At 35.9% G+C, this 56,632-nt stretch carries 66 protein-coding genes, 2 tRNA genes and 1 pseudogene (1 of these 69 cut by a window edge); 14 read left to right on the plus strand and 55 right to left on the minus strand.

From position 1 onward, the window contains the following. Window positions 1–238: 238 nt before the first annotated feature. Entirely contained in the window at window positions 239–1,396 is a 1,158-nt protein-coding gene (locus tag B5E95_RS00005) for a site-specific integrase (protein WP_087235334.1), read from the minus strand. 165 nt (window positions 1,397–1,561) lie between these two features. Further along, window positions 1,562–2,095 (minus strand): helix-turn-helix domain-containing protein, encoded by a 534-nt coding sequence (locus tag B5E95_RS00010; RefSeq protein WP_087235335.1) that lies wholly within the window; start codon window positions 2,093–2,095, stop codon window positions 1,562–1,564. 124 nt (window positions 2,096–2,219) lie between these two features. Between B5E95_RS00010 and B5E95_RS00015 the strand changes: the two genes are divergently transcribed. The 5 genes from B5E95_RS00015 (at window position 2,220) to B5E95_RS00035 (ending at window position 5,744) form a co-directional block, all read left to right on the plus strand. Continuing rightward, a complete protein-coding gene (locus B5E95_RS00015) occupies window positions 2,220–2,423 on the plus strand; it encodes a helix-turn-helix domain-containing protein (RefSeq protein WP_087235336.1) in 204 nt (67 codons plus the stop codon). Next, the gene (locus B5E95_RS00020) at window positions 2,416–2,634 is read left to right on the plus strand and encodes a hypothetical protein (protein WP_087235337.1); all 219 of its coding nucleotides are present in this window, start codon (window positions 2,416–2,418) and stop codon (window positions 2,632–2,634) included. The genes B5E95_RS00015 and B5E95_RS00020 overlap by 8 nt, the downstream gene beginning before the upstream one ends. Before the next feature lie 3 nt (window positions 2,635–2,637). Beyond that, window positions 2,638–2,862 (plus strand): hypothetical protein, encoded by a 225-nt coding sequence (locus tag B5E95_RS00025; protein WP_087235338.1) that lies wholly within the window; start codon window positions 2,638–2,640, stop codon window positions 2,860–2,862. 2 nt (window positions 2,863–2,864) lie between these two features. Beyond that, the gene (locus B5E95_RS00030) at window positions 2,865–3,140 is read left to right on the plus strand and encodes a terminase small subunit (RefSeq protein ID WP_162606854.1); all 276 of its coding nucleotides are present in this window, start codon (window positions 2,865–2,867) and stop codon (window positions 3,138–3,140) included. 207 nt (window positions 3,141–3,347) lie between these two features. Then, window positions 3,348–5,744 carry a phage/plasmid primase, P4 family gene (locus B5E95_RS00035; RefSeq protein WP_241146298.1) on the plus strand — a complete coding sequence of 799 codons (2,397 nt, stop codon included), beginning with the start codon at window positions 3,348–3,350 and terminating at the stop codon, window positions 5,742–5,744. Between the two features lie 1,136 nt (window positions 5,745–6,880). Here the strand turns inward: B5E95_RS00035 and B5E95_RS00040 are convergent. From B5E95_RS00040 to B5E95_RS00050, 3 genes are all read right to left on the minus strand, one after another. Beyond that, a complete protein-coding gene (locus tag B5E95_RS00040) occupies window positions 6,881–7,252 on the minus strand; it encodes a hypothetical protein (RefSeq protein WP_087235339.1) in 372 nt (123 codons plus the stop codon). A gap of 340 nt (window positions 7,253–7,592) precedes the next feature. Beyond that, a tRNA-Gln gene (locus B5E95_RS00045) sits at window positions 7,593–7,665 on the minus strand. 5 nt (window positions 7,666–7,670) lie between these two features. Continuing rightward, window positions 7,671–7,742, minus strand: a tRNA-Glu gene (locus B5E95_RS00050). A gap of 80 nt (window positions 7,743–7,822) precedes the next feature. Between B5E95_RS00050 and B5E95_RS00055 the strand changes: the two genes are divergently transcribed. Then, window positions 7,823–8,836, plus strand: a complete 1,014-nt coding sequence (locus B5E95_RS00055; protein WP_087175743.1) for a serine hydrolase domain-containing protein — start codon at window positions 7,823–7,825, stop codon at window positions 8,834–8,836. 97 nt (window positions 8,837–8,933) lie between these two features. Here the strand turns inward: B5E95_RS00055 and B5E95_RS00060 are convergent, their stop codons facing one another. The 3 genes from B5E95_RS00060 to B5E95_RS00070 all read right to left on the minus strand — a co-directional run bounded on the left by B5E95_RS00060 (window position 8,934) and on the right by B5E95_RS00070 (window position 12,472). After that, window positions 8,934–10,313 (minus strand): MFS transporter, encoded by a 1,380-nt coding sequence (locus B5E95_RS00060; RefSeq protein ID WP_087235340.1) that lies wholly within the window; start codon window positions 10,311–10,313, stop codon window positions 8,934–8,936. A gap of 127 nt (window positions 10,314–10,440) precedes the next feature. Continuing rightward, a complete protein-coding gene (locus tag B5E95_RS00065) occupies window positions 10,441–11,781 on the minus strand; it encodes a glucose-6-phosphate isomerase (protein WP_087235341.1) in 1,341 nt (446 codons plus the stop codon). Between the two features lie 76 nt (window positions 11,782–11,857). Next, window positions 11,858–12,472, minus strand: a complete 615-nt coding sequence (locus B5E95_RS00070; protein ID WP_087235342.1) for a VanZ family protein — start codon at window positions 12,470–12,472, stop codon at window positions 11,858–11,860. Window positions 12,473–12,596: 124 nt separating this feature from the next. Here B5E95_RS00070 and B5E95_RS00075 point away from each other — a divergent pair, with 124 nt between their 5' ends. Next, entirely contained in the window at window positions 12,597–14,798 is a 2,202-nt protein-coding gene (locus B5E95_RS00075; protein ID WP_087235343.1) for an LTA synthase family protein, read from the plus strand. A gap of 51 nt (window positions 14,799–14,849) precedes the next feature. Here the strand turns inward: B5E95_RS00075 and B5E95_RS00080 are convergent, their stop codons facing one another. From B5E95_RS00080 to B5E95_RS00115, 8 genes and pseudogenes are all read right to left on the minus strand, one after another. Then, complete coding sequence (locus tag B5E95_RS00080) at window positions 14,850–16,307, minus strand: sensor histidine kinase (protein ID WP_087175738.1); 1,458 nt, start codon at window positions 16,305–16,307, stop codon at window positions 14,850–14,852. Next, window positions 16,307–17,029 carry a response regulator transcription factor gene (locus B5E95_RS00085; protein WP_025005110.1) on the minus strand — a complete coding sequence of 241 codons (723 nt, stop codon included), beginning with the start codon at window positions 17,027–17,029 and terminating at the stop codon, window positions 16,307–16,309. The genes B5E95_RS00080 and B5E95_RS00085 overlap by 1 nt, the downstream gene beginning before the upstream one ends. Further along, window positions 17,029–17,421 (minus strand): SdpI family protein, encoded by a 393-nt coding sequence (locus B5E95_RS00090; RefSeq protein WP_087235344.1) that lies wholly within the window; start codon window positions 17,419–17,421, stop codon window positions 17,029–17,031. Before B5E95_RS00090 ends, B5E95_RS00085 begins: the two co-directional genes overlap by 1 nt. A gap of 34 nt (window positions 17,422–17,455) precedes the next feature. Further along, entirely contained in the window at window positions 17,456–18,421 is a 966-nt protein-coding gene (gene manA / locus B5E95_RS00095) for a mannose-6-phosphate isomerase, class I (RefSeq protein WP_087235345.1), read from the minus strand. 92 nt (window positions 18,422–18,513) lie between these two features. Beyond that, entirely contained in the window at window positions 18,514–19,563 is a 1,050-nt protein-coding gene (locus B5E95_RS00100) for a MalY/PatB family protein (RefSeq protein ID WP_087235346.1), read from the minus strand. Between the two features lie 8 nt (window positions 19,564–19,571). Continuing rightward, window positions 19,572–20,449, minus strand: a pseudogene (locus B5E95_RS00105) (DUF3737 family protein). 271 nt (window positions 20,450–20,720) lie between these two features. Further along, window positions 20,721–21,872 (minus strand): site-specific integrase, encoded by a 1,152-nt coding sequence (locus B5E95_RS00110; RefSeq protein ID WP_087235347.1) that lies wholly within the window; start codon window positions 21,870–21,872, stop codon window positions 20,721–20,723. Between the two features lie 162 nt (window positions 21,873–22,034). Further along, complete coding sequence (locus B5E95_RS00115) at window positions 22,035–22,586, minus strand: helix-turn-helix domain-containing protein (RefSeq protein WP_087235348.1); 552 nt, start codon at window positions 22,584–22,586, stop codon at window positions 22,035–22,037. Between the two features lie 134 nt (window positions 22,587–22,720). Between B5E95_RS00115 and B5E95_RS00120 the strand changes: the two genes are divergently transcribed. From B5E95_RS00120 to B5E95_RS00150, 7 genes are all read left to right on the plus strand, one after another. Next, complete coding sequence (locus B5E95_RS00120; protein ID WP_087235349.1) at window positions 22,721–22,927, plus strand: MerR family transcriptional regulator; 207 nt, start codon at window positions 22,721–22,723, stop codon at window positions 22,925–22,927. Further along, on the plus strand, window positions 22,920–23,138 hold the full coding sequence (locus B5E95_RS00125; RefSeq protein WP_087235350.1) for a hypothetical protein: 219 nt from the start codon (window positions 22,920–22,922) through the stop codon (window positions 23,136–23,138). Before B5E95_RS00120 ends, B5E95_RS00125 begins: the two co-directional genes overlap by 8 nt. Window positions 23,139–23,141: 3 nt before the next feature. Further along, window positions 23,142–23,366, plus strand: a complete 225-nt coding sequence (locus tag B5E95_RS00130) for a hypothetical protein (protein WP_087235351.1) — start codon at window positions 23,142–23,144, stop codon at window positions 23,364–23,366. Between the two features lie 2 nt (window positions 23,367–23,368). Beyond that, window positions 23,369–23,593, plus strand: coding sequence for a hypothetical protein (locus tag B5E95_RS00135; RefSeq protein ID WP_087235352.1), 225 nt, complete (start codon window positions 23,369–23,371; stop codon window positions 23,591–23,593). A 2-nt stretch (window positions 23,594–23,595) separates the two neighbouring features. After that, complete coding sequence (locus tag B5E95_RS00140; RefSeq protein WP_162606855.1) at window positions 23,596–23,904, plus strand: terminase small subunit; 309 nt, start codon at window positions 23,596–23,598, stop codon at window positions 23,902–23,904. A gap of 72 nt (window positions 23,905–23,976) precedes the next feature. After that, the gene (locus tag B5E95_RS00145) at window positions 23,977–25,347 is read left to right on the plus strand and encodes a virulence-associated E family protein (protein ID WP_241146299.1); all 1,371 of its coding nucleotides are present in this window, start codon (window positions 23,977–23,979) and stop codon (window positions 25,345–25,347) included. A 353-nt stretch (window positions 25,348–25,700) separates the two neighbouring features. Further along, on the plus strand, window positions 25,701–25,916 hold the full coding sequence (locus tag B5E95_RS00150; RefSeq protein ID WP_087235353.1) for a hypothetical protein: 216 nt from the start codon (window positions 25,701–25,703) through the stop codon (window positions 25,914–25,916). A gap of 778 nt (window positions 25,917–26,694) precedes the next feature. Here B5E95_RS00150 and B5E95_RS00155 read toward each other — a convergent pair. From B5E95_RS00155 to B5E95_RS00355, 39 genes are all read right to left on the minus strand, one after another. Continuing rightward, on the minus strand, window positions 26,695–27,066 hold the full coding sequence (locus B5E95_RS00155) for a hypothetical protein (RefSeq protein WP_087175729.1): 372 nt from the start codon (window positions 27,064–27,066) through the stop codon (window positions 26,695–26,697). A 437-nt stretch (window positions 27,067–27,503) separates the two neighbouring features. After that, entirely contained in the window at window positions 27,504–27,698 is a 195-nt protein-coding gene (locus B5E95_RS00160; RefSeq protein WP_087235354.1) for a hypothetical protein, read from the minus strand. A gap of 12 nt (window positions 27,699–27,710) precedes the next feature. Beyond that, window positions 27,711–27,959: a hypothetical protein gene (locus tag B5E95_RS00165; protein ID WP_087235355.1), complete on the minus strand. Its 249-nt coding sequence runs from the start codon at window positions 27,957–27,959 to the stop codon at window positions 27,711–27,713. A 12-nt stretch (window positions 27,960–27,971) separates the two neighbouring features. Next, a complete protein-coding gene (locus B5E95_RS00170) occupies window positions 27,972–28,568 on the minus strand; it encodes a hypothetical protein (RefSeq protein WP_087235356.1) in 597 nt (198 codons plus the stop codon). Between the two features lie 324 nt (window positions 28,569–28,892). Further along, complete coding sequence (locus tag B5E95_RS00175) at window positions 28,893–29,741, minus strand: GH25 family lysozyme (RefSeq protein ID WP_087235357.1); 849 nt, start codon at window positions 29,739–29,741, stop codon at window positions 28,893–28,895. Continuing rightward, window positions 29,725–30,090 (minus strand): phage holin, encoded by a 366-nt coding sequence (locus tag B5E95_RS00180; protein WP_087175726.1) that lies wholly within the window; start codon window positions 30,088–30,090, stop codon window positions 29,725–29,727. The genes B5E95_RS00175 and B5E95_RS00180 overlap by 17 nt, the downstream gene beginning before the upstream one ends. Before the next feature lie 246 nt (window positions 30,091–30,336). Next, window positions 30,337–30,792, minus strand: a complete 456-nt coding sequence (locus B5E95_RS00185) for a hypothetical protein (RefSeq protein ID WP_087175725.1) — start codon at window positions 30,790–30,792, stop codon at window positions 30,337–30,339. Continuing rightward, entirely contained in the window at window positions 30,764–30,958 is a 195-nt protein-coding gene (locus B5E95_RS00190; protein WP_087235358.1) for an XkdX family protein, read from the minus strand. Before B5E95_RS00190 ends, B5E95_RS00185 begins: the two co-directional genes overlap by 29 nt. Beyond that, on the minus strand, window positions 30,958–31,539 hold the full coding sequence (locus B5E95_RS00195) for a hypothetical protein (RefSeq protein WP_087235359.1): 582 nt from the start codon (window positions 31,537–31,539) through the stop codon (window positions 30,958–30,960). Before B5E95_RS00195 ends, B5E95_RS00190 begins: the two co-directional genes overlap by 1 nt. A gap of 30 nt (window positions 31,540–31,569) precedes the next feature. Further along, window positions 31,570–32,673 carry an RNA-directed DNA polymerase gene (locus tag B5E95_RS00200; RefSeq protein ID WP_162606856.1) on the minus strand — a complete coding sequence of 368 codons (1,104 nt, stop codon included), beginning with the start codon at window positions 32,671–32,673 and terminating at the stop codon, window positions 31,570–31,572. A gap of 303 nt (window positions 32,674–32,976) precedes the next feature. Next, on the minus strand, window positions 32,977–33,411 hold the full coding sequence (locus B5E95_RS00205) for a hypothetical protein (protein WP_087235361.1): 435 nt from the start codon (window positions 33,409–33,411) through the stop codon (window positions 32,977–32,979). Window positions 33,412–33,518: 107 nt separating this feature from the next. Continuing rightward, on the minus strand, window positions 33,519–34,388 hold the full coding sequence (locus B5E95_RS00210; RefSeq protein WP_087235362.1) for a hypothetical protein: 870 nt from the start codon (window positions 34,386–34,388) through the stop codon (window positions 33,519–33,521). A gap of 17 nt (window positions 34,389–34,405) precedes the next feature. Then, complete coding sequence (locus B5E95_RS00215) at window positions 34,406–35,827, minus strand: hypothetical protein (protein ID WP_087235363.1); 1,422 nt, start codon at window positions 35,825–35,827, stop codon at window positions 34,406–34,408. Next, entirely contained in the window at window positions 35,824–36,498 is a 675-nt protein-coding gene (locus B5E95_RS00220) for a putative phage tail protein (protein WP_087235364.1), read from the minus strand. Before B5E95_RS00220 ends, B5E95_RS00215 begins: the two co-directional genes overlap by 4 nt. After that, window positions 36,491–37,639, minus strand: a complete 1,149-nt coding sequence (locus B5E95_RS00225) for a baseplate J/gp47 family protein (protein ID WP_087235365.1) — start codon at window positions 37,637–37,639, stop codon at window positions 36,491–36,493. Before B5E95_RS00225 ends, B5E95_RS00220 begins: the two co-directional genes overlap by 8 nt. Then, window positions 37,629–38,126: a DUF2634 domain-containing protein gene (locus tag B5E95_RS00230; protein WP_087235366.1), complete on the minus strand. Its 498-nt coding sequence runs from the start codon at window positions 38,124–38,126 to the stop codon at window positions 37,629–37,631. The genes B5E95_RS00225 and B5E95_RS00230 overlap by 11 nt, the downstream gene beginning before the upstream one ends. Before the next feature lie 12 nt (window positions 38,127–38,138). After that, entirely contained in the window at window positions 38,139–38,543 is a 405-nt protein-coding gene (locus B5E95_RS00235) for a DUF2577 domain-containing protein (protein WP_087235367.1), read from the minus strand. Then, window positions 38,516–39,598, minus strand: a complete 1,083-nt coding sequence (locus B5E95_RS00240; RefSeq protein ID WP_241146300.1) for an XkdQ/YqbQ family protein — start codon at window positions 39,596–39,598, stop codon at window positions 38,516–38,518. The genes B5E95_RS00235 and B5E95_RS00240 overlap by 28 nt, the downstream gene beginning before the upstream one ends. After that, window positions 39,595–40,287: a hypothetical protein gene (locus B5E95_RS00245; protein ID WP_087175714.1), complete on the minus strand. Its 693-nt coding sequence runs from the start codon at window positions 40,285–40,287 to the stop codon at window positions 39,595–39,597. The genes B5E95_RS00240 and B5E95_RS00245 overlap by 4 nt, the downstream gene beginning before the upstream one ends. A gap of 3 nt (window positions 40,288–40,290) precedes the next feature. Next, complete coding sequence (locus tag B5E95_RS00255) at window positions 40,291–43,476, minus strand: tape measure protein (RefSeq protein WP_162606857.1); 3,186 nt, start codon at window positions 43,474–43,476, stop codon at window positions 40,291–40,293. Between the two features lie 253 nt (window positions 43,477–43,729). After that, on the minus strand, window positions 43,730–44,143 hold the full coding sequence (locus B5E95_RS00265; RefSeq protein ID WP_087235368.1) for a phage tail assembly chaperone: 414 nt from the start codon (window positions 44,141–44,143) through the stop codon (window positions 43,730–43,732). 23 nt (window positions 44,144–44,166) lie between these two features. Next, window positions 44,167–44,649: a phage tail tube protein gene (locus tag B5E95_RS00270; RefSeq protein ID WP_087235369.1), complete on the minus strand. Its 483-nt coding sequence runs from the start codon at window positions 44,647–44,649 to the stop codon at window positions 44,167–44,169. A gap of 12 nt (window positions 44,650–44,661) precedes the next feature. Continuing rightward, window positions 44,662–46,002, minus strand: a complete 1,341-nt coding sequence (locus tag B5E95_RS00275) for a phage tail sheath C-terminal domain-containing protein (protein ID WP_087175711.1) — start codon at window positions 46,000–46,002, stop codon at window positions 44,662–44,664. Further along, window positions 46,002–46,196, minus strand: a complete 195-nt coding sequence (locus B5E95_RS00280; RefSeq protein ID WP_087175710.1) for a hypothetical protein — start codon at window positions 46,194–46,196, stop codon at window positions 46,002–46,004. Before B5E95_RS00280 ends, B5E95_RS00275 begins: the two co-directional genes overlap by 1 nt. Then, on the minus strand, window positions 46,135–46,608 hold the full coding sequence (locus tag B5E95_RS00285) for a phage tail terminator family protein (protein WP_087175709.1): 474 nt from the start codon (window positions 46,606–46,608) through the stop codon (window positions 46,135–46,137). The genes B5E95_RS00280 and B5E95_RS00285 overlap by 62 nt, the downstream gene beginning before the upstream one ends. Then, entirely contained in the window at window positions 46,608–47,042 is a 435-nt protein-coding gene (locus tag B5E95_RS00290; RefSeq protein WP_087175708.1) for an HK97 gp10 family phage protein, read from the minus strand. The genes B5E95_RS00285 and B5E95_RS00290 overlap by 1 nt, the downstream gene beginning before the upstream one ends. A gap of 11 nt (window positions 47,043–47,053) precedes the next feature. Beyond that, complete coding sequence (locus tag B5E95_RS00295; protein ID WP_087175707.1) at window positions 47,054–47,416, minus strand: hypothetical protein; 363 nt, start codon at window positions 47,414–47,416, stop codon at window positions 47,054–47,056. 2 nt (window positions 47,417–47,418) lie between these two features. Further along, window positions 47,419–47,844, minus strand: coding sequence for a head-tail connector protein (locus B5E95_RS10455; RefSeq protein ID WP_143437549.1), 426 nt, complete (start codon window positions 47,842–47,844; stop codon window positions 47,419–47,421). A gap of 21 nt (window positions 47,845–47,865) precedes the next feature. Next, window positions 47,866–49,011: a capsid protein gene (locus tag B5E95_RS00305; RefSeq protein ID WP_087235370.1), complete on the minus strand. Its 1,146-nt coding sequence runs from the start codon at window positions 49,009–49,011 to the stop codon at window positions 47,866–47,868. Further along, window positions 49,008–49,556: a phage scaffolding protein gene (locus tag B5E95_RS00310; protein ID WP_087175705.1), complete on the minus strand. Its 549-nt coding sequence runs from the start codon at window positions 49,554–49,556 to the stop codon at window positions 49,008–49,010. The genes B5E95_RS00305 and B5E95_RS00310 overlap by 4 nt, the downstream gene beginning before the upstream one ends. Window positions 49,557–49,856: 300 nt before the next feature. After that, entirely contained in the window at window positions 49,857–50,201 is a 345-nt protein-coding gene (locus B5E95_RS00315) for a hypothetical protein (protein ID WP_087175703.1), read from the minus strand. After that, entirely contained in the window at window positions 50,198–51,289 is a 1,092-nt protein-coding gene (locus B5E95_RS00320; RefSeq protein ID WP_087235371.1) for a minor capsid protein, read from the minus strand. Before B5E95_RS00320 ends, B5E95_RS00315 begins: the two co-directional genes overlap by 4 nt. Window positions 51,290–51,300: 11 nt before the next feature. After that, window positions 51,301–52,731 (minus strand): phage portal protein, encoded by a 1,431-nt coding sequence (locus tag B5E95_RS00325; protein ID WP_087235372.1) that lies wholly within the window; start codon window positions 52,729–52,731, stop codon window positions 51,301–51,303. Continuing rightward, window positions 52,722–53,957, minus strand: a complete 1,236-nt coding sequence (locus B5E95_RS00330) for a PBSX family phage terminase large subunit (protein ID WP_087235373.1) — start codon at window positions 53,955–53,957, stop codon at window positions 52,722–52,724. Before B5E95_RS00330 ends, B5E95_RS00325 begins: the two co-directional genes overlap by 10 nt. Then, window positions 53,929–54,465: a terminase small subunit gene (locus B5E95_RS00335; protein ID WP_087235374.1), complete on the minus strand. Its 537-nt coding sequence runs from the start codon at window positions 54,463–54,465 to the stop codon at window positions 53,929–53,931. Before B5E95_RS00335 ends, B5E95_RS00330 begins: the two co-directional genes overlap by 29 nt. A gap of 760 nt (window positions 54,466–55,225) precedes the next feature. Next, window positions 55,226–55,387 (minus strand): hypothetical protein, encoded by a 162-nt coding sequence (locus B5E95_RS10615; protein WP_162606858.1) that lies wholly within the window; start codon window positions 55,385–55,387, stop codon window positions 55,226–55,228. An 86-nt stretch (window positions 55,388–55,473) separates the two neighbouring features. Beyond that, window positions 55,474–55,893, minus strand: a complete 420-nt coding sequence (locus tag B5E95_RS00345; RefSeq protein ID WP_239442368.1) for a RusA family crossover junction endodeoxyribonuclease — start codon at window positions 55,891–55,893, stop codon at window positions 55,474–55,476. 4 nt (window positions 55,894–55,897) lie between these two features. Continuing rightward, window positions 55,898–56,407, minus strand: coding sequence for an ArpU family phage packaging/lysis transcriptional regulator (locus tag B5E95_RS00350; protein ID WP_087175697.1), 510 nt, complete (start codon window positions 56,405–56,407; stop codon window positions 55,898–55,900). 11 nt (window positions 56,408–56,418) lie between these two features. Further along, on the minus strand, window positions 56,419–56,632 hold the final stretch of the coding sequence (locus B5E95_RS00355; protein ID WP_087235375.1) for a hypothetical protein. 251 nt of this gene lie beyond the right edge of the window; the window shows 214 of its 465 coding nt (coding positions 252–465); its start codon lies off the right edge, out of view; it ends in the stop codon at window positions 56,419–56,421.

The raw sequence follows: 56,632 nt of genomic DNA on the forward strand, positions 1-56,632 counted from the left end.
GAATCTGTGCTATGCCTTATTTGTTGTACGAAAAAAGCACCAATTTAACCAATTAAATGTTAAATCAGTGCTTTAAAAGTCTAATATTAATTGTCAATGTCTTAACTTAATGACATTGGCTGAAATAGCTTAAACCTTTTCTTTATTATTGAGATATTGGGGCTCGAATCACATTGTCTTAACGCCTTGATATATCTGTATTTTTAAACCTAAAAAATAATATTGCTTAGAATATTGATTATTTACCCTCTAACAGACGCACAAGTTTGTTAGCTGTATCCTTTTTCTGGTCGTCTGTAACGTGGGTATAAATATTCATGGTCGTGTTAATATCCGCATGTCCTAAACGTGCTTTAACTTCATTCATTGATGCACCAGCTTCAAATAATAAAGAAGCGTGAGTATGCCTAAAGCCGTGAATCTTAATTCTTCTTAGTTTGTACTTCTTACAAATAGCCACATTCCATTGCCGTGGTTTTGACATTGAAAGATAACCATTATTAATAGTAGAAAAAAGTAAATTATCACTATTTAAGAAGTTATAGCCTAATTTAAGCATGGTCTTTTGTTGCATTAACCGCCACTCTTTCAAATATTCCATTGTGGCTGCATCCATATCTAAAGTTCTGAAACTATTTTCAGTTTTAGGCGTGTCTTCATACAATTCATTGTTTAAACCAACTGTTACATCTTTATTAATACTAATAGTATTATCTTTGAAATTAATATCTGACCATTTAAGCGCCAATGCCTCACCTTTACGCATTCCTGAATAAGCTAATAACCTAAAGAAAACAAAATACTTGAAGTTGTATTCTTTTGCATCCCTTAGAAAGATGTTTAATTCATCTTTAGAGTAAAAGTCGGTGAATGGTTTAGGCTTATTTTTAGCTTTAGGTGGGATAACCTTATTCATTGGATTCTTACTAATCAGTTCTAAATTATTGATGCCGTAGTTCAAAACATTATTCGTATAACGTATGAACCGCTTATAAGTCTTAGGCGCATCATTAAACCAAATATTTACGGCTTTCTGACAGTCTAAAACGGTTAATTTATCAATATACTTGTTACCTAATTGCTTTAGAATATGGTCGTCAAAATAGCGCGTAGTAGTAGCATATGTGCTAGTCTTAACGGTTTCACGATAAAGCTTAAGCCACATCTTATAAAGCTTATTAAAAGTAATATGTCCTTTGCTTTCTGGGATATACTCGCCTTTAACTACTTTAAGTTGATAGTTTAAATATGCCTCTTGTGCTTCTTGTTTTGATTTATAGCCTTGTTTTCTAATTTGAATTGAATGCCCTGTTGTTTCATCAACACCCACATATAAATTAAAACCATAACGCTTTTTCCCACTAGGCGTGGTGTATTCCTTAATATCATTATTCATGTTAATAACCTCTTTTAAGTAGTACGTGTGCAGGTAGACTAATCTTAAATGCTTAACATGAATTGAATATGTGGGGTCTGTATTTTACCGCCCCTCTGTGGGATGCAAGATAATCAACTAACAACTAATCAGAACGAACAAGGCTTTAGAATTGCGATGTCAGCATTAATTATTATTGTAATAATCTATTATCTGCTTCATAGTTGTAAAGTTTAAGAAGATAGTATATTCAAGTAATAACTTAATATCATCATCGTTGTATTTGTCTTTAGTGGTTAGCAGCCGCTTAATATTAGGATTATCAAATAAGAAATTAAAATTAGTTTTCCAAAAAGTTTTATCAATTTTGGAGGGCTTTTTTATTTTGGCTTGTTTTAAATAAGCATCGACTGTTTTATCAAAACCACCGCCCATTATTTGACCTGTTGGGTCTTTCCATTTTTCTTTGTAAGCATCATCCAACTGTTTATAGATGTAATCCTTTGAATAACCTGTATTCGGTTTGTCATCAATTCCTTGTAAATATGGAACTGTTACATCAAAGAAGTTTGCTAATGCTTGCCACGTTTCTATTTTTGGTTCACGCTTATTATTTTCATAAAAGCTAATTATTTGATTACTTATTCCAATTTTATTAGCTAGTTGTGCTTGACTTAATCCAACCTTTTTACGCAATTCTTTAATTCTATTCTGTGTCATTGTTTTTCACCTCTTTATTACATAATAGCAAATATTCCTACAAAAGTTTATTATTTTCTTTACTTTCCTACAAATGTAGAATATTATATTACTTGTAAACAAATGTAGGAAAAGGAGAAACACTATGACAGAATATTTTTCATTTAAAGAAGCTATGAAGTATTTAGGTGTTAAATCACACAAAACCCTAAATTATTACATTAAACAAGGTTTACCAGTAACTATTATTGGTAACTCTAAGCGCATTAGCAAAACCGCTATTGATGATTTCATGCAAGCCCACACAGCAGCAGTGCATCCCACTAAGGCGGTGGTAAACCATGACTAATTACAGTGCAGACGGTTCAAACGTGGTAAATCGTTGGTATAAGGACGGCTACCTCTATTGTGCATTTGTAGACGGTACGATTATGGAATATGGACGAAATAAGATTCCTGAAAGATATATAGAGGTTATGAGGGACGAACTAGCCCAAACCGTCTACGACTTGCAAGGTGGTAAATATGATTTTGACGACTTTGAACCCGAGGAGGCTTAAACCGTGAACGATGAAATTAAATTGCATCAAGCTTTATATGAAATGAACAGAATTGCAGAACAAATATTTGTTAGCTATGGATTATTGTCTAAGTTAATTGAAGATGTACCAGAAGATGACCCGTCCGACCCTATGAGTACTAAAAAGATGCTGCAGCATTTAACCAATGAACTTGCTGATTATTCAACCGACTTAACAGACAATGCTAAATCAATTAAGGAGCGTTAACAATGGAGTTCAAACTAGACGAAAACCAAGAAACAGAAATTAAAACCTATGTGCTTAACGTTGTGAGGGATGCAATCAAGCAAGCCACCACATCAAGCAAGCCTTACTTAAACCGTAAAGAAATTGCTAAATATTTTGGCGTTGCTGATTCCACGATTACATATTGGGCTTCTTTAGGGATGCCAGTGGCTAATATTGACGGTCGCAAACTCTATGGTAAAAAATCAATAACTCAATGGCTTAAAGATCATGAGATGCCGTCAATCAAGGCAAAATAAAAAATACCATCGCAATTCACGACGGTATTAATATGTGCAGGTAGATTAATCTTAAATGCTTAACGTTTGGAGGTAAAAACATGAACAAGGAATTAATACAGGAACTAAAGAAGTTAAACAAAAACCTTGAAGCAATTAATAATACATTAGATGAAATTGATACAGATCTTGATTTTATAGGAGGTCGAATTTAGAAAGGATTTTTTTATGATAACAAATATTAATAACATTCCAAAAGAATTAACAAAGTTAAAACAATGGTGCGTATTTAAAATTCAGCCTCCACGTAAAGAAGGACAGCATAAAGGGAAAATTCCTATTAATCCTATTACTGGCAAAGGCGCAAGCTCTAATGATTCTACTACATGGTGTAGTTTTGAAACAGCTTCAAACGCTTTAAAACAAAATAATAATTATGATGGCGTAGGTTTCTTCTTTAATAATGATTATATCGGAATTGATGTAGATGATATTCCTGAAGAAATTGAAAAATTTAAACATAATCCTACTAATCCTAACAACCTTATATATTGGTTGAATGGATTAATTGCACACAGTTATTTAGAAGTTTCGCAATCTGGTAAAGGTATTCATGCAATCGTAAAAGGAAAATACCCTTTTGATAATAACAGGCGTGGAAGCTATGAAATATACGGGAAAGAACGTTTTTTTGCTTTAACTGGTAACATTCTCAATACGCAAAAAGAAATTAAACTTATTAGTAAAAAGAATTTAAGAGAGCTGTATATGTCCACAGTTGGGAAGAATCAAAATAACACCCCTGTGGAAACAAGGAACAGCATCCCTAACAGTAATAATTTATCTATTGATGAAATCATTAATAAAATGCTTGCCAGTTCAAATGGTGTAAAAATCAAGCATTTAATGAATGGTGAATATGATTATAACTCTCAAAGTGAAGCAGATATAGCACTATGTGATTATCTTGCATTTTGGACTAATAAGGATTCTAAAAAGATGGATGCTATTTTTAGGCAATCTAAGTTAATGCGGGATAAATGGGATAAAAAACGAGGTGCCACTACCTATGGACAGCGAACCATAAATAAGGCAATTACAGACACCATAGAAACTTTTAACAGTTCTAGGGATACAACGGCTAAAAATGTCTATGGATTTAATCAAGAAAATACAACAATCAAACAGTTAAAAAATATTTTGCGTAACGAGGGACTAGAACAGCGCCAATTAATTAAGGAACAAAATGTTGCAGATGGACACCCCAAAAAAAAGGCTATTCTCAATTTTAGACGTGTTACCTCAATCCTAGAAAAATATATTCTGTGGGCTGTTGTTGGTAATAACCAAGATGAATGGCAAAAATCAGCATTATATTTTTATAATCCTGAATCTGGTATTTATGAAAAAAATAATTTATTAATTGAAGAATTGATTAATACCGTTGAACCACAGATAACAGAAAAAAATATTAAAGAAGTTAAATCCAAGCTAAGAATCGAAGGTAAAAGAAAATATTTAACTAATAATTCTAATTTATATGTTTTAGGCAATGGAATTTTTGATGCTCAAAAACACCAATTATTAAATTACTCACCTAAATATGTTTTTACATCTAAGATAGCTGTAAATTATAATCCTGATGCTCAAGAGCCCCGCTTTGATAATTGGAGTTTTAGTAAATGGATTAATGAAGATATTGCAGAAAATAAAGAAGACAAAATCAAACTTATCTGGCAAACATTTAAGGCTGTGGTTAACAGTAATTATAGCTATCATTCTGCTGTATTCTTACTTGATGCTAAACATGGTTCAGCAGGCAAAGGAACATTTGAACAACTATTAGAAAATATTGCAGGTGAAGGCAATTATGCTTCAATCAAGCTAAATGAATTTGAAAAAGATGCAATACTGGCAACCATTGTAAACAAGCCGTTGGTTATTGGCGATGATAACGACCCTAACAAGCCTATTGATTCAAGCGAGCGTTTTAAGAGTGCATCCACAGGGGATAGCATCCCTATTAATGATAAATATGAAAAAGCCTACTCTTACAAGCCCACATGTTTGATTGTTCAATCATTAAATGATTTACCAAAATTTAAAGACAATAGCGATGCTACCTATAGACGTATTCGGGTAATCAAATTTAATAAACATTATGCCGAAAATGCTAGCAACCGAAAAATCAAAGATGAATATATTTACAATAAGGATTTACTGGAATGGATTGTTAAAACAGCTATAGATGTAAAAATTGATGGTGTCATGGTTCACACAGAAGAAAGCAATGCAATTCTAAAAGAAAATAAGATCGACAGCGAACCATTTTTACAATTTGTAAATGATATTGTTATTCTTAATGAAAATGGTTATAGATTCCAAGATACTACTTACCAAGCTTATAGAACATGGTACAAGAACACAGGGCACAATATTTTTTGCCTTGAATCGTTTAGAGACTTCAATAAGAAAATGCGTGAACATGGATTTAAGCAAAGGAGAAGAATGAGAGGTAACCATAAATTACAAGTGTGGTTAAACATTCAATTAAATACTGATTCAATGAATTTAACATACATGGACGTAAAAGACACAAAAGACACAAAAGACACAAAGTATTAACAGGACACAAAGGAACTAAAAAGACACAAAAATAAATAGTTTGTGTCCATGCTCAAGCCTTGATATTACTGTATTTATTATACTTTGGACTTAAAAGACACAAAATATATATAATAGCGTAAGAAAAATAAAGTTACCCTACTAAATACTAATATATATAAAAAGATAAATAAAAAAGTCGTTTTTTGTGTCCAACTTGTCTAGCCTTACAGTCCCAACGGATTACAGCATTTTTTAAAAAATCCTGTGGACACACTAAAAAGTCCACTCTCAATATTTGAATTAAACAATCCGCCAAAATCCAAATTTGGATTCTGACCACCCCTACGCCAATAGAGGTGGTTAGCAATAAATATTAATTATTAGGTGTATTCCACATTCAAGGGATGCACCTATTTTGTTATCATTATGTTAAGAAGGCAGTGGCTAGCTAAAGATGAAATTGACATCATTGATCTTTTAAATACTTCTGAAGTATTTAGGGGCTTTTCAAAATTGAATTGATTAAAATTTATTTATGGAACTGACTAAAATAAATACTACAAACTACTACATTATTGTTTTGAACAAGAGCGGATTTACTCAATGTGGTCTGTGGTTAGCTAACTTTTGCTAACTTTTTGTAGTAATAAATATTGCAATTTATCAATCTAACAAGATCGAGCATTTAAGGGCTTTTTGATTGGGAGAAATTGGTAAAATTCAGGTTTTGTCAGGTTCTAAATGACGCAAAATGACGCAAAATAGCCCCTTTTTTACTTGTTAAGTATGCCACTTACTCAACTCTTTTAATACTTGATATAACAGCATTATTTCAATTAATTAAGTTCAGGTTTTTACAGGTTTGGGGCTTTTATGTCGCAACAGTCATCAACGAATCGGGATTTAAATTAGAAAGTTTCAATCGGGTTAAGAAAAGTTCAGTTTTCGGGGCTTTTTTCAAGTCAAGAAAATTGGTTTCATCCCTTGCAAGGCGTGGCTTTTAACCTTGTCTATTAAATTTCAAGCCTGAACCGTTTTTGCACTATTAAGTATAGTCATACTAAACCGCTAATAAAACCGCCCTAGCCCCTCTTAAAATCAATCTGGCAGCATACTAAAAGCACTAGTAAACCTAATTACTGGTGCTTATTTTTTTACTCAAATTCTAGCAGCGGATAGATCTTATTCTTAATCTGTTCCTGTTTAAATATTTCAGCAAACTTTTTTAATGCTTCATTTTTCCTATTCCTTCCCCAATCTCCACAGTGTTTATACGTATTTACTATGTCTTTTATAGTTACATGGTTAATACAATGTTCTACAATAATCGTTCTATAGGGATGCTGTGGCGTGTCTTCAAGTTGATTGATGGCAAACCATGTTACAGCTAGAACATTACAGTAATAGCCAATACGGCTTTTATCGTCTAAATTAATATCGGTGGGTATCTGGCTACCAGACAACAAATATAATTTAGGATAATCATTTTTAAAGAAATCTCTTACGCCTTTATTTTGCTTAATCATAATTAATATTCACCCTTGCCTTGATTCAATACCTTTTAGTTATATTTTGCCTAAAAAGAAAACCAACGCTTTTTATCGTTGGTTCATTGGTTATTAACATAAATATGATACATGCTTATTATATCATGGCTAAACATCTAAGATTAGCCCACCTACACACTAAAATAATTTCAATTAGACCAATTTTATATTTTTTGGTGCTAGTAAATGCCAGTAAAAATATTGCTTAGAATATTGTATTATTTTGCTTATTTTCACCTAATTTCAGAAAATCGCATAAAACAAAAATGCCTTAACACTGGGCTTTTAAAGCTTTCAGCATTAAGACATTTTCCTATTATTGAGATATTGGGGCTCGAACCCAAACATCCAGGAACCAGAATCCTGTGCCTTACCAATTTGGCTATATCTCAATTAATCACCCGTACGAGAATTGAACTCATAACTCCACCTTGAGAGGGTAGCGTCTTAACCATTTGACCAACGGGCGAGTCAACATTAATAATTATGCTTTTTTCTTCTATGCTTGTCAAGTCATTTTGTCTATAATAATTGAGTGGATGGTGAAAAATGATAGACTATAATAAAACACAACATTTAATTGAATCAATGGTCTTTGAAAGAGTTGTACCGGGCGTAAACTACACTTTCATTAAAGATAAACAAATCTTTACCTCAACGACAGGATTTGCTAGTATCTACCCTACCGTGACTCAACTTAGTCCATTTGCTGAATATGACTTGGCTAGTCTAACTAAAGTCTTAGCTACTGAAAATGTACTTTTAAAGCTTTATGATCAAGGCAAGCTTAATTTTACCGAGCCTTTAAAAGAGTTTGTCCCAGAATTTAAAGATTCGCGTATTCGTCTTTATCATCTTTTAACTCACACCAGTGGTATTCGCGGTTGGATTCCGCATCGTGATGAACTGGATCATGATGAATTACTAAAAGCAATTATCAATTTACCCGTAACTGACGAGTTTGAACATAAAATGCGCTATGCAGATACCAACTTCATTTTATTAGGCTTGGTTATCAAAAAGATTTTCAATCAACCTGTACAAGACGTTGCCACGCAAGAAGTATTCAGCCAAATGCCGCTGACTCACACCACATTTTCACCTAAAAAAGATGCTTGTGTACCAACTGCAATCGTTGATGGACAGGTCTTACAGGGCATCCCACATGATCCTAAGGCACGACAATTAGGTGCAGATTGCGGCTCCGCCGGACTTTTCTCAACCATGCAAGATTTAATCACCTTCAGTCAAGGTTATCTCGGACTAAAAAAAGAGATATTACCTTACAGTCAAAAAACTGTTAGCCTGCTTTTTGATAATAAAAATCCAGCTGGTGTAAAGCCTCGCTCTTGGGGCTGGGATCTACGCTTTGATCCTAAAAATCATTATCCAATCATTTTACACACCGGTTTTACCGGTACATTAATGATTTTGGATCGCGTTAAACGATCAGGCTTAATTTTATTAACCAATCGAATTCATCCTACAGGTCATAATACGGTTTTTCTTGCAATGCGAGAAAAAATTATCCGTAGCTTTTTAAAAGAAAATAACAAGATATAAGAAAAAAGGACGACTGTGTGTCAGCCGTCCTTTTTATCTCTCACTAAATTTCATCATTCATATACTATTATAACTTATTTTAAAGTAATTGTCTTACTTAATTATTATTTTCTGCTTTAAACATTTTCCAATCACTAAAGATAATAATTAAACTAATGATCACTGTAAAAATAAATGCTGCTTGACTTCCCTGAGCCGTTCCTAATGAATAAGTTATATTAGGCTTTTTTTGCCAGATAGATATAATCACAGCCAAGATAGTTGTTCCAACGGAGCCAGCTAATTGTTGACTAGTTTGATAAACAGCCGTAGCATCCGCACGCAATTCCCCTTTTTCTACCTTAAGCGATTCTGCTAAAGTATTGCTAAAGGACATTCTATGCCCTAACATCATGATGCCGTAAAAAATGACAATCATCAATACACTTAAATTCAAGCCAAAAATCATGAATAATAAGCACCCAAGCATCATAAAACTGCCACCTAAGTAAAGTGGCAATTTAGCGCCCTTTTTATCATACAAGCTGCCAAAATAAGGATTGAGTAAACCGGCGATAATACTACCGGGGAGTAATATCAATCCACCAATTAAAGAGTTTTGATGCCCAACAATTTGAACGTAATTTGGCAATACAAAACTGATACCAATATTATTAAACTGTAAAAGGAAATATGCCAAGGCACCCCACACAAAGGCCTTTTGTTTAAAAACAGCTAGATCAAGCAACTTCTTGGTTGATTTCTGAGATAATTTAACAAAAAACAAAATCAAAATAGTCGTTGCAATTAATAAAAGCCAAAATAGAGGATTGGTGATTCCCTTACTAATTTGATTAACGCCCACAGTTAACGTAATAAAAGCGCTGGCTAAAATTATAAACGCTAGCCAATCAAAATCGCTTTTAACTTGTTCATGATATTTGCCAATCACTAGAACACCTGCGATGAAAACAATCAAAGCAATGATAGTCGCAAAAATAAAAATCCAGCGCCAAGATAGATAAAAATTAGTAATTCCACCAAAAGCAGGACCTAAAGTTGGAGCCATAGCGACTACTAACCCAGCAATTCCCATATAAACGCCCCACTTGTCGCGTGGAATAATCTCGGTAACCAAATTAAACATTAACGGTGTACTAATTCCTGCACCTAATGCAGAGATTAAACGTCCTAAAAGCAAAATTGAAAAATTAGGCGCAAACGCACTAATTACGCTGCCGACCATAAAACCACCACAAGCTACTACAAATAGTTGTTTAGCAGTAAAGCGTTCATTTAAATACGATGAACAGATCATAATAATTGCAATGGTTAAAAGGTAGCCTGTAGTAGTCCATTGAACAGTATCTAGAGCTACATTAAATTGTTTCATCATCGTAGGGAAAGTTACATTTAAACTAGTTTCTGTCAAAATTCCCACGAATGACATAAACGCTGCCGATAAAACAGCTAAAATATTTTTAGTTTTTTCTTTCATACAGATCCCTAATTTAATCTTCCAAACAAAAAGAGTAGAAACCTCAAAAAAGTTTCTACTCTTTCTTTAATTAGCTAATGCTAACTATATTCAACCGCATACTATCAAATATGCTGAGTAAAATTAATTATTTAAGACGCTTAGTTAAGTCGTCGTGTAAGTTTTCGTAACCTGGCTTGTTAAGAAGACCAAACATGTTACGCTTGTATTCTTCAACACCTGGTTGGTTGAATGGGTTAATACCATTCAAGTAACCTGAAATAGCAATTGCTAATTCGAAGAAGTAGATCATGTAACCAAGAGTGTGTTCAGTTTGATCTGGAATGTTAACAGTCATAACTGGTACGCCACCGTCAGTGTGGGCTAAAACAACACCTTCGTAAGCACGATCGTTTACGTAGTTCAAGCTCTTGCCTTCCAAGAAGTTAAGTTGATCCAAGTTCTTTTCATCGCCAGGAATCTTAACATCGTGACGTGGTTTTTCAACACGGATAACAGTTTCAAATAAGTTACGAAGACCTTCTTGAATGTATTGACCAAGTGAGTGTAAGTCAGTAGTGAAGTTAGCACTTGATGGCCAAATACCCTTGTTGTCCTTACCTTCTGATTCACCCATCAATTGCTTGCACCATTCACCGAACATTCTAAGATTTGGTTCATAGTTTTCAACAATTTCAGTAGTGTAACCCTTGCGGTAAAGGATGTTACGAAGAGCAGCGTATTGGTATGGTGAGTTCTTGTGAACATCAGTATCAGTGTAATCTGCACGAGCATCTGCAGCACCCTTCATCAAAGCATCGATGTCAGCACCTGCAGCAGCAATTGGAAGTAAACCAACAGCAGTAAGAACACTGTAACGACCACCAATATCATCTGGAACTACGAATTCTTCGTAACCTTCTGCGTCAGCTTCAGTCTTCAAAGCACCCTTTTGACGGTCAGTAGTTGCGTAAATACGCTTAGCAGCTTCTTCCTTACCGTACTTCTTGATCAACTTATCCTTGAAGATTCTGAATGCTACTGATGGTTCAGTAGTAGTACCTGACTTAGAAATTACGTTAATACTAAAGTCCTTGTCGCCTACCCATTCAATCAAGTCGTAAAGGTATGAACCTGAAAGTGAGTTACCACAGAAAACAACAGTTGGCATGTCTGTCTTTTCCTTGCCGTAGAAGTTGCTGTTCAAAAATTCAATTGCAGCTTGAGCACCAAGGTATGAACCACCAATACCGATGCAGACCAAAACTTCTGAATCATTTTGGATCTTCTTGGCAGCCTTCTTGATACGAGCAAATTCGTCTTTGTCGTAATCTACTGGCAAGTCAAGCCAACCACGGAAATCATTGCCAGCACCAGTACCATCACGGAGTTCAGTGTTAGCAGCATTTACCATAGCTTGCATTTCGCCTAATTCATTTTCATGAACAAATGGCGTTAACTTACTACTATCAAAATTAATTAAACTCATAAATCTGCTTCCTAACTATTATAAAAATTTCACATCCTTATTTTAACAATCTTATTTATCGAATACCAGTATCATTTTACAAGCGCATACATAATTTTTTGAAAAAGAGATAAATCAAATAGCCTAAGATCGCACCACACGTATTAAAGAAGACATCATCAATGTCACTAACACCAGTTGATAATAAAAATTGCAATGTTTCAATGACAATTGAAAACAGCATCCCCATCAAAATAGTTTTAAAAAATGATTGCTTCTTTGAAAAAACAATTGGAAATAATATTCCAAACGGCACAAAACACATAATATTGCCCAGTGAATTGTAAAAGAAATCTAACCTGCTTGGCGCATAAACTAATTTCCACGTTTCCTTCATAAAAACTAAATTAACATCACTCAACGGCCTATTAAAATTAAACACAAGTTGCCATGGAAAATAAGTATCTCTGAACGTTGTCAACATTAAAATCAAAATTAGATAAAATGCAAAAATCCAAACACTAACTTCCGATTTAATTGATCGTCTTCTTCTAACAAAAAGAAGCCAGATCAACCGTAAAACCGCAAAAATAAGAAAGTAAAAGAAGGTTTTATCTAATGCTAAAAAAGTTAATTTAACTAATGCAAAATGATTAATACTAGTCGCATAACGTTCTGCTAAAAAATTATAAAGTGGGCCGAAAAACAGCATGCTTTGCCTCTTTCTAAATTATTCCTTCTAGATTATAACCATTTTTTCAAAAGGTAATTATTAAAAAATGCATAACTCTTGATAAATCGTTGTTTTAAGCAGAAGGAACCTTTAAAATTAAAAGATGTTAAAGGAGAAAAATATGAAAAAGAAAATTAGCAATTTTATTCAAACAAGAACTGGATTTTTGGTTCTTTTGGTATTTTGGTTTTGGATAAAATACATTTTTGCCGCTTATTTCGACTTTAATTTAGGTTTATCGGATCCTTACCAGCACGTTATCATGTGGCTCAGCCCGATTGGGACTGCTGTAATTTTGATTAGTATTGGCTTTTACATCCCTAAACCTATTATTTCCTATATCGCCATGTTAATCATGGATTTTGCAAATACTGCTTTGCTATTTGCAAACATTATCTACTACCGGCAATTTACTGATTTTTTAACCATTAAAACAATGACTAATGCTGGCAAGGTCTCCCAAGGCTTGGGTAAAAGTACTGTTGCTTTACTCCACCCTACCGACATCTTAATTTGGATTGACCTTATCATTATCATCATCCTTTTGGTTATTCATAAAATACGAATCGATCAAAAATCATACGGGCTGTCAACTCCCATCGCTATTACTTCAGTTGGAGCATTGATTACTACTTTGAACATCTTTCTGGCTGAGATTTCCCGTCCACGCCTTTTAAGAAATACCTTTGACCGTTCTTATGTAGTGAAATATTTGGGAATTGATACTTTTACTGCTTATGATGGTTTCAAGAGCGCACAAAACGTTCAGGTAACCAAAAATGCTAATGCTTCAGATCTAAATGAGATTTTGAATTTTACCAATAAGATTCATTCTGCTCCCTCATCCGCATATTTTGGCGTAGAGAAAAATAAAAACGTAATTGTCATTCACTTGGAAAGTTTTCAACAGTTTTTAATTAACCTTAAGGTTAATGGCAAAGAAGTGACACCGTTTTTAAATTCACTTTATCGAAATAAACATACTTTGAGTTTTGATAACTTTTATCATCAAGTTGGTTTAGGTAGAACTAGTGATGCTGAAAACATGTTAGAAACCAGTACATATGGGATTTCAGATGGATCATTATTCACTTCACTTGGTTCTGAGAATACGTTCCAGGCAGCTCCCCAAATTCTGCGTCAAGATGGGTATACTTCTGCTGTATTCCACGGGAATGTCGGTACTTTCTGGAATAGAAATGATGTCTATAAAAATATGGGCTATAACTATTTCTTTGATAAGAATTATTTCAGTACACAAAATAAAGACAATATTGGTTACGGTTTAAAAGATAAGCTGTTGTTTGCCGAGAGCATCAAGTACCTAGAACAAATGCAACAGCCATTTTATGCAAAATTCATTACTGTTACTAACCATATTCCATTTGATCTAGATAAAGATGATCGCGATCCTAACTTTAAGACCACTAAAACGAGCGATCAAACTATTAACAACTATTTTGAAACTGCTCATTACTTAGACGAAGCAGTTCATGAATTTTTCAACTATCTAAAAGCTTCTGGCCTCTATAAAAATAGTATGATAGTAATCTATGGTGATCACTATGGATTAAGTAATTCCGAAAATGAAACCTTAGCTCCAATTATTAATGAAAGTGCTGATACTTGGAACACATATAACAATGTGCAAATGCAAAAAGTTCCATTCATGATTCACGCTGATAATTTAAAAGGAAAAATCAGTCACGAAATTGCTGGCGAAATCGACGTTCTTCCAACCTTGCTTCACCTACTTGGAATCAGTAATAAGGGCTATGTTCAATTTGGTAGCGACATGCTTTCTCCTCATAGACAAGATTGGATCGTCTTTAGAAATGGTACTATTGTCAGCTCCAAATATATTATCGTTGGAGGCAAGGGAATAAAAGGAACAGTTTACAACCGAATTAACGGTAGACAAATTATTAATTTTAGCCCGCAGGAAAAGAAAGAAATTACCGCTTTAGCTAAAAAAGCTAAAGATTCTCTTCATTATTCTGATTTGCTTAATAATCATAATTTACTACGGTTTTACACTCCAACAGGTTTTGTACCGGTTGATCCAACTCAGTTTAATTACTCTACTAATTATCAAAAGATGATCTCAATCAGACAAGGCCTAGCAGATAGTTCTACTTCACTTTACAGTGAAAATCATAACCGTTCTACAACCAAGCTCTATAAGACTGATGCTTCTGAATTGCACAATCGTGAAAAAGATATTACTAAAGTGCCAGAAGAAGTACTTAAGAATCAATTAACCGAGCAAAATAAAAGTAGCACAGAAAAAAGTGATAAAAACTAAAGAAAATTAAAAGGCATTCAGCTGTATAAAATTGCAGCTGAATGCCTTTTTCTATTCATCTTTGCTTATAAATTGTTCATAGCCTTTATCATAAAAGATAACCGTAAATGTTGATCCTTTGCCAAGTGCAGAAGCCACTTTTACTTTACCACCGTGCTGTTTAATCAATGAGGAAACAATGGCCAATCCTAACCCAGATTCGCCTGTGCCCATCCTCGCTCTTGATGGATCAGCCTTGAAAAAGCGTTCAAAGATAAACTTAGTTTGGTCTTTACTCATGCCGATACCATCATCCTTGACAGATATTTCACTAGCATGTTCCAATCTTTTACCAGAAATTTGAATGTGACCATCATGCGTAAATTGAATGGCATTTTGAACCAAGTTGACCATCACCTGCGTAAATCGATCACGATCTGCATAAATTGGCAATTTTTCTGGACCAGCAACACTAATTTCGTCTTTAGCCTTTTGAGCATTTTGTTTTAACTGTGACTTTAAGTCATGCAGAATTGGCATTGCATCAAAATCTGTTTTAATCAACATGATCTGATTATTACGGATTTTTTCATAATCCAAATTTTCATTAACTAACCTAATTAAACGTTTAGTCTCACGTTGCATTAAATCAATAGACTTAGGCTTAGATTCTTCCGGAATGGCGTCATACTGCAAGCCCTCCAGAATGCCATTAATAGTTGTCAAAGGTGTTCGCATTTCATGAGCTGCATCAGCCATAAATTGATCACGCCGCTTTTCTTGTGCCCTAACTTCTTCATTTGATTGCTTAAGTGCCTTAACCATTTTATTAAAGTTTTCAGCCAGCTGATCAATTTCATCACTGTCTTTATGAGCGATCTGTACATTGAAGTTTCCTGAGGCAACTTTTTGCGTTGCCCGAGACAACCGTTTGATTCGTTTAGTTGAATAATATGAAATGATAAAGCTAAGAATAAGTCCAACTGCTACAGTGATTAACAAAGCCCGCAATAAATTGCGCTTAGCCATATATATTGGTCGCTCAACATGTTTTACCCTAGAACTAATCCACGCTATACCAACCAAATTTTTTCCATTCATCCAGGGGACTAAGACACCAGTATATGCGTCCTTAGTTGAACCAATTGGGGAATTTTCAGTATGGTTATTCTGGATGCGAATCTCTTGTCCATTTTGCAAAGTAGAAAAAATCTTATCAGACAATTGAACTTTGGCATTGACCCGAGGATAAATTTGCGTATTTTTATCATCAAAAATACGTAGATGAACGTCATCTCCACGCAATACAAATTCTAATTGATTCAAGAAATTATCATTTAGTAAAGCTGTGCCGTTTTTGCCATCCGTTTCAGCTAATTCTCCCAACGAATTAGCATAACTTTCCATTCGTTGATAATTTTGCATGTAAGCCTGATTACGGGCATATCCGATTTCTGAATAACCAATAATGGAAATCGTGGTTACGATAATCAAAAGAAAGCCCAGCATGTTCTGATAAATTAATTTCATTATTTGACCTGCGAATCGTCAAACTTATAGCCGACACCCCAGACTGTTTGAATAACTTTGGCGCCAACTTTTTCTAATTTTTGCCGCAATTTTTTAATATGAGCATCAACGGTTCGTTCTTCACCATAATACTCATATCCCCATACTAACTCTAATAGCTGATCACGTGAAAATACTTGCTTAGGCTTTTGAGCCATCGTATACAGTAAATCAAATTCCTTAGGTGTTAAATCAACTACCGGTTGATCATCAAACAAAACTTCTCGTCTATCCTTAGAAATTTTTAGATGAGGTGTTTGAATTTCATATTCCTGATTAGTATTTTCTTGCGTTTGAACATCTTCTTCCATCATCACACGACGATGAAGGGCCTTAATTCGTGCAATCAGGGCAATTGGACTAAATGGCTTAGTCACATATTCATCAGCACCAATTCCTAATCCCAGAACTTGATCTGATTCACTGCCCCTAGCAGTAAGCATGATAATTGGAACAGTAGGAGAAATAGCCCTTACTTCCTTAGCAACCTGAATCCCATCTTTTTTTGGCAAATTCAGATCTAATGTAATCAAATCATACTTATCTGCATTTTCTTTAAACATATCGACGGCTTCGACACCGTCGACAGCGATATCTTGCTGCCAACCTTCTTTTTTGAAAAACATTCCCATCATTTCAGCGACAGAACTGTCATCTTCAACCATTAAGATTCTCAAACTCATTATCGATCCCTAAATCCTTTTGTTCTTTGACGTTTTACTTGATCGGGATCGACATAGTCATGTGGCAATTCATGTCTTTTACTTAAAAAAGATTTGAGACTTTTTTCAGTAAAGACAATTGGCAATAAGATAAATAAATAAAAAGTTAATAGCCAAATGAGAAAATAGCGATCCCAATTCAAATAGTGAATAACTAACCCTATTACGACTTGAATCAAGCCGAATAAAATACAATATAAACTTGCCCTTCTTTGAGCAAACTTAAAACTATCCTTGTTAACTTGCGCTAGATAAGATAAATAGCCATAAATCCGATTAGGCTTCTTGGCTGGTGAAATCAACCAAATAATTCCAATCACTGCCATTATTGAACCACAAGCGACATAGATCACAATTTCTCACTCCTAAATCTGATAAAATAAACGGTTATTCCTCACCAGGTGCAGACATAACTATTCTCATTTTACCAGTGAAAGTGAATTTCTTCATCTCATTTGGAATAATTAAATTAGTTCCTAATTTCAAATCATATGTTTTGCCATCAGCTTCAAGTTTTCCTTCGCCTTTAATGACTGAAACTAAAAGATATGGATGATCCTTTAACCCTGTTTTCCAAGTACCATCAAGGTCAATTTGCCATAAGTAGAAGTGTGGTGAAATTGGTGATTCTACCAAAGTCTTAATTTCTGCATCTTGATCCTTGCTGGTCTTAATATCAAGCTTAGGATCAACATGAGGTACAGTAGTTACATCAATTGATTTTTGCGTATGAAGTTCACGCTTTTTACCGGTCTTCTTGTCTACTCGATCATAATCGTAAAGACGGTAAGTAACATCACTTGATTGTTGAGTTTCAATTACCAAGCAACCCTTAGTCAAAGCATGGATTGTACCTGCTGGAACGTAGAAAAAGTCGCCAGCCTTAACTGGAACTTTTCTGAGCAACTTGTCCCATTCACCCTTATGGATCATATCAGCTAATTCTTCACGAGTCTTAGCATAATGACCATAAATAATGTAGGCACCTGGGTCTGCTTGCATGACGTACCAGCTTTCAGTCTTGCCGGAATCATTTTCTACTTTTCTAGCATAATCATCATCTGGGTGTACTTGCACTGATAAATTATCATTGGCATCCAAGAACTTAACCAAAAGTGGAAATTCCTTAGCCTTAGGATTACCAAATAATTCTGGATGTTTTAAATAAACATCTCTTAAAGACATGCCCTTAAGTGGACCTTCAGTTACTACTGAAGCATCATCCTTATAGCCAGAAATAATCCAAGCCTCACCGACTTCTCCTTCTGGAATATCATAGTGAAAAATATCATCTAATTTGCGTCCGCCCCAAATCTTTGGTCTAAAATACGGGGTTAAAAATAATGGTTCCATTTAAATCACCTCACATAAAGTATATACTTTGAGGCTATAAAAATGAAACCCTTTTCTTAATTATATATCTACCTTTTTGTTTACATGTAAACCTATTTGCTATACTTACGGATTCCTTCTACCAATCGCTTCATTCCGTCTTTTACCATTGCTAATGGGCAGGCTAAATTTATCCGAATGAAATCTTGTCCGTTACCGCGATAAACAATACCTGCTGAAACAATTAGACCTGTCTCTTTTCTCAAAAAAGCAGCAAAATCTGCAGAATTATCAGTCACTTTCTGTACATTAATCCACATCAAATAAGTAGCATCCCCAGAGACAACTTTTACCTCAGGAACATTTTCTTGAATGAACTGACTGACATAATCAAAATTCTCATTTAACTGTTGCTTTAACTTCTTCAGCCAATCATGCCCCTCTTCATAAGCAGCATGAAGTACAGCCACATTAAAAGTCTTGCTTGGTGAAACCAAAGAAATCACATTGCTTTTAGCTTCAATTGAAAATGCTGGTGTATAGCCCTGTCCTTTTCTGACTAAGTCACCATGAATCTCATCCGAAAGCAAAGCCACATGGTGTTTTTGACATAATTGTGCAATTTTTTGAACTTCTGCTTTAGTCCAAACCTTACCAATAGGATTGTGAGGATTACAGAAAATCATTAACGTAGTGAGTGGATCAGCTAATTTTTCTTCTAAATCTGTCCAATCAATGCTGTAATGTTCACCATCAAACACTAAATTACTTGATAAAACATGGCGCCCATTATTCAAAATAGAGTTGTAAAAAATATTGTAAACAGGTTCTTGAACTAGAACATTATCGCCAATGTGCGAAACACGCCGCACAATCGATGAAATCGCGGGCACAACTCCCGTGGTAAAGATCATCCAATTGGTTTGCGGACGATATCCATGTTCTATTTCATACCAATCCGCTACCGCATTAAAATAATCAGCTTGTGGCCACTCATAACCAAAGGCACCTAATGAAACTTTTTCTTTCATTGCCTTAATGATTTCCGGTGCTGTTTTAAAATCCATGTCGGCAATCCACATCGGTAATTCACCTGGCTTAACATCCCACTTTACTGAATCCGTATGACTACGATCAGGTGCATTTTTAAAATCATATTCCATTATTATCACTAATCCTTTGGTTTTTGATTATTATCTGAATGCTTTACCTTTGAAATTATCTTTGGACAATTGATTTTCGTTTTTTCAGGATCAATCTTATTTGAATCCATAATTAAAATTCCAATTTCTGGCGCTACAATTTTACCTGACACGGGATTTTTAACACTATCAATTTTACTAGTCACTTCTACATCCATATCTGAAACATATTCAAAAGCTAAATCAGTATGAATAAGTGAACTATTTTTAATTTCAAGATGATCAATATGATTTAATCCTTGATCACTTTCGATTTTACAATTAATGAATTTAATATTCTCAGTATTCCAAGCTAGATACTCACCATCAATTGTTGAATCATAGATAGTCACATTTTTACAATTCCAAAAAGCATCTTTAGAGACAAAAGTTGAATTGTGAACCTCAATATTTTCAGCACCATCAAAAACATAATTACCAACTATACTCACGTGATCTAGATATATATTCTTGCTATCCTTGCCAAAATAGTCGCCATTAATTTGTGAATTAGTAATTCTAATATCATTACAAGTCCACATCGTTTCTTCTGCATTGGCAAAATGAACATTGTCCAATCTAATATGACTTGCTCTTCTAAATAGTTTAGGCGCTTGTAAAGCACTATTCTTAATAGAAATGTTTTTAGTATACCAAATTCCACTCCTAGACATTATTTCAAAGGTAGTATTTTCTACTTCTACATGATCGTCATACCATAATGGATACTTCCATGTAAAAATTGAATCTTTTAATCTGACATTATTTACCTCCTTTAAAGGAGATTCACCATGACCAAAGGTAATGCATCATTAATGCCATAAAGTATTCTTTCCCCTTCAAAGTATTTATTTTTGTATTTAATCATTCGCTCACCTATTATCTGTAAAAACAGTTTTCTTTAGGTTCCATTATAAATAGCAGCTTTTATAATGTTTAATACTTATTTTTAGGGCAAAGCTATAACTAATTATTATTAATAAATAAAAATAAAAGTCTTGCTAGGAATCATATCCTAGCAAGACTTTTACTATTGTATGGAGATGAGGGGGTTTAGAAATTAGCCCCCGTCCGTGCTTTAATATCAAGGCTTTTGGAGCTTCACTGAAAAATATGAAGTCGCATATGAAGTTTTTTGCCTATGATTCCATGTAATTAGCAAAGTCTACAGCCGTTTCTTTGGCTTTCTTTTTAGTTACATGGGTATAAATATTCATGGTCGTTGTGATGTCGGAATGTCCTAGACGTTCCTTAACATCTTTCATAGAAACACCCGCATCAAACAACAAAGAAGCGTGCGTATGTCTAAAGCCGTGAACTTTAATATGTCGTAGTCCAAACTTCTTACAAATAGCATTGTCCCACCGTTGAGGTTTAGATAGGACGGTATAGTTACCCTCGCTATTGGCAAAAACTAAATTATCATTGCTAAGAAAATTCAAGCCTAGTTTCAGCATTTCCTTTTGTTGTTTGGTTCGCCACTCTTTCAAATAGTGCATCGTTTCAGCATCCATATCTAGGGTTCTAACACTGTTACTAGTCTTACATGGGGAAAGGTACAGGCGGTTATTTTCGCCACTTGCTAAGGACTTGTTGATGTCTATGGTATTGTTTTTAAAATCAATATCCGACCATTTGAGGGCTAGACACTCGCCCTTGCGCATTCCTGAATAGGCTAACAGTCTAAAGAACATGAAGTATCTGAAATTATATTGTTTTGCGTCCCTTAAGAACGTATTGAGTTCATCTTTAGAATAAAAGTTATCAAATTTCTTGTTGTCTCTTTCAATTTTAGGCAAGATAACTTTCTTCATGGGATTTTTCTTCATTAATTCCATAGTGATACCGTAATTAATCAACTTAGAAGCATAGAATACAAATCGCTTAAAAGTTTTTGGTGCTACATCCGCCCACGTATTTACCGCATTTTGACATTGAGAAACAGTTAACTTGTTTAAATAGATGTTCCCTAGTTGTTTAAGAATATGATTCTCAAATATCTTTTCAGTTGAAACAAACGTACTTTCTTGCACCGTTTTCTTATACAGTTTGACCCACATCTTATATAGATCATTTAGGCGCAGCTTGCGCTTAGTAACTGGGACATACTCACCCTTGACTACCTTTAGCTTGTAATTTAGGTAGCATTCTAGGGCTTGCTTTTCAGTTTTAAAGCCTTGCTTCTTAATCTGAATTGTTCTTCCTGTAGTTTCATCCTTACCCACATAAATCAAAAACTTGTATCGTTTTTCACCACTGGGCGTGGTGTATTCTTTAATATCATTGTTCATGTTTGTTTACCTCGATTAGTGAATGTGTGCAGGTAGACTAATCTTAAATACTTAACATGAATTGAATATGTGAGATCTGTATTTTACCAACGCTGTGGGATGCAAGATAATCAACTAACAACTAATCAGAACGAACTAGGCTTTAGAATTGCGATGTCAGCATTAAGAATTGTGGCTTCTTAACTTTAATACTCGTTTAGTTTCTGGTTTTAATGTTTTCCAGAAAATAGCATTAATAATTAATTCTTTAATATCGCTATCGCTGTATTTATCCTTAGTAGTTAACAGTCGATTAACTGATTTATCATTAAAAATAAAATTGAAGTTAGTTTTCCAAAAATCTAAGTCAGTATCTTTCGGGATACTGATTTTATTTTGCTCACAATATTTTTCAATTTCTTCTTTAGCAGATAACACAGGATTAGTGAACGGTGGTTCTACTTCATAATCTTTGGTATATGGTTCTTTGTAAGCATCATCTAGTTGTTGATAGATATATTCCTTTGAATAACCATAGCCCTTTAAATAGTCCACTGAAACATTAAAAAAGTCGGCTAGAGCTTGCCACGTTGGTTCATTGGGCTGTCTATCCCCTCTTTCGTATTTAGCTAAAGCATCAGGAGTTAACGTTAAAAGATCATTGCTTTTTAAAAGTTCTGTAGTTTTCTTAAGTGATAATTTTTTATTTTCCCTTATTTCTCTTATTCTATTCATTTTAATATTCACCTCTTTAGCATATAATAGCATTTTTTATTTAAAAATAATACATTTTCGTATTGATTATACAAAAATGTATTGTATAATTTACTCATAAATACAAAATTGTATTGATGAAAGGAAGTACAAAAATGAGTAAAGAATATTTAACTTTTAAAGAAGCGATGTCATACATGGGATTCACCACGTACGACAGTTTAAGAAAAGTTATTAAGCTAGGATTACCTATAATTAAGTTCGGTAACTCTAAACGCATTAGCAAAAATGCCATTGATGAATTTATGCAGGCACACACAACAGCTGTGCATCCCAAAAAGGAGGTGGCTAACCATGACTAATTACAGTGCAGACGGTTCAAACGTGGTTAATCGTTGGTATAAGGACGGTTACCTCTATTGTGCATTTGTAGACGGTACGATTATGGAATATGGACGAAATAAGATTCCTGAAAGATATATAGAGGTTATGAGAAATGAACTAGCCCAAACCGTCTACGACTTGCAAGGTGGTAAATATGATTTTGACGACTTTGAACCCGAGGAGGCTTAAACCGTGAACGATGAAATTAAATTGCATCAAGCTTTATATGAAATGAACAGAATTGCAGAACAATTATTTGTTAGCTATGGATTATTGTCTAAGTTAATTGAAGATGTGCCAGAAGATGACCCGTCCGACCCTATGAGTACTAAAAAGCTGCTGCAGCATTTAACCAATGAACTTGCAGATTATTCAACCGACTTAACAGACAATGCTAAATCAATTAAGGAGCAATAATTATGGAATTTGATAAACGTGATAAAAAAATGACCCAAGACATCGAAACTTTAAAGACGTTAATTGAAGGTGCAGAAAATGGAAGCATTGAAATTATAGATGGTGTAACCTATCCTACATCCTATATATGGCGAGAAATTGCAAAAATTGCGTTAGATTTAGCAAACCAGCAGGAATGGTTTGAAAGTTATGAAGATCAAGCTGAATTTATTGAAAAGGAGCGTTAACAATGGAGTTCAAACTAGACGAAAACCAAGAAACAGAAATTAAAACATATGTGCTTAACGTTGTGAGGGACGCAATCAAGCAAGCCACCACATCAAGCAAGCCTTACTTAAACCGCAAAGAAATCGCTAAATATTTTGGCGTTGCTGATTCAACTATTACATATTGGGCTTCTTTGGGGATGCCAGTGGCAAACATTGACGGTCGCAAGCTTTATGGAAAAGCAAGCATAACTAATTGGCTTAAAGATCATGAGATGCCGTCCCAAAAGCAAAATAAAAAGCCCGTAACTATGGGCGTAGTTAAGGACTAAACAATATTAATTGTGCAGGTAGATTAATCTTAGATGTTTAACATCATGAAATACAGAAAGGATCACAAGTGAATGATAAAAAAGAAAGAAGCTAAAAATATGCTAAATCTTGGTAAGAAACTAGAAAAACAAGGCAAAGATTTGCAAAATCATGAGCAAAGAAAAATGATACATTTACCAACTGAAGCCGTTGAAAACATCAGAAAAGCACAAGAAAGAGATAGAAAAAAATACGACAAAATATATTCTTTTTTTAAATTAAACTCTAACGGTAATATTATAAAAGATAGTATTAAAAATGTCGTAATTATTTTGGAAAATGATCCAATATTCAAGGGCGCATTTCAATATAATAAGTTTTCTGAAGAAAATGAAATTACTAAGGACATACCAGAACTTCATATTAAAAAAGGTGCTTTTGTTGATAGTTATGACGATGAAATAGCTAATTATATTGAAAATAAAGCTGTTTATGATAATACCATTTTTAATAAAGCTAGAATTGAAAGTGCTATAAACATAGTTTCTCAACGCCACGCTTTTAATCCTATGGTTGATTATATGGAGAATGCTTTTAAAAAATATGATGGTCAACGTCGATTAGACGATTTTTTTCCTAAATTTCTAGGCGTTAAAAAATCAGAAGTAAGTATTTTAATAACTCGATTATGGTTCATGGGCGGTGTGGCTAAAGTTTATAAGCCACTAACTAAAATAGATCAAGCATTAGATTTAGTTGGTAGTCAAGGTATTGGTAAAACCACATTGTTACAGAATCTAGCACCAATGGGACTATATACTGACCAATTTAATTCGGTTACTGATAAGGATGACTTAGGCAATTTAATTGGAATGTTTATTGTTAACGATGATGAAATGGCAGCTACAAGTAAAAGCTCATTTGAAGAAATAAAACGTTTTTTAACTGATAACAATTTTAAATATCGTCCGCCCTATGCCAAACATCCAAAGCAATTCGTTAAAAAATTTATCTTTGCTAGAACTACCAATAACAGAACCTATTTAAAAGACAAAACAGGTACAAGGCGCTTTTTACCATTAATGACACATAAAAGCCTACAAGAATTAAACCCCGTTACTGATTTAACACTTGATTACGTCCAACAGCTATGGGGCGAAACTGTATGGCTTTATAAGCAAGCTAAAGATCCCTTTTTACTTTCACCCAAGCAAACAGAGTTACTAGAAAACCACCGCAAAAAGTTTGAATATGTAGACAGTGCAGAAGATGAATTAGCTGACGTTCTATATAATGACTTTCACAATGCTGATTTTATTCCTACTCATGAATTAATGTTTAAGCTTTACCAATATAAAGATACTAAAATTCGTAATTTAATGGAGAATGTCTTTAACTATGAAAGTGGTAAGCGTGGATATTACAATGGTAAACAAGTAAGAGGCTTCAAAAAGAGACATTAAAAGACACCATAAGACACCAATTTTATTAAAGGTGTCTTGTTTATAAACGTTGATATATCAATATTTTTAACACTTTATAAGACACTAAGACACCTTATTTATATAAAAAGTATATAAAATAGTAGTGTGTAACACCGTGGAACATATATAGCACATACGGGAGAAAGTTTGAAAAGTGGTGTCTTGTTGTCTCACGCGGTCTAATCCCTTGAAGCTGTAAGATTAAGCCCCGTCTTATAAGGTGTCTCATGGTGTCTCATTTTTAACAATGTATTTGAATTAAACAACTCGCCAAACAGTAAACCACCCCTACGCCAATAGCGGTGGTTAGCAGAATAGAAAGAAGGTCAATTATGATTAAACAAACAGCACGTAATTTAAAAGTTGAAACCATTAGCGCCAAAACTAAAGAAGAACTAACTAATCAAGTTAACTACTTTTTAGAAAATAACCCTGAATTAGTTATCCAAGAAATCAAATACAATACTTGTGCAAGCCCGTGCGGTTCTGGTGAGGATATGGACGTCTACGTTGAGTATTCGGCATTCATTATTTACCTTATGTCCTAATTCGGGCGCTTTTAGTTGACCATAAAGCAAGCCCTCAAACGGTGGTGTGCTTGCATTTAGGTAAAGTTTAATAAATGTCGAAATCGGCACTAATCAAGGTGTATTCCACATTCAAGGGATGCACCTATTTTGTTATCATAACGTTAAGCGAACTCAATTACTAAATTAAATTGACTAAAATAAATACTACAAACTACTACATTATTATTTTGAACAAGAGCGGATTTACTCAATAATGAAACGTTATTCAGTTTCTAAATGCACCTGACGCATTTAGAAAACCCTTAGAAAACCCAAGGTTAAACCTGTCATTGTGGTCTGTGGTTAGCTAACTTTTGCTAACTTTTGCTAACTTTTTGTAGTAATAAATATTGCGTTTTATCAATCTAACAAAATCGAACATTTAGGGGCTTTTTACTGTGATGTATTGTTAAGATCTTGGCTTTTTACTACCTGACAAAACCTGACCAATCCTAACTTAATGTGTCATGCTTAAACCGTAAAAAAACGTAATTTCATGGGCTTTTAGTGAAACATTATGAAACAATCAGGTGCAGAAAAGTTCAGTTTTCGGGGCTTTTTTCAGATTAAATAAAACCATTGTATCCCTTGTGGTATATGGCTTTTAACCTTGTCTATTAAATTTCAAGCCTGAACCGTTTTTGCACTATTAAGTATAGTCATACTAAGCCGCTAATAAAGCCTCTCAAAACCTCTTAAAATCAATCTGACAGCATACTAAAAGCACTAGTAAACCTAATTACTGGTGCTTCTTTTTTTACTCAAATTCTAGCAGCGGATAGATCTTATTCTTAATCTGTTCTTGCTTAAATATTTCAGCAAACTTTTTTAATGCTTCATTTTTCCTATTCGTTCCCCAAAATCCACTGTGTTTATACGTACTTACTATGTCTTTTATAGTTACATGGTTAATACAATGTTCTACAATAATCGTTCTATAGGGCTGCTGTGGCGTATCTTCAAGTTGATTGATGGCAAACCATGTTACAGCTAGAACATTACAGTAATAGCCAATACGGCTTTTATCGTCTAAATTAATATCGGTGGGTATCTGGCTACCAGACAACAAATATAATTTAGGATAATCATTTTTAAAGAAATCTCTTACACCTTTATTGTGCTTAATCATAATTAATATTCATCCTTGCCTTGATTCAATACCTTTTAGTTATATTTTACCTAAAAATAAAACCAACGCCCTGAAAACGTTGGTCAACATAAACAATGATATATGTCTATTATAGCTAAATATCTAAGATTAGCCTATCTGCACATCAAAATAATTCTGCAGACTTCACGAAAATATGAAGTCTAATATGAAGTCTTTTTTGGGCTTCACATTTAATTTCTAATGAATTGTAAAAACAAAAATGCTTTAATACCAACGTTTCTAGCACATTGAAATTAAAGCATCTTTCTATCTATGGAGATGAGGGGTTTTATAATATGCTTTTCATAGCATTTCACAGCATTTCAAAAGCTAGTGTCTTAGCGATTACCATTTCTTGATTTTCCTAGCTTTTGCGTTTTATTCGGTCAAAAACTCGGTCAAAAATAAAAGCCGCTCTAAATGAGTGGCTTTTTTTCATCATAAATTTTAGCAAGTAAGTTTACGCGGCTTGCTTTGGCATCATCTAACTTGTTCGGCTCTGAACTATAATGCTTCAAAGTCGGATATGGAATACCAGTCGTTTTTGATAGTTCTTTGAGACTGGTACCACGGTTCGATATGAGTATCCTAGCTTTTTCAAGATCTCTCATGATTAAACCTTCTTACTTTTCGTAACTATAACTGCCAAAGCTATGTGCTATGTCGTCAGTCTTGCCGTTCTCAAATTCATCACGAAGATCATCTTCTGTTTCTTCAAGATCATCATCGTATACTACGCTTTGATCTTCATAGTTAAAACACCAAGCACCATCTTCATTTTTTACGAGTTCGCCGGCAACTTCGTAGTCATCACCGTTTACAATTCTAACTTCATAATTTTCTTCATCTTTTACGAATTCAAGTTTCATCATTTTAATTACCCCCTAGAATTTTTTGTTAAGTCTGTGGTCAATATACCAAGCAGATGATTTTTCACTAGCAATTTTGTTGGTCCAGCGAATCTTAAGATAATTAAACATAACCTTTTCAGATTCATCAAACCATTTTTGATATGCACTGTCGGTTTCTTCATTTTCAACGCCAAAACCGTATTTATCAGTAATCTCGTTATAGTGAGCGCTTAAGTCCCATACCTTTTGGCCGCCCGCTTTGAGGTAGTCTTGCTTTACTTGTTCGTAGCATTTTTCGGCTTCTTCCTTGCTAGAAAAGTCAGCGAATAAGTAGCCTTCGGTGTCATCTTGTACTTTGTCTTCAAACGCCTGCTTGTCAGCAAGATCAGCACCCATGACAGGAGTTATAATGCTACCGAATCTACTTTGATCCATGTCAGCAAATAAACTGGTACTCATCTTCCGCTGCAAGTCTTTTAATTCTTTAGAATCATCATCTAACTTTTCTTTCAATTCAAGATACTTTTCAACTAACTTTTCATCTTGGGCAAGTTGATCAATGTATTCTTGTCTGATGTCATTAGCCCATTTAACTTGTTTTTCGCTACCTAATAATTCTGGAAGTTTCATTTTGAATGCCTCGTTTTCTATGCTTTATTTCCTTACAACACTATAATATCACATTTTGGTATCATGTAAAGAACTTTAGTATAATTTATTATACTTTTTTGAATAAGAAAAGAGCTACCCAGGAACAATCCCAGGTAGCTCTTGTACTCTTAAGTTAAATAAAACATAGAATTTTAACTCTATAGTTACAATTTACATTCCCCGTGGGGTAAATAAAATTGCTAAGATCAGTATAACACAAAAAGCCACCCTAGAGGGATGTTCCCTCTAGAGTGGCTTCTTTTTATAGATTTAGATTTGAAGGGGTTGATTTTTCGCCTCCTTTTATTTGATTTTTCCTAATGGCTTATTATATTTATCCTTTGCAACAATATAGCCATAACCTTTAGAACGTAGTTGTCTTAGCCACAGGCGCTTAGGACCTTGTAGAGTTGCATCATACTTTACTACAGAACCTTTAGGTAGTTTTGCGATAGCGGGTGAGCTGATATGAGGCTCTTTATGAATTTCTAGAGCTTGACCTAATACAAAAGTACCTGATTTCTTTTTCCAGGTAGATTTCTTTTTAGGCTTAGCTTCTGCTTTACTACTGCCTTTTGCTAATTTCTTCCAGCCTTCCTTAGTGGTATTAACCACATTACGATCCATGTTGTCGCCGGTAAATTGCCAAACAGTGTAGGTAGGCCATGGGCTTGTTTTAACATTCATATTAGGCAACTTCCAACTCTTCCAATCCATAGAAGGATAAGAAGCAACCCATAAGCCACAATCCTTAGCACAGTTGGCAACTTGGCTGATTGATGAAGCTTGAACATAAATCAAGCACCACACACCAGATAATTTATGAAATTCATCAACAAATCGACGAACATAATTAGTATTACCCCAACTAGCATTCTGGTTGCTTTCCCAGTCTACAGCAGGAACGGCTTCACCTACATAGTTCTTCGTATTTTTGTAAAAATATTTCGCTTCCGCTTCAGGATTGCCACCACCACAATAGTGATAAAAGCCTAACATTTTCCCAGCTCTTTTAGCCGCTTGATAGTCCGTATCGCAACGAGGATTAACATAACCTGTGCCCTGTGTTGCTTTCACCATAATGATATCTACACCACTTTGAGTAGCATATGAGCGTGGAGAATCGCTATATACATCAACCATTTTTAACATCATTATCACTCTTTTCTTCATCATCCGCTAATTTCATAGCAGTTACAGCTTTTTCGATTGCACCTGAAATAGCAGCATCGCTAGGAATAGGGAGTTTTGCATCTGCTAACGATGATTTAATCTTAGTTGCAACTTCCTTCTTTTTAGCAGTTCCTTTTTCACTTGAATCTTTAAGATCATAAGAGAATACACTTGCCAGCTTACCTAGAATGTCTAAAGAAAACGCTAATGCGTCTCCTTCACTTTTCTTTTTATCGATAACGGTTTTATGCTTCTTATACCAAAAAACAGCGTAAGAAAAAACGATGGCAATAACCACCGCCGCTATATCCATAACAATATTATCCATTTTTCTTTGCTTCCTTTAATTTCAATTTTAAATGTGAGATTTCATCTTTCAAATCACGGTTTTCATCTCGCACACGATCTACTTCATCCTCTGCACTCATCCAACGATGAAAATAGTCGTCAGTATCGCGCTTTTTATTCTCATCTTTGTGCTTAATATAAGCCTGATAAGCTCCAACAACGATAGATAGGATAGAACCTAATGCACCGGAAGTAATAATTAAAACTAAGTCTTTCTCAATAATAATTACCTTCCTTCTGCTATTTTACGATCTCTATCCTTGATCCTTTTTTCAATTCTGCGGTTAATTAAACTGTTAGATCTAATAACTCCAAACGTTAACAGTAAATAGCCAAACATCGCAAAAGAGAAGGCTATCAAGTGATTGTTATGAGTTACTATTCCGTTTGCAAACTCGAGAAAACTTTCGCCACCCACAAAAGCACATTGCGATAGTAGCCAGATTAAATTAGCTTGACTAGGAATAGCTTTTTGTAAAGCTACATAAATTAGCCCTAATCCAGTAAATAACGCCCAAGTACCAATACAGTCACTATTGATAAAAACAGCCATGTCCGGCGGCCAGAAGTAATAGTTATCATCAATGATAAGCATGATGCCTATTGCTGCAGTTACTAGACCTAGAATAATATGTGCTGGATGATGTTCCGTTCTACTTAGCAGTTCCTTCAGATACTTCATATTTATCACCCGTGATACGTTCATACTCACTAGCTGGTAAAGTACCTTGTGCTACATCGTTTGCTAAATCATGTTTGTCAATCCAGCCCCAGTTATACATTTTTTCAGCTTGCGTATAGCAAGGATTGAGGTTAAAAGGTTTAAAAGTAAAGTTTAACTTTAGCATTATTCAGCGTCTCCTTTCTTGGTAGTTTCTTCTGTTTCATCGGTCTTAGTAGGTTCCTTAGGCACTTCTTCAGACTCATCCGGTGCAGTAGGTGCGGTAGCATTAGAATTTGTCTTGCCATTTACAGCGGCGGCAAGTTCTTTCAAAGCATCCATTACTTGAGAGCCGAAACTGTTAAATTGTTGTCCTAATTCCGCAAGGTTTTTATTAACTGATACGCTTGATTCTCTCAAAGCGGCGATTTCAGTGTTTGAATCTTGACCTTGCCCCTTTAAAGCTTTGATTTCTGCATAAACGTCTTCATATTGATCCTTGCTTGCTGTATCACTAGAGCGCCATTTCTTAGCTGTCCAGTCGTAAACCGGATTAGTTACTCCTGTTGGTGGAGTGTCTACATAAGGATATGTGCCAATTTTATCTTTATTGATAAGTACACGCTTACAATTAGTTGTTGCATCACTTAACCAAGCGTAGCTATAGTCACTAAGCAATTCCTTAATCATTTCTGCTTCTTCAGCGTTTAACTTTAAAGTTACTTCTTCTTGTGTTGGTGTTGGATTCATTACATTTGGGTCAGTCATTTGTTAACTTCCTTTCAAAATAAAAAAGCGCTATGTGCGCTTTGAAAATAATTCATTATATAAAGTTATTAAGTTTGATTTAGAGCGGTATGATAGCAATTTATCGTAAGTACCTAGCCATGACTTAAAAGAGTTTTGCACATCTAATAGTTCTAAACTACCGCGATCTACTAAATTGCGATATTTCTTAAGTTTACGCCGCTCTCTAGTAATAGTTTTAGGATTAATCCTTTTTACTAGATGCCCACTGTCTGTTAATCGATAGCGCAATTTTAACCACGTGAACGTATGATTAATCTTCATTATCTTAGTCTTTTTGTGATTAATAAAGATGCCTAAATCATTAGCTATTTCAGTAATCTTATTCAAGATTTCATGTAGAAATTGCTTATCTTTACTAATAATATAGCTATCGTCCATATAACGACCGTACCAACGAATCGAACGCGCTATTTTACAGTAATTATCGATAGGTGTTGGGAAGAAAATACTGCAAATTTGAGAAACCTGGTCACCAATTGCAAGGCTTTTGGCCATGTATTTTTGACCAGTTAGATATTTACTATCTAGCTTTGCCTGCTTTCCCCCATCAAAGCGTATCTCTAAGCAATGTTTATACATTTCATTATTTAAGTATGATACATCAACTTTAAAATTTTCTAGTACACGATCTAATAACCACAAATATTCCGAATTATGCACATATTTAGAAACAGCTGCTTTAAGTTTGTCGTGACGAATATTGTCGTAATACTTACTGAAGTCAATAAGTAAGATATAGCCTTCATTAGTACCATATTTTCTATAATATTCATGCACATGCTGTTCAAATCTACGCCTAGTAAAGGATATTCCTTTACCTTCTAGGGATGCACCATTATCATAGATCAAATATTTACGCAATTTTGGGATCAAAACATTATCGCAAAAACTACGCCTTATTATTCGATCGCTAAAAGGATTGCTTCTAATATTGCGTGCTTTTCCTCTTTCATAAACAGTGAAATGTGATCCTTGTTTAGCTTTATATGTATGATTTTGTAATTCTTCGCTAGTTTCAACTAGTTTAGATAAATAATTCATTTCATACATTTGTATTTGTGGTTTCCAATCACTACCACTTTTACTCTTCAAATAAGCTCTATATAAATTGTTTAAATCACTTACTTTTTCCATAAAAATAAGATGGCTAATAGCGACAACAATCGTAACTGGTCGCGTCCACCTTGCTATTTACTACCTTTCATAAAAAGTAGAAGGACAGTTCCTCCTTCTTCCTTATCTTGTTCTGATAATAATCATTTTAGTATAAGGGGAATCCCGAACGCCATTCCAAGTGTTAGAAGCACCGTTCCAGTTAGCATCGCCATTGTTGCTCGCATTCGCAAACTCGGAAGCAGAGAAATGGGTTCATAGAAACTACCCTATTGTTTATAATTAAACCTTTTTCTTAAGTCTAATATCAGACTTTCGCCAAGATTTAATTAAAATTATTTCTTTGTCAATCATTTTAATTGAAGTCTTATATTTATTAATATTTAGCCCTGGCATAATATCTACAATCGACTGCAACTCTTGTTTTAAGACATCACAATTAGCTATTGCTTTATCTTGATAAAGTCTCCGCTGCTCATATTCTAAAAGGTTAGTTACAAACAAGTCGTTAGCTCTATGAATGTCTCCTACAATATCTGCACACAAGTTAATAATTCTTTCAAATTTAAGGTCTAAAAATTGAGCTTCTCCTAAATTTGTACATCTGGTAACGCCAAAATCCAGCATCAAATATTTAACTAATTCCTTTTGTAGACATTGCATATTATGAAAGACTTCAAAACGTGATCTTTTTCTTTTACTTTTAGGTACTGACATAGGTCCTCTTTCTAATAAAAACTAGGGTGGATGACTTTTACATAATAAATACATTTTTATTCCTCCCCACTCGCATCACACCCCTAAAGGGGTGTTAGATTGCTCGATTAACCGATAAGGAAGTAAGCCCGAACGCCATACCAAGTGAGAGAAGCACCGCCCCAGTAAGCATCGCCAACGGTGCCCGCAGACGCAAACCCGGAAGCAGAGTGGATATCACGGAGCCAAAATGCTGCATCTCTGTGATTATTACTTTCTTCTGGATTGAGGCGAAATAGTGGTAATTGCATGGTGTCATCGCCTACGTTATACCAAGCATTATTCTTATTGTTTCCATTCAAAGTAGTGCCATATACCATGGGTTCGTCAGGAATCCCTACTTTTGCATCACGCCACTCACCTTGGTCTGGTGCCCCATCAGCATCAACATGAGTAGACACCACCTGTCTAAAATTAAGTAAGTGTGAACCAAAATCAGCTTCTAGCTTACGTTGAATAGATGGCATATAAGTCTTGTATAACTTAGTATTAGCAAAACCACCTGCGGTAGTATCTGTGTCGTTCATAAAGCGAGTATCTTTACCGTTGGGTCTCAAAACTGTGCCATCGTCTAATTTAGAAAGACGATCAGGCATTAAAAGTAAGTGATTACCGAGTGAAATATTATCCCCGTGTCCACGTTTGTAATTGATACCAGCAATAACATAATTGGATCCATTGATGGAGAAATAGTCACCAATAAACATATCTCTAAAAGTACCATTTTGAATGTTAGCAATATGTGTAGAATTTAAAGCCCCTAGATTCCAACCTCTAAAAACGTTGTTGTGGGTTGATTCACCGTCTGGCACCATACCATAAAAAGCATCCCTCAAGCGCGTTTTGCCTTCTGAGTTGTCATTAAAAATCATCATAAATTCATCATTGGCATTAGGTCTTGAATTTTCGCCAAAATCTTGGATTCTTACATCTGTCATTATTTATTCTCCTTATATTAGTATTTGCTTTGCCACTCACTCCAGCTATAGGAGTTGCCGTTGTTCCTAGTACCTATTCGGCGCTCTGTACGGTTTGGATCGTTTCTAGCCGAATAGATATATTGCATAATTTTATTAGTGTAGCCTAGTCTGGCAACCTCTAAAACCGCATCACTGTAGCCCCTTGCGTTACCTAAGTAGTAGCGACCAGGTTCGTGCAGTGCATCTAAGTTATCTCTTTGAGATTCCGCACTAGATATTTCAACACCCTTTCTAAGCTCTTGGATAGTTCGAGTAGCAACATCGTTTTTATCTTTAAGCGATAAAACTAGGTTAGTAAGATCTACAATCACTTGATTAGATTGCAAGTTATTGTAATCGACTACTAATCGACTTATTGACGCATTAAGAATTAAAAATGATTGCTTGATAGCTTCCCCAACTTTACCAGCACTAGCAGCGGCGTTGTAATCAGTTAATGAATTATCAATTTTGATATATTCCGCTCTAGCTACAATGGTATTAGATGTGTTAGTTGCTAAATTGCGGCCATCATGCCCCAAAATTCTCACAATGCGGTAGTTATTAATAACGCCTGATTCAATTTCACTTGTTTTGTTAAACAAGCTATTAATTTGTCCATCTTGTCGGTTATTAACATCCGCATTAGCTTCCGCAATATTTCTAACATCTTGTAAGTCTAAATTAGTTGAATAGTTAGTATGTAAAAGTTGATCTAACGCCCTTAACTGGCTATCAATCGCACCAAGCACTTCCCCGACTTTTTTAGCATCTGCAGCACGGTTTAAAATACTTAAGCTTTTATCAGTGTTAACTACTGCTCGCTTAACTCTGATAATTTTATGATTCGAGTCATAAACTTGGTTACCATTGTGATCTTTTAAGTCAACTTCTATGTAACCATCAGCAATACTGCGAACCAGTCGGTTAAAGTCCCTAGCATGTTCCGCTCTGGATTCCATACCATCCGGATCAACATTGATAGTTACCTTGTCAGTGTCTCCTACTTGAACATAGACCATCAATCTAAACTCAAAGCTAGGATCGCTTAAGGTTAAACTTTCCGGCTGTTGGGCAATCGTATAAGCGATAGGGCGCTCTTGATTATCTCGTTCTTGTTGACCGTTGATTTGGACATCCCAAAGCGTAACATCATGAGTAATTCCAGTGCTTTTTTGTGTAAAAGATAATTCAATACCTAAAACGCCTTGACTAGCTAAAGAATCATTATCAATCGCAACAATAGGTATATTTCCTACAATATTAGGCAATTTACCAGCGTTAATAACATCGCTATCAGTAACTTGAGTCACACCAAAAGACGCGCCTTTAATTTCAAATCTTGTATTACCTCTTACTACGCCTTGAATAAATCTCAAGCCGTAAGGCAATAATTTAGTTCTATTGTATTTACTCATAGTTTCCTCCTTTCTGCTTCTACACTTGCTGTAACTTTGCTTGTCGTAGCACTACCAACATAAGCAGTAGTAGCATCGCTTGTTTTTTGCCAGATACCAAACTCATAAAATTTAACTCGTTGCTGTTCCTCGGTTAAGATTTCTGCATGTGCCACAGTAGTAACCTTACAAGTAGTAGCAGAACCAACCCAGGCTCTAGCAGGCTCACATTTATACCAAGTTTGATAAATATAAATCATATTGGCCGGTAAATAGCAGTTCAAAGTTAAAGTAATTAACTTTTGCTGTTCTTTACTTAGCTCACCGCTGTAAGAGATCACATTAAGCTTACGTCTACCATAATCAACACTTACATTAGCTGGTATTTTGAGAGACTTAAATAAGCCTTCTAAGTACCTAATAGTAATCGGTTGAGGTGGCAATACACGCATTAATAAACGCTGCCGTCTTGCTTTTAATGTGTCACCTGGTTCCGGCGTGATATGGTATTGATTTTCAAATACCGCAATACCTTTTTCGTCAGCCTTAACAATGTATTGATTAAGTAAGGCACGTTCCCTTGCATCATCAAACTTGCTAAGTGCTACACCTTGAGCTTTTAACAGCTCCTCCATTTCATAAACGCCATTGTAGTAGTCTGGCATGTATCTAAGAATTAAATCTTTATCCATTCAAGACCACCTCTCCTAAAAATGGTATTTGAGAAACGTTATTGTTAAAAGTTAAAATCACATCGCTATCTTTATCATTAAGAAGCGGCAAACTAGCATTAGCTATGCCTTCGACGGTCATAATTTTAGATAATATTTGAGAACGATAAACAACAAGAGAATAGCCACGACCGGTGGCTTGATTAATCTCACTCCACTTTTGTCGTAGTTCTTTAAAATAATCTTCTAATGCTTGTTTAACATTGCTTTCTACAGTTGCTTTAGAGCTTTCACTTAGTAGCTGAATATCGCTCTTAACATTAATTGTTAACGCTTCGGGTGCTACTACTGTAACTCTATGATCGATAGGAGCTAAACCTAAGCCTTCTGTAGTTTTATCTTCAGGATCAATTTGTTCCTTTACTTTATGAACAAGTTCTGCACTAGCTGGCCTATAGTCATTTCCAACGATAACAAGCTTAACCGTGCCAGGGCCGGCCCAAGTTGGGTAAACCTGTGCCGCCCCAACATCGTTTATTTTGCTAATCATATCTAGGTAATCAGCGACATTACCGCCATATGCTACCCAGGAATTAGTATTTAATAGACGTTTACGTAAGTGTTCGTCTGTCTCTTCATCCCTAGCAGGAATAGTAACTTCTAAGATTTCAGCCCAGTTAACGCGATCGTTAGGCGTAACAGGCAAGATTTGACCTATATAGCCATTAGCACCACTTCCCGGAGTTTCTGCAGTTAATTCACCTGTTAAATCATCATTGATTTTAGTAACTGTATAAAAAATAGGGATTTCACCGATACTAGCGAATCTATCCCCTACTACAACATTATTTAAAGGTTTGTGCTCATAATCCTCAAATTTAGCCTTAACAACTGTATTAGTTGCGGCATATCTTTGTGTTCCATGCTCTACTGCTCGGTAGTCAAGAAACTCACCCGAGGCGGTTTTAATATACGTTTCTCGTATAATCGTCGCCATATTTTGAGACTGTAAAGCCATCAACATAGCGGCTGGCGCTAGTCCGTCGTAAATAACCGAGCCTTCGCGTTTATCGATATTTTCCGGTACTTTAGTTAGCATTTCATCTAGCCAAAATTCATAACCTCGTTGTTCGTATTCCTCTGCTAATTGTTCAGGATTCATCTGCTAAGCTCACCTCCTTACTAATGGGCACATCGCCGTATACCGTATAGCAAGTTCCTTGTACTGCTAATGTGTCATTGTTAATCTCTTTAATTTCTTTAATGTCAACGCCAGTAACTCGATCATCATCTTCCAAAGCTTCGGTTATCATTCTTTCTACCTCAACTTTGGCATAATTGATGTTTTTACCGATTAAATCTGGTAAATCATTGCCGTATTGATCTGAATAAATAGGATAAACGAAGCGCTCTGTGTATAAAATCTTGTCAATGGCTTGTTTCATTGCGGCTAAGCCGTCAAATTTATTTCTAATTCGGCCGTGGTATACCTGAAAAGTAAGCGTTGGGTTTTGATCGATTGCATTATCTTCGTCTTCAGCCGCCGCTTCTTCGTCGTCAGTTTCTAAGATAGATTCTTCGCCCTCAAAGCCGGTTTCATCACCGCCCACGTCATCATTATCTTCAATGATAATGTCATCATCATCCATACCAGCACCTCCTTAAAAGCCGTAGCCATCTTTATCTGTACGTTCAAGTAAATAAAAGCGCTGTCCGCCATCACAGCGAACCAGTGTTACTTTATCTCCTTTTTCTAAGCTGTTATCAATTTCTAAATAAAAATCCTTTTTAGGAAAGTTAGTTTCAGCTTTAGAAAATGATGCAGAACCGGTGTGACCATGATATTGAAAGTTTGTAGCAGAACCTTTGTATTTCATTTTGCCTTGAAGCTTAAACTTACCGATATGTCGCCCTAGCTCTATAAAGTCATCTGTAATAACCATGTTATTTGCTATTTGAACTTTAAGAGGGTTAACACTAATAACAGTGCCATACACAACGTCAGCATAGTCACTGTCTTTGCCGCCTTTGCCTGTCATTAATTCGTAGAGCCGTTCTCCTGCCATTGCTTACCTGCTTTCATTTCTAACGTAACCATATAGTCAGTATTAAACCGATGTGTAGCCTTTAAAATAGGGCAATTAGGAAGTTTTTTCTTCATATCTTTTAAATAAACAGTTACCGCGTTGCCGGCTACTAAATCTACATCACCCTTTGTCGTGATACTCAACTTTTTATTAGCAACATTGCGAAGTTTTAACGTATTTTTGGCTTGAGCTTGCATTTGAGCATGATTAGCTTTGTTTTTCTTGTTGATAACTGTTTGTAATCTGCCCCATTGCTGTACGCTCTTACCTGCTGCACTTGCAAAAGAAAAACTAGTATTTTCAGGCGTTTCTTTTGAAGAACTCTTTTTACCTTTAGCCGTAGCACTATCGCTTTGTGACTTCTTTTTATCCTTTTGAGCAACCTTTACAACGTTCGACGTATTGTCAATGTCAACTGAATACGAATAATCCGTTACTACTGTTCTAGTATCAACGATAATTTTTAATTTTTTATACGGTGCACGTCGTAATTCTACTTTGTCGTAATTCGTTGCAACAAAGTACATATGATTAGTTGCTCGATAAGTTTTGTTAATTGCACTTTTGAGCATGTCAAAATAGCTTTTTCCGTCACAAATCTCTGCTGCTACTTTATGACTAGGTTTATTTTTAACGCTATGAGATAGACCGGCTCTCGAACAAACTTCGTTAAATCGATCAGCAATAGTATTAGTTTTAAATACAATTGAATCTTGATTTTTAAGGTAACGTAGTTTGTCGTAACAAGTGCAGCTAATAGTACGATCGCCTTTAAATTCATATTTAAAGACATAGCCGTAAAAGATCTTGTGCTTATCCCAGCGGAAAGTAATGATATCGCCAGTATAAGGAACAACCGGTGTACCGTCTTCTACTAAGTCAAAAGTTAATGTACCAGCTGATAAATTCATATCAGTTGTCCAAACGATATTCTTAACGTTATTTCTTAAGTCATAGCCTGTACCTTTTGGATTTTTTGCAGATTTACGGAATAGGTTTGATCGTCTAAACAAGTGAAAAGTAGTAACTGTCATACTCGTTTCACCTCTGACATTTTTACCCATCCGCGAGCTATGCCATTAATACCCACACAAACAGGGTATTTACGACCTGGCACAATATACAGCACTTCACGTTTAGCATTCTTTTCATACATTCCTGGACCACTACCGTAGCTATCCAAGTGCAAGCGGCCATTAACTTTAACTTTAGAGCCAATACCTACTTTTTTAGGTGGTGAGGAGCGCTTTTTCTTCTTTTTAGAAGACTTTTTCTTGTTCTTCAGTTTTTTATAAGCAAAATTACGGTATTGCTTGAGTTCTAGCGTGTATAAGTATTCATCCACGTTACCGTTTTGCATCCCGTAAGTAAACTTATTAATAGTCATCAAAATACTAATCTTCGTACCTGATATAACTACCCTAACTTTGTGCTTCTTCTTTTGAATATTTTTAATGGACTTGATATAAGTATCAGGTTCTTCCAGATTATCAGCACTAGTATAGGTGGTTTCGAACATAGGAAAACTAGACTTAATTGATAATCCTACTAATTTAAGATTACCAACCGTATTAACTTCACCTAGGTTAATAACAGTCTCACTTTTATCACCAGTTTCATAACTTAATTGAATTTCTGCAGGATTGACCGGTAATTCGATTTGTTCGTTACTAGTTTGATCTGTTAGATATATTGCATAACCATTTAGCGGCAAAATTAACACCTCCTAATATAGTGATTTGTCTCCAGCATTTAATATTCTTTGCTCTAATTCAGTAAGAATAGCATCCACGTCAGTCTTAGCGTCACCAGTACTATTAACTGTAATAGCTCCTGAATTAATGTTTACAACTCGACTAGGTGCATTAGTACTTTGTTGGTAGTTGTTAGTAGTTCCATAAGTATTAGGGCCTATGCCACCAACGCCATAGCCCATAGAAGAGTTATAGCCTACATTAGGAGCATTAATAGTAGGTGTAATATCACTAGCTTGGTTAATAATGCCTGCACTAGCTTGCGCTACTTCTCCAGCTGTTGAGTTGATACCTAAGGCTAACCCCTGACCGATAAAGTCACCAATACCAAACCACACACGTGATGGAGAGTGTACCTTTGCGGCTGCTCTACTTGCTCTTTCAGCTTGTGCAATTAAGGCGTTAGCAGCCGCGGCTACCGCTCCAATCTGCGATCTAATACCATTGGCAAGACCGGCACCGATTTGTACACCAACGCCATACATTGCACCTGCTCCGGCACGTCCAGCAGCTACCGCTTGGTTGACAGCTCCTCGAACTGCACTACTTAAGGCGGCACCACCAGCCCTAGCAGCTGCGGCCGCTCTAGCCATTCCGGCACTTACAGCACTAACCACGCCTGCCATACTTGGACGGGCTACGTGTGGTGCTGGTATTGTACCCAGATGTGGCAAAGGCGGTACAGGGACATGTGGCATTCCTACTTTAGGAGCTGGAATAGTTCCTAAATGTGGAAGTGCCGGTGTAGGTACGTGAGGGGTACCCACTTTAGGTGCTGGTATTGTACCCAGATGTGGCATTTTTGGTGTTGGCACATGTGGCATCCCTACCTTTGGCGCAGGAATTTGTTTTAGAGTTCCTGGCATTTTAGGAGTAGGAACTTTTGGTGTACCCACCTTTGGCGCTTTAATTTGCTTTAAGTTCTTTGGCGTTTTTGGTGTTGGTACTTTCGGTGTGCCTACTTTAGGAGCTTTAATCTGTTTTAGATTTTTTGGCATCTTTGGAGTTGGCACCTTCGGTGTGCCCACCTTTGGCGCTTTAATAGTTTGAAGTTTAGGCATTTTAGGTGTCTCATATTTCAAACTAATTTTTTGAGTTAAAGGTTTGCTTTTAGCTTGCTCCGCTACCTGGCCTGTATCTAACTTTGCATTAATTTTCTTGTTTCCTAAATTGTTAATCGTCTTATTTAAATTAGCGATATCGACTTCAGCTCCAACTTTAACTTTCGAAGACTTACCTAATTCTTGAATTTGTTTATTAGCAGAAGCTGTATCAACTTGAGGCTCAAACTTAGTACCATTAACCTCACTAGCTGTCTTTTTAGCAGCAGAACCAATTTGGCTAAACTGCTTCATCATATTAGCTGTGGCACCATTACCAATCGCATTACCTATATTGCCGAATGAACTCTTCATGTCATCGATTGCATTTTTAGCATCTTCGATATCACGCTTAGCTCCACTAAAGTTACCAGTCAAAGCATCTCCTAAAGCATGGAAACCTTGAGCAATAGCCTTAACAGCGTTTACTACACCAGCCGCTATTGATACAACACTTGTAAGTGCATCAACAATAACGCCAATGCCTAAAGCTACTCCGGCTAGTGTTGCGCCACCCAACTGCCCTAAAGCTTGTCCAACTGCGGAAAGTATTGGAGCAAGTGGTGCCGCTGCGCTTTGCAATTGACTAAACGCGCTAGCTAGTGGCGCCAATCCTGCTTGAAGTCCTTGAATTGCCGCAGATACCGTGGAGGTTATTTGACTCAAAATAGGTCCGACTAAACTAACGATAGACGTTACTACAGTAGAAATCAGCGGCGCTATCGTTGATACCATACTAGATATAAGACTGATAACATTTTGAACAACTGGAGCTACCATGATAAAAGCATTAGCTAAAGCACTACCGATTGTGCCAATTATAGGAGCTAACGAAACCATAGCGTTAGACACTGCAGAAACAAGCGTATCAATTACTGGCAAAATTGCATTAACGACATTACCAACAGTTTGACCAATGCCACTAAATAAATCATTGCCACCTAAGTTTTTAAGTTTGTTAAACAAGTCTCCAATTGTAGTACCGATATTCTTAATAGTATTTCCGATATTGCTTAAAGCGCCAGAACTACTAAATCCAGTAAAAGCCTGATTGATTGCATTGCCTAGATTATTAAATAAAGGCATTATGCCACTAACAACATTACCAATACCATCTAATGCCTTACCTAGATCAATTTTTCCTAATGAATTAGCTATAGAATCTCCGATTTTATCAAAATTAACGCCGTCTAATCGGTCTGTTAATTGAGATACCCAGTCAATACCAACTTTAGAAACTTTATCAAAAGCTGGCTGTAACTTGTTGGCTAAAGTTTCTTTCATACCATCCATAGCTTGACCAATAGTCTTGTACTGTGTGGCCATCCTACTAAAGTTAGCGTTTGTACCAGTCTTAGCGATAGCTGCTAGGAATTTATCAGTAGACACCGTACCAGCTTGTACTTCTTTGATAAGTCCACGAGTACTAGTACCCATTGACTTAGCTACTGCCGCAATACCGCCTGGTGCCTGCTCTAGCATTAGTTTAAAGTCTTGCCATTGTACTTTAGGCTTAGCCGCCATTTGTGTAGCTTGTTCGGATAAAGTTTTCATAGCTTGTTTGGGGTCATCAGCAGATGCGGCTAGTCCACCAAACCCCTTAACAAGTTGGGCGGTATTTTTAGTACCTACCGCTGCCAATTGCGCGTAAGTACTGGACATATCAGACGCACTATAAATAGTTTGTTGTGCAAACTTTTGCATCTGTGATTTAGCCGCTTGAATCTGTGCAGGACTTTTACCAAGTTGCTTCATATTGCCGTCAAATGTTTGCCATGCAATCGACGCTTCATTCAACTCACCAGCCATTGCAACCGCACCGGTCTTCAACACATCAAAGCTTTTACTAATAGCGGAACTAGCAAGATTAGCGCCTAGCATAGACTTAAAAAGCCCGTTAGCACTTTTAGTGCCATCGTTAAAGACACCACCATTTCCACTTAACTTGTTCTTAAGCTTGTTAAATCCGCTTTGTGCTGATTCTAAGCCAGATTTAAGTTTATTAAGTGGTCCACTAAAAGCATCGTTAATCCTAATCGTAGCCGAAATTGTAGCCATTTCTTACCTCCCTTCTATTTAAAATAGACAAAAAGAGGCAAGCTCTAACGAGTTTTAACTTGTTAAGATCTTGCCCTTTTTGCCTTTCTTTCTGCTTCTTTAGCAGCTTCTTTTTCTTCATCGATCCGCAAAGAAATAGACGCAATAACTAAAGCTTTTTCTCGCCTTGTTAATTGCGCCCATTCGTGCGGCTTCCAGTGGAATTTAAATAATACATAGTTATAGACAGCGTAATCTTCAACGCTGTCTTTAATTAGTTTTTTGTTTTTTCAACCAAATCGTCAGTAGATTCACCCAAGTCAGAAGCTTCCATAACAGCTTCAGCTAATTTGTTATACTCGCCAGGTCTTAGCATTTTACCTAATAACTTTTCAGGGTCACCTGGAGTACCGTAGTCTGTCTGTAATTCTGCGTTATCCAAGTCTGGATAAACAACTGATTTAGCAACAATTAAGCTAGAGAAACGATCGTCATCAGTGCTGGTCGTTGTTTGACCAGTACGGCGGTTAACTGTCTTAACCGTAGCAATTTTACGCAAGTTTGTTACTTCGTCTTCTGTTAAAGATTTAATCTTAAAGGGTTTACTAAATCGCTTAATATTAACTTCCTTAACTTTAATTACATCTTCTACATTTTTCTTCAAAAAAGCACTAATATCTTCAGCCATTATTTTAGCCTCCTATAGTTCTATTAATAATCGATTGTTTCAGGCATACCAGTAAATTCTTGCACTAAAGTTACGCCTTCAAAAGTAAAATCACTTTCCCAGTCCATAACACCGTCGTCAGCCTTAAAATCAAAAATTGGAATGTCATCTAAGTTAACATCACTAAATTGCACGGTTTCAGTACCAACATGTGAAGTAGGATCATGAACCGTACAAGTAGCTCCAAAGTACAAATCACCTTTTTCTTGAGTGTAAGGGATGCCGTATTTAAGCCAATTTGAATTAATTAAGTAACCGCCTAGGGTACCAGTACCTTCAACACTAGTAGTCTTTTTATGCTTCCAGTGTGTACCCAGTGTCTGCACGTCTTCCTTGTTCTTTTCAAGCTTAGCAGTAAGGCGATTACACTCGATTAATGTAATAATTTTGCCTTCAATGTTAAGCGTAATACGCGCATCCTTGGTAGAAATGGTGTCTCGACCGTTTAAAAATCTGTCTAAACTCATTTAAAATCCTCCTTAAGATACCGTGATAGTTACATATAACTTTTCCATAGCGTCAACTGGTTGGACATTTAAGTTCATTACTACGGCATCGCTATCTTCACCTGGTAAAACTTCTAAGTCAGCAGGTGCAAAGTTTTGAATAATAGAGCGATTTTGCAAGTCTTGTAAGTATGCAACACGGTTAGCCTTGAATAAGTTACGTCCGGCATCATCATTGCCTACACGACCTAAGAAACTTGTTTCAAATACTTGCTGTGTATTAGTTGCAATCTCGTCAAGAACTCTAATGATCTTGTTTTTGCTAAATTCTTTAGGCTTATCAGCATTGAACTTAGTCAAACTATCTAAATCTTGTTCAATAACTACACGGTTACCATTGCGAGTAGTAAATACAATTTCACCAGCGAGCAACGCATTAATAGTTTCTTCGTTGTTAAGGCGAGGCTTGGCTTCAATCGCATCATCAATGTCTGTATAAGTCAATGAATCAGCGGCGCTAGCACTAGCAGATAAACCGGCAAAACGAGCCGTAGCCGTAGTAACGTCAATTGCATCCCCAGTATTAAGGATGTAACCGTTCTTTACTCCTGATACGCCTTCATAGTTGTATGCCTTATCAGTAGAGTTAGGCACTACGCCACGAACCTTAATTCCAACATTTTCGCGTAATCGTTTAATCTGTTCTACAAAGAGTTCATGAATGTTACTTTCTTCACCCCAGCCTGCGGTAGTAGCTACGGCATAATATTGCTTTTCGAGTGCTTCATTCATTACATCAACAACATTGTTAGTACCATCAACACCGCCTTCAAGTTGGTAAGTGTTAGAACCTGTTAAAGGATCTTTACCTGCTCCCTTAGTGAAATTGATGTAGTAGTTGTTTTGCAATTCATCTAAGCTACTAAGGTTCTTTTGTTGGTCAACGATCTTAGTACCTAACAAAGTTGTAACAGTAGTCTTTTTACTGTCTGCTGACACTTCGATAGACACTTTTAAATCGTTACCTACAATACCTTCATACTTAGCTTCGATATTAACTGGTAAGTTATTATTCTTAACAGCCGCCTTAACGCCACTTTGAGTTGTGTTAACTAACAATACAGTTTCTGCACCTTTTAAGGCTTCTTTGATAGGAGCCATAATAGGATCACTAAGCTTGTGTCCTACTTTAGCTTCAAAGTCGGAATTATTATCTAAAGTAATAACCCCATTTTCGCCCCAGCCTAAAGGTTTATTCTGGAACATTAAAAGACGACCGATAGACGTTGTAAGAATTGGCTTACCATCGCCTTTAACGTTGATATAAACACCAGGGCGTACCTTGTTTTGCGCTTTCCATGTACCTCCAGCCATTAGATTCCCTCCTTAAACTCTTTAATTGCTTGTTTAGCTGCGGCGAGGGTATATTCCTTGCCGTCATCTAAGACGATATTCATAATGTCGCGGTCAACAATGCTAAAAGAGCTATCGTTTTTCAAACCCAGCTTAGTGTAAGTGGGTTCCGCTTCGCTCTTCGTTGTCTTCACCGTATCCTTTTGATCTTCCATTGATATCTAGCTCCTTTTGCTTTGGAATATGCTTGATCTCATACATGTTAAGCAAGAGATCAAATGACATCGTTAATGTTTCTTCGTTAGTGTTTTTATCAAACTCACGATTTCTTACAGTTGCATAGTCACCTAGACGTATAAAGTTATCAGAAAGTAGGTCTTCAACTCGGTCTAAGTCTGCATTAGGGCGTTTAGGATTAGCAAAATAAACAATCTGGTAAGTCAGCGTTCTATCTTGAATATGAAAAAAGCGAGGAGCAATAAATGTTCTAACTCTATTGATATAGAAGCTAGGGACATCGAAGCCTTCTCGCTGATTTTCACTATAAATAGTTACATCCGGAAATATTTCGGCTAGCTTATCAGCTATTAACGCCAAAATATCCGGGTCTTTTTCTAGTTCTGTCATTAGTTCAATAAATCCTCAAATGCTTTTAAACCGGGCGTAATTAATGCTGGTAACTGTGCATTAATTTGTTGTTCACTCTTCTTCATAAAGAATTGACCTTCTACCCAGCTTGCCTTCAAGCGTTTACCAATTGCCGGAACATACCGTCCCGGTGTTTGACGGTGTCCTTGTTCAACATATGAGGCATAGTTCTTGTTATTTTGCAATTCTACAATCCAACCGCCGCCATCATAGTTAGGGCCTTCCACAATCCATGCGCCACGTAAACCACCAGTATCAACCGGCGTATTAGCTTTAAATTGTCTTAAAGCTTGTACACCAATTCGTTTAGCACTATTACCTATTTCACGCTTAACAGTACCGCTATCTATTTTGCCTTTTACCCTATCAGCCCACGCTTGGAAATCTGCATCATCAACTTCACCTAAAGCCATAATTATCACCTCTAAGCCTTTTCATCTCGAACCATAGCTAATTCCTGGTGAGAGTAAAAACCAGTGTAGCCTTTTGAAGCACGTTTATATTTAGTTACGTTCCCATTTTGGTCAGTAACTTCAATTAATGCTCCAGCAGGCACTTTAATTTCATTTCTAAGCAACAATTTTGCATCGTAGGTATCAGTACCGTAGAAACTTTGTTGCCCGGCAGATTGACCTTTTAAAACCACCTTAGCAGGTTCATTTTCAGCTATTACTACATCCTCATTATTAGTAATTGAACCATGCTTTACCGGAATAGTACCGGTTATAGTCACTCGATCTTTCCACAACTTAGGAATAGCCTTTTTAAGTGGATCAAACATAGCCATAACTACCACTTAACCTTTCTAAAATTATTAAGAATTGCTAAGTAGTTATCAGTGAGAGTATTAACGCTTTGCAGAGTAGCGTAAACCTCGCTAGGATCTTTAAAACTAACACTAGTATCGCCTTCATTAAGGCTTGCTACATTATTGTTTTGATCCTCTAGCGGTGTTAGCCATTGGTGAGTATTAATAACTTGCGCTGATAAAGCTACTATTGTTTCATCCAATTCACCAGGCAATTCATCAACCGGAATATTGCAGTAGTTAGATACGTCCTTTAGAACTTTACGCAAAGTAAAATCTAAAATCCTGTCATATCTGGCTTTTTGCTCTGTTTCATCCGGTGCTTCTGTCGTTGATTCTGTAGCTTTAAAAGATAATAGTAAGGCTAAATCATCGAACAAAGCCTTATAATGCTCACCTGCTAACATGGTTTTCACCTCTTTTCAGTATTACTTAACTAAAGCTAACAAATCATCTTTCGTAGTCTTACCGGTGTAATCAATATCGTTTGCATCTAAGTAAGCTTTAATTTCTTCAACAGTTGATGCTTTAGTTGGCTTAGTATTTTTTGGTAAGGCATCTTGAGTTTTGGTTTCATCCGCTGCAGGTTTTTCTCTCTTAACTTGCTTACCATCCTTAGCATCAACATGAGGAGCATAATTATCCAAGTTAGATAAATCTTCCTTAGCCCTAGCATCACTAACTACGAATGCGATACCACGTGTCTTGGTTGCAAGCAATAGAACATCATCATAGCTTTGTTCAAAGTAAAGCCAATTTCCGGAACTTGCTGCACTTGGTTGATCGAATCCAACAAATGAATACTTTTCTGGTGCGATTTGAACACCGTTACAAATCAACATCATTTCGATTTGCTTAGCATCATCAACAAGCTTAGAGCCGATGGTAAAATCGAATTTGGTTTGGAACAAGTCACTAGGTACTACTACAATCTTTTCAACTTCATCAATGCTGTGAACTGTTCTCTTGATATTTTGCGGATCAGTGATAGCTAAAGTACGGTTCATAGCTACTGCACGTTTCAAAATACCGTTAGTCTCTGGATTTACATAGAGAATACGGCCATTAATGCCTACTCTAGCTTCATCCATTGCTTGCATCATGTCATCAAATGCTTCTAAGATATTGCTTTCGTCAAGAGTTTGCGTAACAATTTCTGAACTTGAAGCACCGTCAAGTTCTTCCTTGCGTTGATATAGCTTAGAAAACATTTCACGGTCTTTTTCAGGCATCTTAGAATTTAAGTTAAATTCTCTAGTGATATTAGCAATTGAAACAACAGCATTGGTTTCATCAACATCAATAGGATCTACCAGAGTATTCCAGTAACGTTCGTTAGTAAGTTCATAAACGTCATAGTCATTGCTGTAATTATCAGCAAAAGCATAAATAGTTCTACGCTTTCTGTCTCTACGTCCTCCATCGATTGATAAACGAGGAACTCTAATGTGCTTTGCACCATCGAACCTTACGATGGAATTAGATGGTGACATCCACAAGTCAGAACTGTATAAGTGACCATCGTAGAAGCCTTCTTGTACCGCTTGTTGGTAAGCTTCGGCGTAATTAATCATTTAATATCTCCTTTAAATACATCGATCATTGTTTGAGCTTCAGAAGTTTTAGCTGGCTTTCCATTGTCCGGCTTATAATCTTCTTTTTGACCTTGATCGAACAAATATGGATCGCTCTTCTTAATGTCCTCTACCTGGTCTTGTAATCCGGTTAAGTTACCGTCTTTATCCAACTTAATAGAATCCATATCGAGCAAGCCTTTAATAGCTTTGATATTGCGAACTTTATCCTTGCTTAAAGAGCGATCAATAGCACTATTTAAGCGAACATGCGAAAGCTTTGTGTTAAGGTCCGCGGTGTCCTTATCGTACTTGTCTTTCAAACTGTTCAACTGCTCGGTTAAGTCTTTATTATCCTCAACTTGCTTACGTAAATGTTTTAAGTCTTTATCTCGTTCTTTAATTTGGGATCTTAATGATTCATTCTCTTTAGAGGCTTCGGCAGAATCGCCCTTAGCCTTTTCAATATCGGCACCATTAATGTCCATAATCTTTTTAATTTGTTCTTCGTTAAGTCCTAGCTCTTTTAATGATTCTCTTTTCATACGATTCTCCTAACATGTTTTGTACGAGTTCACCTCTCATAGGAACGACAAAAGAGCCTTTTTACGACTTGCTCGGGTCAAAATACTAAATTATTTTCTTAAATCATTAATTCTTGCATTAAGAATATTAATTAATACAAAAAATGCAGACATTTGAACTTCTAATAAATCTTTTTGACGTTGAGATATATTAGGTTCTTCTTCTAAAAGATCTTCTATTTTGGATTGCTTAATTACATATTCAGCTTTTCTTGTTCTAATTTATTAATTAATTCCTTCATATTTTTCTCCAAACAAAAACTAGTGAATGATTCGATCTTTCACTAGTTCCTTTAAATATAAATTCTTCAAAAAATTATTAATCTCTTGCACTGTTAAGCCTTGCTTTACATAGAACTGTAATTGCTGTTGAACATCATACCTAACAGTATTTTTGATTATATGTAATACATTATCGCTGTATCGACTACTAAAGTGACCATAGTTGTACTTAGTACGATCAATATTAGCGTTTAATTGTTTAAAACAAACGCCACGCCCAGGAATAGGCCCTACACGCTCTAATTTTAAGTGAAAAGGGATGTAATCAACGATAACTAAAATATCGCTGTCATCCTCTTTATTCACCGCAATAATATCAATCATCGCTGTCCTCCATTCAATTTCTTTTGTGGCTTTTTAGCTGCTAAAAACTCGCTCTTGCTAAATGATTTTACGCCGTTAGCTTTTTGCCATTGCTTAAATGTCATATTATCAACCCAGCCGCCCTTGCCAGTTACAGGATTACGGTACCACCTCGTTTGTAAAGGTGGTAAATCCTCTATATATGGCATAGTGGTACATCTGCAGTAGGGATGTATAAGAGGGTAGTTCTCACCTGCTACTGCTTTTTTAACAGGAAATATCTTCCCGTCTAGGCTTCGACATGTATCGCATGTGTGGCTTTCTAGCGTTGCAAGGTATTGATACTTGTCAATATTAGAATCTTTATAAAATTGATCCGTAGCCTGCTCTGCGGCGTGTCCCATTTCGGTAACTACTAAGCGGTGTAATTGTTTATCAGTTACGCCTTGAAATGCTCCTCGCATCTCTTTTTCCATTTCATAAGGCGAGTAGCCCATCAAGGTTGCTCTTAGCAATCTATCAGTAAGTACCTCGGGTAACACTTTAGTGTAATTATTCCAGATACGCTTACTAAAATTACCGCCTTGCCATGGTTGATAAACAATATCTTTAATTTGTTGCTCATTAAAGTGAGCTAAATTGATGCCGTAGCTACCAACTACTCGATACCTGTTGTAATGCTGTAACAGATAAGTTTCGTTGTATTGCTTAGCTAATTCGAGACCTAATTGATCCTCTTCTTTATCAGCATACTTACTAGCCAGCTTCTCATATTGAGCATATAGCTGCTTTAATCGAGCTATTCGAGTCTTAAAATAAGCACTATCAAGTTCTTTTTCGTATCCGCCAGCTTTTGCCTTCGCTTTAAACTCTTCTAGAGTCATGTCGAACTTACTACTATCAATGTTCGCAAGAATCTTAGTTGCTTTTTCAATGCTGACGTTATTGGTTTCAGCATATCTAGTAATGTATTTCCTTGCTTCTTTGATTATTTCGTTCTGTAAGTTCTTTAACCGGTACCGCATAGCATCTTCGAAGTCAGCGCTATTATTCATTTCTTTTTGTTTAGCATAAAGAACACGCTTCTTCCAATAATGCCTACGGTCCATGTTTTACACCTCTAGTCTTTGTCTATGTCATCTTCAGATTTATCTTGATAGTCATCATTATTAAATTTTTGATCTGCTGTAAAGCCATCGCTTTCCTGGATGTCTTTCTTTTGATCTATTAATTCTTGATTCCAGTCAGTAACAATCGGATTAGCTTTAGCAATAGCTTCTTTACTACTAAAGTTAGCCACTTGAGCGACTGTTTGGGCTTTAGTGTAATCATCTTCTACTTGAGTACGTGTCCAAGTCTGCGTAATGTTTCGACTATTAGCATCCTTGAAACCTAAATAATTCATAATCGCTCTAATTAATTCATTGAGTGAATTAGTGTAGTAAGTTTCAGTATTAGCAGCCTTTAACTCTAAGTGTGAATAAAGCATCTTAATAGCTACACCACTCGCATTAGAGTTGTGAAAGTTAGCAGGATCAACACCTTGGCCTTCAAGAAAAATATTGTCTCTAGTAAGGTCTAGCAATGTCTTACGAGCTTCTACCGGAATATCGATAGTTAACTTATCTACTCCTGATTTATCGCCTTCACCAGCATTTTCAAACTTAATAGCCTTGTACTTCTTCAACTGATCCATGAACGTATTTAAATCAGTACCGCCATAGTTGGTTAACACTAAAATAACTTGTTGAACATCCATGATATCGTCAAGAAAGCCAGAGTAAACCGAATCGTAAGCATCGATTAAGCCTTTACATTTTAGTAAATCGCTTCTTTCATAACGATTTTTCGGAAAAAAGATAAATGGCACACGTCCAAAGCTATGATGCGTAACATTGCCTGTTCCCGTTTCATAACCAGCCGTAATATCAGTGTAGTGAATACAGTTATAAGGCGTAATAACTTTTTGATCTGCTGTATCTTGTCTAAAGAATTGCCCTTCTTTGTCGTTCCAATATTCATGCACGATAAAGTATTTACCAGTATCAGAATCTAGCTTCTTATAGCTTCTTAGCACGCCAATTAAGCTACCTGTGAGGGATGTATCATAAATCGGTGTTACTTGTTCTGGAGGAACAACCGCATAGCGGAAGTTACCATCTTCATCAATCCAATAATGTAGGCATCCACGACCAGCATTAGCGCCATCTACAACAAGCTTGTTAATAGTCAAACCGTATTCATCGCCTAGTACGTCGCTTACTTTCTGGTTCTCACTATCATTACCTACATCAATAGAAGGAGGGACAGTAGCAACATAGCCAGCTTCTTGATCTACTAACAATTGATAGAAATTATTAGAAATACGATTATCAGCTTTTCGCAATGGGTTATCTTTGCCATCTTCTTTAAGTTTAGATTCACCGTTATTTCTATTAGTTATATCGTCTTTGTTAGTGTAATACCTCAAAGACTGCTGATAATCTGACGTAAACTGTGCCCTCTCGCTTTGAGTATTTTTAAGCAATTCTCTTAGTGCTGCTATTTCCAAGGTACAAACCCTCCTTTTGCTCGCTTAGTATAAATTCCATATCTTAGCGCATCCATAACATCGTAGTCATCGCCGCCGTTATCTCCTTTTTCAGGTTCACCGGTCTTCTCATTCCAATGATATTGATAAACTTCTGTTAGGAAGTCCTTAACGCCAGCTTTGTTAACTCTAAATTTGTCTTGATTAATCCTAGCTGTAACACATTCAACGCCAGGCAATATTCTTTTATTAGCAAGTAACGCATTAATACCGTTAACTTGAAATTCTCGAATATTGTCCGGCCTCGCAGAATCACAATAAAATGGGATTCTAGTTCCGTATTCCACTTGTAAGTCCTGTGCTATGGCTACTAATTCGCTAATAAGCTTATGTTTGTTAGTTATTTCGCGGATTAAATAAGTTGTATCTGTTACAGGATCATCACCTAGTAAGACTATTGAGTTTTTATGCTCGAAGCCCCAGTCAACGCCTACATAGTAATTAAGATCGTCAGGTATGTCCTCTGAATTAACTAGCATTGTCTTAGCATTAAAACCATCGTAAACAACACCTTCACCGGTTACCCATTGTCCTAGTATCGCTCTGTCGTAATACATACCTTTAGGAGTAGCTGCTTTAAGCGAATTAACATAATCCTGTGAAAGGAATGTGTTGTCATCAATGGTAAAGCTAAAGCTTTTAATCCGTGCCGCTGGATCATGATTATCAATGTAATCAGTTTTGAGCCAGTGTGTTGGGATATCCGGGTTTGTATCACAAATAATCCTTGCTGAAGGAATAGAACAACGTTGAATAATTTCTTGAAATACCCCGTGATCTGCTAACGAAGCTTCGTTGATGTATGCTCCGTAACTAGTCGCACCACGAATAGCTCCTAAACCACGAATAGACCCGGTATAAGCAGGAACTATATCGATACCGTAATAATGATAATGTCCATGCTTATCTGTTCTAAGTTCTATGCCGAATTGTGTCTCAAGTTCTGCGATAACGTTTGTGTAAATAGAATTAGAACTATAACCAGCCAAAATGTAAAGGGGATGCGGATCATGATTTTTAGCTGCTAACTTAGCTATACGCTTTAGTTCTAGTAAGAATAAATAGTTATCTATAACGGTCTTACCAGCACGTACAGCACCAGTTAGGATTAAGTACTTCCAATCATCGGTTAAGTAACTTCTAAGTACTTCTAGTTGTTTATTCGTTAGAAGTTGATTTAGAGCCATTGCTTAACACCTCATCCGTTAACTTATCTAAAATTTCATCTAATTGTTCATTGTCTCTATTCTCTAATCGTTCTGCTACATTAGCTTTAGTTTCAATAACCCTAATTTCTGCAGATAGTTTTTTAATTTGTAACTTATCGATGTCACTAATTGAATAGCGCCGTAACAGTTCTTTTACTGCTACTAAACGATCTTTAATACTAGGCGGTTGCTCTGCTTGCTGTAAGCCGTCTGGAGTGCCTACCGTAACTATTTCAGTTTCTTCAGCTCTCGCTATTCTGGTTAACAGTTGAAGAGCTTCTTTTGCATCCATGATTTTATGAGATTCAATTTCGCTTAGTTTTTCGTTGATGTAAGCTTTGATATAAGGTTTTTTAAGGTTTTCTTTACCGATTTCAGCAGCCGTATTTTTAGAATACCCTGCCTCTATAGCTGACTTAGTAGCATTTCCTGTTTTAATGTATTCACTAGCAAATTTTAATTGCTTAGGAGTCATTTTCCGTTTCAAAGCACATTCACCACCACCTAACGCAAAATAAAAAGCGGCCTATTAGGTCGCTCATTCTTAATTTGATCTAAAGACCGTGTAGGAATTGAACCTACGAGTTAATTACTTAACAACTGTCAGGCAAATAATAGTAAAAAAGAATCCAGTTCTAGCTCCACCTCCGGCTAGCTACGGTCTATAAACACTCGTTTAAAGGTACGAGAGTTAGAACCTTGACACACAACACATTGTACTTATTAAAGTGTGGAAAGGATTAGAGAGGGAAAACATAAAGCCTCTCTACAGCTTAGATAGGACTTGCACCTACACCACAGTCTTAACCGTGTCCTTTTACGCATGGCAAACGTTTTCTAAGCTTGCTGTTTATAATTATTTTAATTTCAAAAGGAGGTCCAGCAGTTATGTGGAAAATAATGCTGCTCTTCTTATTTTTCCACGATACTAATATAACCCGTTTTACCGCTGGCAAAGTGATTGCATTTTGCTAACTTTTCGCCAGCATTTTGACGACAAAACGCCGACAAAGTGATTACAAAACGCTAGCAAAGTGACGACAAAATTAAATACTAAGCTAATAGAATCAATCGGTAAATTATCCAAAATGCTACTGTCTCAACGAATGTAGTCGTAAATACCAACAGCATCAAAATTAACTTGTTGTGTTTATCGGCTCTATCTGTAATTTTTAAAGACGTAGTACAAATAGCTGCTATCCAAACAAAAATTAGCAGAAAAATGAGTACTAATTTAACCACAGCTATCATAATTGCTCCTGCATTTTTGGTACATATACTACGTTCACAACTGTTTTGGATACTCGCTTTACACTAATAACTTCTCTGTAATCGCCTTGCTCTAAGAAGTTAAAAATATCTTTTCTAATAGCATCCATATCTTCGTTATAAAAGATTAGTGTTTTCATCTCCAGGATTCTCCTTCCAGACTGACTCTAAGGAGCCATCTTCATTTACATAATGCCAAATACCTTTCACATATTTAATCGGCTTTTTATCCAATTTCTAATACCTCCACATCTATTCGTGGCTGCTCACTATATCTTTTTCGAGTGAACATATCTACAATAATCGCGTCATCCGTCCAAATTGCCCCGTTAAGAGCGTCTAAAGTTGATTTAATATAATTATCCAAATCAGGCTTTTTAACGGGTAATACGTGCCCTATTGAGCGTCTAGCGTGTTCTTTTTTGCTAACACTTTTTTGTATTGGACGATAAAACGATATTTTAATAAATAAGGCTCCATCGAATAGCTTCAAGCCACTCTCTTTCATTTTCTGAACTGCTAAGCTATGTAATTCCTCTTTATACTTTTTAACGTTGTTAGGGTCGTAAATGTGAGGATATGGACGCGGTGCAATTCTAGGACGTGCCTGCGCTAGTGGCTCTATATCAAAACTAAAAATTGCCAAAATTTTAACTCCTAATTTCTTCTTTGTTACTAAATACCCGTAATTCTGGTATTTTCGTGTCAAATTTAACCTGCCATTTGATGATGCGGTTAGCAAAATCACACAAAGCTTCGCGACGCTTTGCACGAACTGTGGACTCTGACAAACCTATCCTTTCTGCAATATCACTATCTCTTAGTCGTAAAAGGTAGGTATATTCGAGTATTTCTCTGTTGTAGTCATTAAGATTAGGATTATTAGAGCAATCTTCGATTGTGCGATAAACTGCTCCGCACTTTGCCTCATAGTCAAAGAGCTGCATTATTTTAGTTTCTTCACCGTTTCCTGCACTGCCTCCACCACCAGTAACACTTAATTGAGGGCTGGATAAGCTAATATTGGCTAAATCTGATCTGTGCATCCCTGCACGGCTTAAATAAGTTTCAAAGTCATTTTTTAAGAAATTACGTACCTTGTTTACTGTTGCATTAACATTTAAATCCACATTTTTTAACTTATAAGCTACCACTTTCATCCAAAACCCTTCTAACTTATTTCTACATCTAGCAACTTCCGTAGTTTCTTAAATTCAGGGCTATTTTCTTTAGCCTTTGCAATAGAACCGAATTTAGCATCTATCGCTTTAAGTGCTTTTGCTACTTCATTGCTTTTAAGTTCTCGTCTTATACGATCTGATTTACTAAGGCGTGCAGGCTTGTCTTGAAGTGGAAAGATTCTACTCCCACGGTTTACCCATTTA

This window comes from Lactobacillus gallinarum, assembly GCF_002160635.1.
In the GTDB taxonomy this organism is placed as follows: domain Bacteria; phylum Bacillota; class Bacilli; order Lactobacillales; family Lactobacillaceae; genus Lactobacillus; species Lactobacillus gallinarum.

Coding starts and splice junctions, on each gene's coding strand:
- B5E95_RS00225 (WP_087235365.1), bottom strand. CDS start 37,639: ATGAATCCTGAACAATTAGCAGAGGAATACGAACAACGAGGTTATGAA.
- B5E95_RS00080 (WP_087175738.1), bottom strand. CDS start 16,307: ATGAAATTAATTTATCAGAACATGCTGGGCTTTCTTTTGATTATCGTA.
- B5E95_RS00075 (WP_087235343.1), top strand. CDS start 12,597: ATGTTAAAGGAGAAAAATATGAAAAAGAAAATTAGCAATTTTATTCAA.
- B5E95_RS00055 (WP_087175743.1), top strand. CDS start 7,823: ATGATAGACTATAATAAAACACAACATTTAATTGAATCAATGGTCTTT.
- B5E95_RS00135 (WP_087235352.1), top strand. CDS start 23,369: ATGGAATTTGATAAACGTGATAAAAAAATGACCCAAGACATCGAAACT.
- B5E95_RS00280 (WP_087175710.1), bottom strand. CDS start 46,196: ATGGAAGATCAAAAGGATACGGTGAAGACAACGAAGAGCGAAGCGGAA.
- B5E95_RS00290 (WP_087175708.1), bottom strand. CDS start 47,042: ATGGCTTTAGGTGAAGTTGATGATGCAGATTTCCAAGCGTGGGCTGAT.
- B5E95_RS00015 (WP_087235336.1), top strand. CDS start 2,220: ATGACAGAATATTTTTCATTTAAAGAAGCTATGAAGTATTTAGGTGTT.
- B5E95_RS00035 (WP_241146298.1), top strand. CDS start 3,348: ATGATAACAAATATTAATAACATTCCAAAAGAATTAACAAAGTTAAAA.
- B5E95_RS00350 (WP_087175697.1), bottom strand. CDS start 56,407: ATGAAAGTGGTAGCTTATAAGTTAAAAAATGTGGATTTAAATGTTAAT.
- B5E95_RS00240 (WP_241146300.1), bottom strand. CDS start 39,598: ATGACAGTTACTACTTTTCACTTGTTTAGACGATCAAACCTATTCCGT.
- B5E95_RS00185 (WP_087175725.1), bottom strand. CDS start 30,792: ATGAAGTATCTGAAGGAACTGCTAAGTAGAACGGAACATCATCCAGCA.
- B5E95_RS00315 (WP_087175703.1), bottom strand. CDS start 50,201: ATGATTGATATTATTGCGGTGAATAAAGAGGATGACAGCGATATTTTA.
- B5E95_RS00030 (WP_162606854.1), top strand. CDS start 2,865: ATGGAGTTCAAACTAGACGAAAACCAAGAAACAGAAATTAAAACCTAT.
- B5E95_RS00305 (WP_087235370.1), bottom strand. CDS start 49,011: ATGATTAATTACGCCGAAGCTTACCAACAAGCGGTACAAGAAGGCTTC.
- B5E95_RS00295 (WP_087175707.1), bottom strand. CDS start 47,416: ATGGCTATGTTTGATCCACTTAAAAAGGCTATTCCTAAGTTGTGGAAA.
- B5E95_RS00010 (WP_087235335.1), bottom strand. CDS start 2,095: ATGACACAGAATAGAATTAAAGAATTGCGTAAAAAGGTTGGATTAAGT.
- B5E95_RS00140 (WP_162606855.1), top strand. CDS start 23,596: ATGGAGTTCAAACTAGACGAAAACCAAGAAACAGAAATTAAAACATAT.
- B5E95_RS00270 (WP_087235369.1), bottom strand. CDS start 44,649: ATGAGTTTAGACAGATTTTTAAACGGTCGAGACACCATTTCTACCAAG.
- B5E95_RS00275 (WP_087175711.1), bottom strand. CDS start 46,002: ATGGCTGGAGGTACATGGAAAGCGCAAAACAAGGTACGCCCTGGTGTT.
- B5E95_RS00145 (WP_241146299.1), top strand. CDS start 23,977: ATGATAAAAAAGAAAGAAGCTAAAAATATGCTAAATCTTGGTAAGAAA.
- B5E95_RS00165 (WP_087235355.1), bottom strand. CDS start 27,959: ATGATGAAACTTGAATTCGTAAAAGATGAAGAAAATTATGAAGTTAGA.
- B5E95_RS00040 (WP_087235339.1), bottom strand. CDS start 7,252: ATGATTAAGCAAAATAAAGGCGTAAGAGATTTCTTTAAAAATGATTAT.
- B5E95_RS00085 (WP_025005110.1), bottom strand. CDS start 17,029: ATGAGTTTGAGAATCTTAATGGTTGAAGATGACAGTTCTGTCGCTGAA.
- B5E95_RS00170 (WP_087235356.1), bottom strand. CDS start 28,568: ATGAAACTTCCAGAATTATTAGGTAGCGAAAAACAAGTTAAATGGGCT.
- B5E95_RS00320 (WP_087235371.1), bottom strand. CDS start 51,289: ATGGACCGTAGGCATTATTGGAAGAAGCGTGTTCTTTATGCTAAACAA.
- B5E95_RS00180 (WP_087175726.1), bottom strand. CDS start 30,090: ATGGATAATATTGTTATGGATATAGCGGCGGTGGTTATTGCCATCGTT.
- B5E95_RS00255 (WP_162606857.1), bottom strand. CDS start 43,476: ATGGCTACAATTTCGGCTACGATTAGGATTAACGATGCTTTTAGTGGA.
- B5E95_RS00330 (WP_087235373.1), bottom strand. CDS start 53,957: ATGGCTCTAAATCAACTTCTAACGAATAAACAACTAGAAGTACTTAGA.
- B5E95_RS00110 (WP_087235347.1), bottom strand. CDS start 21,872: ATGAACAATGATATTAAAGAATACACCACGCCCAGTGGTGAAAAACGA.
- B5E95_RS00020 (WP_087235337.1), top strand. CDS start 2,416: ATGACTAATTACAGTGCAGACGGTTCAAACGTGGTAAATCGTTGGTAT.
- B5E95_RS00160 (WP_087235354.1), bottom strand. CDS start 27,698: ATGAGAGATCTTGAAAAAGCTAGGATACTCATATCGAACCGTGGTACC.
- manA (WP_087235345.1), bottom strand. CDS start 18,421: ATGGAACCATTATTTTTAACCCCGTATTTTAGACCAAAGATTTGGGGC.
- B5E95_RS10455 (WP_143437549.1), bottom strand. CDS start 47,844: ATGTTAGCAGGTGAGCATTATAAGGCTTTGTTCGATGATTTAGCCTTA.
- B5E95_RS00005 (WP_087235334.1), bottom strand. CDS start 1,396: ATGAATAATGATATTAAGGAATACACCACGCCTAGTGGGAAAAAGCGT.
- B5E95_RS00120 (WP_087235349.1), top strand. CDS start 22,721: ATGAGTAAAGAATATTTAACTTTTAAAGAAGCGATGTCATACATGGGA.
- B5E95_RS00215 (WP_087235363.1), bottom strand. CDS start 35,827: ATGAGTAAATACAATAGAACTAAATTATTGCCTTACGGCTTGAGATTT.
- B5E95_RS00125 (WP_087235350.1), top strand. CDS start 22,920: ATGACTAATTACAGTGCAGACGGTTCAAACGTGGTTAATCGTTGGTAT.
- B5E95_RS00220 (WP_087235364.1), bottom strand. CDS start 36,498: ATGGATAAAGATTTAATTCTTAGATACATGCCAGACTACTACAATGGC.
- B5E95_RS00175 (WP_087235357.1), bottom strand. CDS start 29,741: ATGTTAAAAATGGTTGATGTATATAGCGATTCTCCACGCTCATATGCT.
- B5E95_RS00195 (WP_087235359.1), bottom strand. CDS start 31,539: ATGACTGACCCAAATGTAATGAATCCAACACCAACACAAGAAGAAGTA.
- B5E95_RS00310 (WP_087175705.1), bottom strand. CDS start 49,556: ATGAAAAGAGAATCATTAAAAGAGCTAGGACTTAACGAAGAACAAATT.
- B5E95_RS10615 (WP_162606858.1), bottom strand. CDS start 55,387: ATGAAAACACTAATCTTTTATAACGAAGATATGGATGCTATTAGAAAA.
- B5E95_RS00070 (WP_087235342.1), bottom strand. CDS start 12,472: ATGCTGTTTTTCGGCCCACTTTATAATTTTTTAGCAGAACGTTATGCG.
- B5E95_RS00285 (WP_087175709.1), bottom strand. CDS start 46,608: ATGACAGAACTAGAAAAAGACCCGGATATTTTGGCGTTAATAGCTGAT.
- B5E95_RS00265 (WP_087235368.1), bottom strand. CDS start 44,143: ATGGCTGAAGATATTAGTGCTTTTTTGAAGAAAAATGTAGAAGATGTA.
- B5E95_RS00060 (WP_087235340.1), bottom strand. CDS start 10,313: ATGAAAGAAAAAACTAAAAATATTTTAGCTGTTTTATCGGCAGCGTTT.
- B5E95_RS00205 (WP_087235361.1), bottom strand. CDS start 33,411: ATGTCAGTACCTAAAAGTAAAAGAAAAAGATCACGTTTTGAAGTCTTT.
- B5E95_RS00230 (WP_087235366.1), bottom strand. CDS start 38,126: ATGGATGATGATGACATTATCATTGAAGATAATGATGACGTGGGCGGT.
- B5E95_RS00190 (WP_087235358.1), bottom strand. CDS start 30,958: ATGCTAAAGTTAAACTTTACTTTTAAACCTTTTAACCTCAATCCTTGC.
- B5E95_RS00235 (WP_087235367.1), bottom strand. CDS start 38,543: ATGGCAGGAGAACGGCTCTACGAATTAATGACAGGCAAAGGCGGCAAA.
- B5E95_RS00065 (WP_087235341.1), bottom strand. CDS start 11,781: ATGAGTTTAATTAATTTTGATAGTAGTAAGTTAACGCCATTTGTTCAT.
- B5E95_RS00210 (WP_087235362.1), bottom strand. CDS start 34,388: ATGACAGATGTAAGAATCCAAGATTTTGGCGAAAATTCAAGACCTAAT.
- B5E95_RS00115 (WP_087235348.1), bottom strand. CDS start 22,586: ATGAATAGAATAAGAGAAATAAGGGAAAATAAAAAATTATCACTTAAG.
- B5E95_RS00100 (WP_087235346.1), bottom strand. CDS start 19,563: ATGGAATATGATTTTAAAAATGCACCTGATCGTAGTCATACGGATTCA.
- B5E95_RS00150 (WP_087235353.1), top strand. CDS start 25,701: ATGATTAAACAAACAGCACGTAATTTAAAAGTTGAAACCATTAGCGCC.
- B5E95_RS00155 (WP_087175729.1), bottom strand. CDS start 27,066: ATGATTAAGCACAATAAAGGTGTAAGAGATTTCTTTAAAAATGATTAT.